46 protein-coding genes, 3 tRNA genes and 1 pseudogene (1 of these 50 only partly in view) are annotated in these 47,473 nt (G+C 61.3%); 32 read left to right on the forward strand and 18 right to left on the reverse strand.

All coding sequences use genetic code 11. From position 1 onward, the window contains the following. Both IVB31_RS22265 and IVB31_RS22270 read left to right on the forward strand, forming a co-directional pair. Nucleotides 1–5 carry the 3' end of a Crp/Fnr family transcriptional regulator gene (locus IVB31_RS22265; protein WP_247327456.1) on the forward strand. Its footprint begins 772 nt before the window's first position, so 5 of the gene's 777 nt are visible here — the last part of the coding sequence; its start codon lies off the left edge, out of view; the stop codon is at nt 3–5. Nucleotides 6–130: 125 nt separating this feature from the next. Beyond that, a complete protein-coding gene (locus tag IVB31_RS22270) occupies nt 131–853 on the forward strand; it encodes a DUF4396 domain-containing protein (protein ID WP_247327458.1) in 723 nt (240 codons plus the stop codon). Nucleotides 854–1,338: 485 nt separating this feature from the next. On the opposite strand, the gene IVB31_RS22275 is transcribed toward IVB31_RS22270, so the two are convergent. Together IVB31_RS22275 and IVB31_RS22280 are read right to left on the reverse strand one after the other, a co-directional pair. Continuing rightward, nucleotides 1,339–1,848 carry a hypothetical protein gene (locus IVB31_RS22275; RefSeq protein WP_247327461.1) on the reverse strand — a complete coding sequence of 170 codons (510 nt, stop codon included), beginning with the start codon at nt 1,846–1,848 and terminating at the stop codon, nt 1,339–1,341. Between the two features lie 150 nt (nt 1,849–1,998). After that, nucleotides 1,999–3,057 (reverse strand): AI-2E family transporter, encoded by a 1,059-nt coding sequence (locus tag IVB31_RS22280; RefSeq protein ID WP_247327464.1) that lies wholly within the window; start codon nt 3,055–3,057, stop codon nt 1,999–2,001. Nucleotides 3,058–3,287: 230 nt separating this feature from the next. Between IVB31_RS22280 and IVB31_RS22285 the strand changes: the two genes are divergently transcribed. Both IVB31_RS22285 and IVB31_RS22290 read left to right on the forward strand, forming a co-directional pair. Continuing rightward, entirely contained in the window at nt 3,288–4,484 is a 1,197-nt protein-coding gene (locus tag IVB31_RS22285; protein WP_247327466.1) for an FAD-binding domain, read from the forward strand. Nucleotides 4,485–4,615: 131 nt separating this feature from the next. Further along, entirely contained in the window at nt 4,616–6,433 is a 1,818-nt protein-coding gene (locus IVB31_RS22290) for a chloride channel protein (protein ID WP_247327468.1), read from the forward strand. 52 nt (nt 6,434–6,485) lie between these two features. On the opposite strand, the gene IVB31_RS22295 is transcribed toward IVB31_RS22290, so the two are convergent. After that, the gene (locus IVB31_RS22295) at nt 6,486–7,733 is read right to left on the reverse strand and encodes a sodium:proton antiporter (protein ID WP_247327481.1); all 1,248 of its coding nucleotides are present in this window, start codon (nt 7,731–7,733) and stop codon (nt 6,486–6,488) included. Between the two features lie 321 nt (nt 7,734–8,054). Here IVB31_RS22295 and IVB31_RS22300 point away from each other — a divergent pair, with 321 nt between their 5' ends. Next, nucleotides 8,055–8,285, forward strand: a complete 231-nt coding sequence (locus tag IVB31_RS22300) for a hypothetical protein (protein ID WP_247327483.1) — start codon at nt 8,055–8,057, stop codon at nt 8,283–8,285. Between the two features lie 675 nt (nt 8,286–8,960). On the opposite strand, the gene IVB31_RS22305 is transcribed toward IVB31_RS22300, so the two are convergent. Both IVB31_RS22305 and IVB31_RS22310 read right to left on the reverse strand, forming a co-directional pair. Further along, nucleotides 8,961–9,635, reverse strand: coding sequence for a response regulator transcription factor (locus IVB31_RS22305; protein ID WP_247327485.1), 675 nt, complete (start codon nt 9,633–9,635; stop codon nt 8,961–8,963). Next, nucleotides 9,607–11,700: an ATP-binding protein gene (locus tag IVB31_RS22310; RefSeq protein ID WP_247327488.1), complete on the reverse strand. Its 2,094-nt coding sequence runs from the start codon at nt 11,698–11,700 to the stop codon at nt 9,607–9,609. The genes IVB31_RS22305 and IVB31_RS22310 overlap by 29 nt, the downstream gene beginning before the upstream one ends. Nucleotides 11,701–11,837: 137 nt before the next feature. Between IVB31_RS22310 and IVB31_RS22315 the strand changes: the two genes are divergently transcribed. The 7 genes from IVB31_RS22315 (at nt 11,838) to IVB31_RS22345 (ending at nt 17,854) form a co-directional block, all read left to right on the forward strand. Next, complete coding sequence (locus IVB31_RS22315; protein WP_247327491.1) at nt 11,838–12,635, forward strand: Crp/Fnr family transcriptional regulator; 798 nt, start codon at nt 11,838–11,840, stop codon at nt 12,633–12,635. Nucleotides 12,636–13,025: 390 nt separating this feature from the next. Then, nucleotides 13,026–13,532 (forward strand): PRC-barrel domain-containing protein, encoded by a 507-nt coding sequence (locus IVB31_RS22320; RefSeq protein ID WP_247327494.1) that lies wholly within the window; start codon nt 13,026–13,028, stop codon nt 13,530–13,532. A 168-nt stretch (nt 13,533–13,700) separates the two neighbouring features. Beyond that, the gene (locus IVB31_RS22325) at nt 13,701–14,072 is read left to right on the forward strand and encodes a hypothetical protein (RefSeq protein WP_247327497.1); all 372 of its coding nucleotides are present in this window, start codon (nt 13,701–13,703) and stop codon (nt 14,070–14,072) included. A 2-nt stretch (nt 14,073–14,074) separates the two neighbouring features. Next, nucleotides 14,075–14,332, forward strand: coding sequence for a DUF5985 family protein (locus tag IVB31_RS22330; RefSeq protein WP_247327500.1), 258 nt, complete (start codon nt 14,075–14,077; stop codon nt 14,330–14,332). Further along, a complete protein-coding gene (locus IVB31_RS22335) occupies nt 14,332–14,607 on the forward strand; it encodes a DUF5985 family protein (RefSeq protein ID WP_247327503.1) in 276 nt (91 codons plus the stop codon). Before IVB31_RS22330 ends, IVB31_RS22335 begins: the two co-directional genes overlap by 1 nt. 690 nt (nt 14,608–15,297) lie before the next feature. Further along, the gene (locus tag IVB31_RS22340) at nt 15,298–17,532 is read left to right on the forward strand and encodes a trehalose-6-phosphate synthase (RefSeq protein ID WP_247327506.1); all 2,235 of its coding nucleotides are present in this window, start codon (nt 15,298–15,300) and stop codon (nt 17,530–17,532) included. 130 nt (nt 17,533–17,662) lie between these two features. Further along, nucleotides 17,663–17,854 carry a hypothetical protein gene (locus IVB31_RS22345; RefSeq protein WP_247327518.1) on the forward strand — a complete coding sequence of 64 codons (192 nt, stop codon included), beginning with the start codon at nt 17,663–17,665 and terminating at the stop codon, nt 17,852–17,854. A 152-nt stretch (nt 17,855–18,006) separates the two neighbouring features. Here IVB31_RS22345 and IVB31_RS22350 read toward each other — a convergent pair whose 3' ends face one another. Then, nucleotides 18,007–18,501 (reverse strand): MarR family transcriptional regulator, encoded by a 495-nt coding sequence (locus tag IVB31_RS22350; RefSeq protein ID WP_247327521.1) that lies wholly within the window; start codon nt 18,499–18,501, stop codon nt 18,007–18,009. Between the two features lie 111 nt (nt 18,502–18,612). Then, nucleotides 18,613–19,023 carry a hypothetical protein gene (locus IVB31_RS22355; protein WP_247327525.1) on the reverse strand — a complete coding sequence of 137 codons (411 nt, stop codon included), beginning with the start codon at nt 19,021–19,023 and terminating at the stop codon, nt 18,613–18,615. A 458-nt stretch (nt 19,024–19,481) separates the two neighbouring features. On the opposite strand from IVB31_RS22355, the gene IVB31_RS22360 reads away from it, so the two are divergent. From IVB31_RS22360 to IVB31_RS22395, 7 genes and pseudogenes are all read left to right on the forward strand, one after another. Further along, nucleotides 19,482–20,816 carry a substrate-binding protein gene (locus tag IVB31_RS22360; protein ID WP_247327528.1) on the forward strand — a complete coding sequence of 445 codons (1,335 nt, stop codon included), beginning with the start codon at nt 19,482–19,484 and terminating at the stop codon, nt 20,814–20,816. A gap of 100 nt (nt 20,817–20,916) precedes the next feature. Then, complete coding sequence (locus IVB31_RS22365) at nt 20,917–21,792, forward strand: branched-chain amino acid ABC transporter permease (RefSeq protein WP_247327532.1); 876 nt, start codon at nt 20,917–20,919, stop codon at nt 21,790–21,792. A gap of 11 nt (nt 21,793–21,803) precedes the next feature. Then, complete coding sequence (locus tag IVB31_RS22370) at nt 21,804–23,651, forward strand: branched-chain amino acid ABC transporter ATP-binding protein/permease (protein WP_247327548.1); 1,848 nt, start codon at nt 21,804–21,806, stop codon at nt 23,649–23,651. After that, the gene (locus tag IVB31_RS22375) at nt 23,648–24,346 is read left to right on the forward strand and encodes an ABC transporter ATP-binding protein (protein WP_247327550.1); all 699 of its coding nucleotides are present in this window, start codon (nt 23,648–23,650) and stop codon (nt 24,344–24,346) included. The genes IVB31_RS22370 and IVB31_RS22375 overlap by 4 nt, the downstream gene beginning before the upstream one ends. A 126-nt stretch (nt 24,347–24,472) precedes the next feature. Further along, the gene (locus IVB31_RS22380; protein WP_247327554.1) at nt 24,473–25,630 is read left to right on the forward strand and encodes an ABC transporter substrate-binding protein; all 1,158 of its coding nucleotides are present in this window, start codon (nt 24,473–24,475) and stop codon (nt 25,628–25,630) included. A 510-nt stretch (nt 25,631–26,140) separates the two neighbouring features. Further along, nucleotides 26,141–26,383, forward strand: a pseudogene (locus IVB31_RS22390) (Na+/H+ antiporter NhaA); the annotation flags it as partial. A 644-nt stretch (nt 26,384–27,027) separates the two neighbouring features. After that, nucleotides 27,028–27,198 carry a hypothetical protein gene (locus IVB31_RS22395; RefSeq protein WP_247327556.1) on the forward strand — a complete coding sequence of 57 codons (171 nt, stop codon included), beginning with the start codon at nt 27,028–27,030 and terminating at the stop codon, nt 27,196–27,198. 642 nt (nt 27,199–27,840) lie between these two features. Here the strand turns inward: IVB31_RS22395 and IVB31_RS22400 are convergent. Together IVB31_RS22400 and IVB31_RS22405 are read right to left on the reverse strand one after the other, a co-directional pair. Continuing rightward, nucleotides 27,841–27,915: transfer RNA gene (locus IVB31_RS22400), tRNA-Thr, on the reverse strand. A 163-nt stretch (nt 27,916–28,078) separates the two neighbouring features. After that, nucleotides 28,079–28,555 (reverse strand): hypothetical protein, encoded by a 477-nt coding sequence (locus tag IVB31_RS22405; protein WP_247327560.1) that lies wholly within the window; start codon nt 28,553–28,555, stop codon nt 28,079–28,081. A gap of 281 nt (nt 28,556–28,836) precedes the next feature. Here IVB31_RS22405 and IVB31_RS22410 point away from each other — a divergent pair, with 281 nt between their 5' ends. Together IVB31_RS22410 and IVB31_RS22415 are read left to right on the forward strand one after the other, a co-directional pair. Then, on the forward strand, nt 28,837–29,322 hold the full coding sequence (locus IVB31_RS22410; protein ID WP_247327572.1) for a hypothetical protein: 486 nt from the start codon (nt 28,837–28,839) through the stop codon (nt 29,320–29,322). 43 nt (nt 29,323–29,365) lie between these two features. Beyond that, nucleotides 29,366–29,899 (forward strand): hypothetical protein, encoded by a 534-nt coding sequence (locus tag IVB31_RS22415; protein ID WP_247327575.1) that lies wholly within the window; start codon nt 29,366–29,368, stop codon nt 29,897–29,899. A 59-nt stretch (nt 29,900–29,958) separates the two neighbouring features. Here IVB31_RS22415 and rlmB read toward each other — a convergent pair whose 3' ends face one another. Beyond that, complete coding sequence (gene rlmB / locus IVB31_RS22420) at nt 29,959–30,789, reverse strand: 23S rRNA (guanosine(2251)-2'-O)-methyltransferase RlmB (protein ID WP_247327577.1); 831 nt, start codon at nt 30,787–30,789, stop codon at nt 29,959–29,961. 205 nt (nt 30,790–30,994) lie between these two features. Here rlmB and IVB31_RS22425 point away from each other — a divergent pair. Then, nucleotides 30,995–31,080, forward strand: a tRNA-Tyr gene (locus IVB31_RS22425). 106 nt (nt 31,081–31,186) lie between these two features. Here the strand turns inward: IVB31_RS22425 and IVB31_RS22430 are convergent. Both IVB31_RS22430 and IVB31_RS22435 read right to left on the reverse strand, forming a co-directional pair. Continuing rightward, a complete protein-coding gene (locus tag IVB31_RS22430) occupies nt 31,187–32,218 on the reverse strand; it encodes an LLM class flavin-dependent oxidoreductase (protein WP_247327581.1) in 1,032 nt (343 codons plus the stop codon). A 147-nt stretch (nt 32,219–32,365) separates the two neighbouring features. Then, on the reverse strand, nt 32,366–33,292 hold the full coding sequence (locus IVB31_RS22435) for a LysR family transcriptional regulator (protein WP_346730888.1): 927 nt from the start codon (nt 33,290–33,292) through the stop codon (nt 32,366–32,368). Nucleotides 33,293–33,403: 111 nt separating this feature from the next. Here IVB31_RS22435 and IVB31_RS22440 point away from each other — a divergent pair, with 111 nt between their 5' ends. The 3 genes from IVB31_RS22440 to IVB31_RS22450 are packed head-to-tail and all read left to right on the forward strand — an operon-like array spanning nt 33,404 to nt 36,522. Then, nucleotides 33,404–34,762, forward strand: a complete 1,359-nt coding sequence (locus IVB31_RS22440; RefSeq protein WP_247327598.1) for an MFS transporter — start codon at nt 33,404–33,406, stop codon at nt 34,760–34,762. Continuing rightward, nucleotides 34,759–35,256: a GAF domain-containing protein gene (locus tag IVB31_RS22445; RefSeq protein WP_346730889.1), complete on the forward strand. Its 498-nt coding sequence runs from the start codon at nt 34,759–34,761 to the stop codon at nt 35,254–35,256. Before IVB31_RS22440 ends, IVB31_RS22445 begins: the two co-directional genes overlap by 4 nt. Nucleotides 35,257–35,274: 18 nt before the next feature. After that, nucleotides 35,275–36,522 (forward strand): amidohydrolase family protein, encoded by a 1,248-nt coding sequence (locus IVB31_RS22450; RefSeq protein ID WP_247327604.1) that lies wholly within the window; start codon nt 35,275–35,277, stop codon nt 36,520–36,522. Here the strand turns inward: IVB31_RS22450 and IVB31_RS22455 are convergent, their stop codons facing one another. After that, the gene (locus tag IVB31_RS22455; RefSeq protein ID WP_247327625.1) at nt 36,523–38,580 is read right to left on the reverse strand and encodes an ATP-dependent helicase; all 2,058 of its coding nucleotides are present in this window, start codon (nt 38,578–38,580) and stop codon (nt 36,523–36,525) included. Nucleotides 38,581–38,738: 158 nt separating this feature from the next. Here IVB31_RS22455 and IVB31_RS22460 point away from each other — a divergent pair, with 158 nt between their 5' ends. After that, entirely contained in the window at nt 38,739–39,299 is a 561-nt protein-coding gene (locus IVB31_RS22460) for a TMEM175 family protein (protein ID WP_247327628.1), read from the forward strand. A 9-nt stretch (nt 39,300–39,308) separates the two neighbouring features. On the opposite strand, the gene IVB31_RS22465 is transcribed toward IVB31_RS22460, so the two are convergent. After that, nucleotides 39,309–39,689 (reverse strand): YciI family protein, encoded by a 381-nt coding sequence (locus IVB31_RS22465; protein ID WP_247327632.1) that lies wholly within the window; start codon nt 39,687–39,689, stop codon nt 39,309–39,311. A 195-nt stretch (nt 39,690–39,884) separates the two neighbouring features. Here IVB31_RS22465 and IVB31_RS22470 point away from each other — a divergent pair, with 195 nt between their 5' ends. From IVB31_RS22470 to IVB31_RS22480, 3 genes are all read left to right on the forward strand, one after another. Continuing rightward, complete coding sequence (locus IVB31_RS22470; protein ID WP_247327635.1) at nt 39,885–40,064, forward strand: hypothetical protein; 180 nt, start codon at nt 39,885–39,887, stop codon at nt 40,062–40,064. Nucleotides 40,065–40,090: 26 nt separating this feature from the next. Further along, nucleotides 40,091–40,294: a hypothetical protein gene (locus IVB31_RS22475; protein WP_247327638.1), complete on the forward strand. Its 204-nt coding sequence runs from the start codon at nt 40,091–40,093 to the stop codon at nt 40,292–40,294. 362 nt (nt 40,295–40,656) lie between these two features. Next, nucleotides 40,657–40,730 (forward strand) — tRNA-Gly (locus IVB31_RS22480). Between the two features lie 540 nt (nt 40,731–41,270). On the opposite strand, the gene IVB31_RS22485 is transcribed toward IVB31_RS22480, so the two are convergent. Genes IVB31_RS22485 through IVB31_RS22495 form a run of 3 tightly spaced genes read right to left on the reverse strand, consistent with a single transcriptional unit; the run spans nt 41,271 to nt 43,274 of the window. Beyond that, nucleotides 41,271–41,894 carry an SDR family oxidoreductase gene (locus IVB31_RS22485; RefSeq protein WP_247327641.1) on the reverse strand — a complete coding sequence of 208 codons (624 nt, stop codon included), beginning with the start codon at nt 41,892–41,894 and terminating at the stop codon, nt 41,271–41,273. Nucleotides 41,895–41,896: 2 nt separating this feature from the next. Continuing rightward, nucleotides 41,897–42,805 carry an NmrA family NAD(P)-binding protein gene (locus IVB31_RS22490; RefSeq protein WP_247327644.1) on the reverse strand — a complete coding sequence of 303 codons (909 nt, stop codon included), beginning with the start codon at nt 42,803–42,805 and terminating at the stop codon, nt 41,897–41,899. Between the two features lie 46 nt (nt 42,806–42,851). Continuing rightward, a complete protein-coding gene (locus IVB31_RS22495) occupies nt 42,852–43,274 on the reverse strand; it encodes a DoxX family protein (RefSeq protein WP_247327647.1) in 423 nt (140 codons plus the stop codon). A gap of 119 nt (nt 43,275–43,393) precedes the next feature. Here IVB31_RS22495 and IVB31_RS22500 point away from each other — a divergent pair, with 119 nt between their 5' ends. Continuing rightward, a complete protein-coding gene (locus IVB31_RS22500; protein WP_247327650.1) occupies nt 43,394–44,299 on the forward strand; it encodes a LysR family transcriptional regulator in 906 nt (301 codons plus the stop codon). A gap of 372 nt (nt 44,300–44,671) precedes the next feature. Continuing rightward, entirely contained in the window at nt 44,672–45,250 is a 579-nt protein-coding gene (locus IVB31_RS22505) for an ABC transporter substrate-binding protein (RefSeq protein WP_247327653.1), read from the forward strand. 66 nt (nt 45,251–45,316) lie between these two features. Here the strand turns inward: IVB31_RS22505 and IVB31_RS22510 are convergent, their stop codons facing one another. Further along, nucleotides 45,317–46,786, reverse strand: a complete 1,470-nt coding sequence (locus IVB31_RS22510) for a hypothetical protein (RefSeq protein ID WP_247327655.1) — start codon at nt 46,784–46,786, stop codon at nt 45,317–45,319. A 366-nt stretch (nt 46,787–47,152) separates the two neighbouring features. Between IVB31_RS22510 and IVB31_RS22515 the strand changes: the two genes are divergently transcribed. Continuing rightward, on the forward strand, nt 47,153–47,473 hold a 321-nt coding region (locus IVB31_RS22515; protein ID WP_247322684.1), incomplete at its 3' end, for a GDP-mannose 4,6-dehydratase.

A 47,473-nucleotide genomic window follows, 5' to 3' on the forward strand; every position in this document is an offset into this window, starting at 1 on the left:
GTTGAACGTCGAATACGACTTCTGCAGAGAGCTCGCTCGCGATAAAGCTCTTGATCCTGCCCAACTCCAAGGCTCGAGTTGAACGAAAGCGATCTTCAGAACGTTTGCTTCTCCGAGCAACGGAGGAGCCATGATTCCAGTTTGGCTTAGAGATATGGCGCTGGCTAGTCTGGCCGTCGGACTTGTCTGCGCGATCGTAATCTCGATCGACCTGATCCGCCATCCACAGCGCATGTGGATCATGAATGTCGTCTGGCCAGTCAACGGTCTGTTCGGCACCGTACTGACCTTGTGGATGTACTACCAGTTTGGGCGGCTTGCAGCGCGTGATGCGGCTGAGATAACTGAGCACTCCGATAGCAAGAAGGGCACTCCTTTCCCTGTCATGGTGGCAAAAGGTGCCATGCACTGCGGAGCCGGATGTACGCTCGGGGACATCATCGCTGAAACCCTTGTGCTTGCGTTTCCGGTGATTGCGATCTGGGCCGGATGGAAAAGCCTTTTTTCAGAGAAGATGTTCGCCATCTGGGTGGTGGATTACCTGTTCGCCTTCGTGCTCGGCGTCGCATTTCAGTACTTCACGATCAAACCGATGCGCGACTTGTCACCGGGCGCAGGAATCGTTCAGGCCGTGAAGGCAGACACTCTCTCACTGACTGCCTGGCAAATCGGCATGTACGGCTTTATGGCGATCGCGCAGTTCGCGATCTTCAGGAATTTCTTCGGGGTGAGGCTCGAGCCATCCATGCCGGAGTTTTGGTTCATGATGCAGATTGCGATGATCGCGGGATTTTTCACGAGCTACCCGGTGAATTGGTGGCTTGTAGAGGCAGGCGTCAAAGAACGCATGTAGGGGCAAGCTCCGATCGGTTGAGGGTGTTGCTTTGACGACCCCGAACACAATTAGCAACTCTTTCCGCTCGCGACCCTTTGACCAAACGGGGCGCCCGCGCTCAACAGGGAGAAGTATCATGGCGGCGCATGCAGGTGAGACAGCCCAAGAGACTGGAGACTTCAGGTGTGAGCGATGTCATCAGGCCACTCACGTCACAAAAGGACACAAGATTCCGAAATGCCCGCATTGTGGAAGCACGAGCTTTGATACTCGGCGGAACGAGCCGTAGGTACGCACGTCACTCGGAAGCAGGACGTCAACACAGCCAATCTTGCACCGTGATTGCCCTCTCGAAGTCTTTCGAATGCTGGCGGACATCCTGTTCTGCGATCGGTGGTTCTGTCCCGACGTCGACAGCAGCCTCTCCAACGAAATGTTCGTCGTCGCCCGGCGCGCTTCTCCACTGACTGAATGCGGCCGGGCACTTTGCTACAGGCGCAGCGTCACCACCGATGGTGCGCACGGATCACGCCGTGATGGTGGTGCCGATAGTGCCGCGGCGCCCAGCCGTAGCTATGACGCCAGGGGTGCGCGCGCCGGACCGTATATTCCCACGGGCTCGGCGCGGACCAGCCGTAGCTATAGCGCAAGGGGCGCGGGCCCCAGGCGTATGGTCGCGGCCCCCAACCATAGCCACCCCAGTAAGGTGTATAGGCGTAAGCCGGATAGTACCCACGGTAGCCGTAGGGGTATCTGTATCCATAGTATGGCGGATATTCCTCATAGTAGGGGGTCGCAATGGCGGAGCCGATCAAGGCTCCTGCCAGCAGGCCGGCGCCGATCCCCCAGCCGCCATGCCAGCGAATCTGGGTGAGATTATCCTGCACTGCCGACGTGTGCTGCGTCGGGCTCGCGGCAGCCGAGAGCGCGGTCAAAGGTGCAGCTTGGGTACTGCCGACGGGAGAAATCGCGATGAGGCCGGTCAGAGAAAAGGCAAGTGTAAGTCTCCGCATCTGTGGCTCCTCTAGCTTCAGAATGCGGTCTCAACTTGAGCCTGCTATGTTGGTTTCTCGCGTCAAGAGTTCGGGACACTTTGTCGCGCCGAGTGCCCGGCCGGAGTCGCGAGTGTACGACACCGTACAAACTACACAGCCTCCGCTCTTTTAGTGGTGTTCTTCAACAAGGGAAACCGGTCTACTCTCGCGCTCCAGGAACGATTCAACATAGATCATGCGGACGGCAACGAGCAGGACAGCGATCAAAGGCGTAGCAACGATCAACCCGATCAAACCGAAGAGAGTGCCGAGAACGGTTTGGGAAAGGATTGTAAGTGCGGGCGGCAGCGAGACCGTTCGTTTCTGAATCCATGGTGCGATGACATTTCCCTCCAACAGCTGGATCGTCAAAAACAAGAGCGCGACCCAAGCGGCAAGGGCAGGAGACTGTGCCAGAGCCACAAGGATCGCCGGCACTGCTCCTGCAAGTGCCCCGATGTATGGTACGAAGTTCAGAAGGGCCGCCAGTAGGGCCAGTGATAGTGGCAAAGGCGAGCCAATGAGGAGAAGGCCCAATCCGAGCAGCACGCCCACGATCAGCATGTCGACGAGTTGGCCGAGAAACCAGAGCCTAAGCGTAGCACCGAGCTCTCCGGCGACGTGGCGGCCGCGTGGTCGCCAAGCCATTGGAAGCAAACGAAGCGAGCCTTCAAGATAGAGTTGGGGCGAGGCAGCGAGAAATACGGCTGTCGCCGCCGTAACGACGAGAGTGCCACCTATGCCGAGAACGGAGCCAACGACGCCTGTGACGTAGCCGGTCAGGCCAGTGCGCAGAGACTTTCCGGCGATCTGCAACTGTTGAGCTAAGATCGAGCCCCACGAGCTGTTTTGCATTTCGTCCCATATCCGCGATAGTTGGGTTCTCAGTTGCCGGCTGATTTCGTCGGCTTGATTGAAAATGGCGCTGCCCCTCCACCACAGCAGCGTACCGAGTGCGAGGCCTGTCACGAGAATGACGGAAATCAATGCCGTGTATGGCCCGAGGCGCGTTACGCGACGGACCGCGTCGCTGGCGCCCCGCAAGACGCAAGCGATGACCACGGCGCTGAACAAGAGCAACAGTATGTCGCGAAGCAGCCAGACCGAAAGAGCGAAGAATAGAGCGATTGCGCTTACACGAAGGGTGCGCTCGATATGCCGGACATGAACAGTCAACTTGTTTTCCAAGTCGTCTCCTTTGTCGGAGCAGTCCAGTCTCCGAAGCTCGAGATTGAAGTTGCGCAGGCGAGAGTGCTCGGAACATCATCGCGGCGATCCCGTCGCGATGAATGTAATACTCTGTCGCGGCCTCAAATGTTCTTGTACGCAAGCGAATAATTCTCGTCCCAAGGCCACCGAAGCACCAGAGCGAGCTCGGGGATCGTGTGCCGATCGTCGTTCGTTTTTGAGGAGATGGCATGAACAGCGTTCTAATCTCCGGGGTTGGAATTGCCGGGCCCACGCTTGCCTATTGGCTGAAAGCAGCCGGCTTTCAACCGACGCTCGTCGAGCGCGCCTCCACGCTGCGGAGCGGAGGCTATGTCATCGACTTCTGGGGGCTGGGCTACACCATCGCCGAACGGATGGGATTGATCCCGGCGATCAACCGCGACGGCTACCACGCTCAGGAATTTCGGATCGTAGATGAAGCTGGCCATCGGCTGGCCGGCTTCGGTATCGACGTTTTCGCCGAGTTGACGAATGGAAAATACGTTACTCTTCAGCGCAGTGACCTCTCGCGCATGCTGTTCGAACGGATCAGCGGCTGCGTTGAAGCCATTTTCGGAGACGAAATCATTCTCGTCGAAGAGAAACCGGATGGCGTCGAAGTCCAACTGAAGCACGGCGGCAGGCGCAGGTTTGACCTTCTCATTGGGGCAGACGGCCTGCATTCGGCCGTTCGGAAGTTGGCTTTTGGACCGCCGACGCAGTTCGAGCGACATCTGGGGTATATCGTGGCCGCGTTCGAAGCTCCGGGCTATCGGCCGCGTGACGAGGATGTGTATTTGATCTACGGTCAACCGGGCCGCATGGTAGGCCGCTTTACGCTGCGTGATGATCGTACGTTGTTTCTCTTGATATTTGCTGAGCATCACTCAGTGTTGCCGGAAACGCCGGCCTCGCAAAAGGCGCTCCTTCGTGAAATCTATGGCGGAGATGGCTGGGAGTGCGATCAGATGCTCGCCGAACTGGAGCGCACTGGTGAACTCTACTTCGACACCGTCAGTCAGATCAGGATGCCCAACTGGTCACGAGGGCGGATAGCACTCATTGGTGATGCCGCCTTCTGCGTCTCGCTCCTGGCAGGTCAGGGGGCGGCGCTGGCGATGATTTCAGCCTATGTTTTGGCCGGCGAACTTGCCATGGCCGGTGGACGATATTCCGAGGCGTTTGCCACGTACGAGGCGCGGTTGAAGAGTTATATAGGCCGGAAACAGCGGGGTGCCGAGCGCTTTGCTGGGGCGCTGGCGCCGAGAACGCGCTGGGGAATGCTCTTCCGCAACGTCGTGGTCAGAAGTTTCTCGATACCAGGCGTGGCGAGGCTCGCAATTGGGCGGGACATCGCCGACGAATTGGAACTTCCTGACTACTTGGCGCCGGGTGCCATGAAGTAACGCCCACCAGAAGGGAGGTGCGATCGTGGGGATGTGGACGCTCGATTGACGCGGTTGTCCCCAACCTGTCGCAGGAACCACTTTTCGGAACCGGGAGTTCGTATCCTCGTATCGTACGCCCGGGTGACCAAATGGCCTCAGTCCTGTCTTACGGCACAAGAAAAGCCCTGATCGGCAGCAGCGTTGAGCGGTTTGCTGAAGAGCGGAAGGTCAGCCTTCTCGTGCTTTGCGCGCTTGCGTTGATGATCGGTGTCCTGACCGGGCTTGGTGCCGTCGTCTTTCGCGTTCTGATCGCGCTAGTGCACAATTTGTTTTACAGGGGCACGCTGAGTGTCGCTTATGACGCGAACATCAGTGAGGGTCCCAGCCCTTTTGGGGACTTTATTCTACTCGCACCTGTGATCGGCGGCCTCATTGTCGTCTTCCTCGTTCGGCGCTTCGCTCCCGAGGCCAAGGGTCATGGCGTCCCTGAAGTGATGGACTCGATATTTTACAAGCGCGGCAAAATTCGCGGCGCGGTGGCCTTGGTAAAGGCGCTGGCATCCGCAGTATCGATCGGGAGCGGCGCCGCGGTCGGGCGCGAAGGGCCTATCATTCAGATAGGCTCAGCTCTCGGCTCTGCCTTTGCCCAATTCATCGGGCTTTCGACCCGGCAGAGGATCACGCTGCTCTCCGCGGGCGCCGGCGCAGGCATTGCCGCAACCTTCAATACTCCGCTGGGCGGCGTGCTGTTTGCTCTGGAAATTCTTCTGCCGGAAGTTTCAAATCGAACATTCCTTCCAGTCGTCGTGGCCACGGGCGCTGCGACGACGATCGGGCGCATCCTGATCGGTCCGGATCCGGCCTTTTCGGTTCCGGATATGCAGTTCAGCATGGTTGCATCCTTCAATGCGCAGGAAGCTCTCGCATTCGTCCTGCTTGGCCTGTTGTCTGGAGCGGCAGCCTGGGCGTTTATTCGTCTGCTCGTCTTCATGGAAGACGGGTTTCCGAAGCTGTCTGGCAACGAGTATGTTCAAAATATCATCGGCATGTCGTCAATCGGCCTGACGATGGTGGTGCTCACCCATGCCTTTGGCCACTCCTACGTCGACGGAGTGGGCTACTCCGTCATTCAGGAGATACTGGACCACAAGATGACGGCGGCGGGGTTACTGGCCCTGCTGTTCGTGCTGAAGCTGTTGGCATCGACGGTCAGCCTCGGCTGCGGGGCGTCGGGCGGGATCTTCTCGCCATCACTTTACCTTGGCGCAACGCTGGGGGCCGCCTTTGCCGCTGCAACCAATTCAATCCTGCCTCATTCAGGGCTAACGCCATCTTCGGCCGCGATCATTGGAATGGCGGCCATCGTCGGTGCAGGTACGGGCGGCGTCATGACGGCGATCGTGATGGTCTTCGAGATGACCCGCGATTACGCAATCATCGTTCCGGTGATCGTTGCGGTGGCGTTGGCTGCGGGCGTCAGGCGTGCACTCGTCAACGAGACGATCTACACGGTCAAGCTGCGCCACCGCGGGCACCGCATTCCAAAGGAGCGCCATATTAACCTCTATCTGGTGAAGCAGGCCCAGGACATCATGGAAAGGCGCTTTATCGTCGCCGGAGTAGGAACGACGCTAAAACAGGCTATGGCTGCGGAAGATATCGATGATGCACTTCCTATCGTGGTTGAGCGCGAAGGCCGGATTGTCGGCCTGATCCCACCACGTTCCGGCTTATGGGCGGAGTCGCAATCGAATCCAGCTCTCGTGGTCGAGCAATTCGTCGAGCGGCGGATGGTCATTTGCCGCGATCAGGACCTCTTGAGTTTGGTGTTTGCCAGGTTGAAGCGTCATCGGGCCGGCGCGGCAATCGTTGTCCGCTCTGCCTCCCGCCCGCGCGTGAACGATGTCGTCGGCGTCCTCACCAAACGCGTTATCGCAGATGCCGTCATCGACAGCTACGAGGATTGAAACGGATAAAGTGAGGGCATGTCGCTTGAACGACGACTCGAGACGAGACTTATTATCCGACAGTCCGCCTTGCCACCCAGCCTAGGGTCGAGCCTTGAATGATGATGCTGAACAGGACGACCCCATAAGTTGACGCGAGCATGGCGGCCTTGGCCGGGCTATCCGGCATTGATAGGGCGAGTGCAACTGAAATCCCGCCTCGAACGCCCGCCCAGGTGAGAAAGGGCGCGTTGCGCAGGGAAAGCAGCCGAGTCCATCCGAACAGAAATGGTTGAACCGAAACAGAAACAAAGCGGGCGAAGAGAACGATTGGCACCGTCGCTGCCGCCAGACCGAGGCTGCGAGGATCGAAGCGCAGCATCAATGTCTCGAGCCCGATGAGCAGAAAAAGGACCGAGTTGAGAATTTCGTCGATGAGGGTCCAGAGCGCGAAGAGATATCCTTGTGTCCGCTCACTCATTGCGTATCGAGGTCCTCGGTCGCCGATGAGGAGGCCCGCGGCGACCATGGAGAGCGGGCCACTGACGTGCAAATGCAGCGCAAGTGCGTAGGTTCCGGTAACGAGGGCAAGGGAGATCAGCACCTCGATGGCGTAGTCGTCGATGAGCCGCATCGCGCGATACGCAACATAGCCAGTCAACAAGCCCAGCACTATCCCGCCACCAGCTTCGCGAACGAGTAACTCAGCGACATCGGCGGCCGAAACCTGACCGCCGTCTCCGGTGCTCGCAAAGCGAAGCATGATGGTGAATAGAACAATCCCGACGCCGTCGTTGAACAATGCCTCGCCTTCCGTCTCGATCTGCAGCTCTTTGGGCACTTTGGTGTTGCGAAGCGTACTCAGGACAGCAACGGGGTCAGTCGGACTGATCAGTGCGCCGAACACGAATGCCCAAGCCAACGATACGGAGAGGTTTAAAAGGCCGCAGATGAACCAGAACATCAGGCCTACGAGGACGGTTGAAATTGAGGTGCCGAGGACGGCCAGAATAAAAACCGGAATGGCGCGGCTTCTGAGTGTGTCAAGATCTACGTGCAACGCGCCGGCGAACAGCAGAAATGCCAGCATCCCATTCACCACGACTTCGGCAAAGTCGATCTGCCGGAGCCCGTTGGCAAGCTGGTCTAGTAGTTGAATTGTGGGAAACGCCGCATCTAAGCCGATCAGGAGCAGTGACGTCAGGACGCTCATCACGAGAAGACCTACGCTGCGGGAGAGCGGCAGGAACTTGTGATTGAGCCAGCCGAAGACGGCAGACAATGTAAGCAGAACGGCAGCGATATCCATCAGCGAAAGCACGACAGGCTCCCTTGTGCTCGGCGAGAGTGCCTGTTCACTCCCTTCCATCAAGGCCGCTGTTCGCTCTACTCCATTGAGGGCAGTGCGTTCGAGATGGCGACTTTTGACACGTGAATAATCAAAAGCAACTTCGGCAGTTCCTGCGGGACATGCAAGCGGATTAGGATGGGCCTCAATCCCAACCCGTCTCCGCGACGGAGTCATCTATCCATTTCTGCATCTGCGGCGAAAGATCGCGACGACGATTGTCGGTGTCGTCGTTCACTCCGCATTCATTGGACCGACATAGAAGTGCGGAGGGGCATACGACAAGGAAAAACTATGAAGAAAATCGCCTATGGATTTGCGGCCGCTGCTCTGCTTGCAGGCACTCAGTTCTTGGTTCCTGCCAATGCGATGATGGCGCCACCGGTCGGCGCAGCGGCAACATCCGAGACGATGCAGGCCGGCTATCAGTATCATCATCATCGGAGGGTCTGCACCGTGCGAACCATAGTCACACGCGGCTATCATGGTCGGCGTATCGTCAAGCACGTGCGTGTCTGCCGATAAGCGCAAACTTGGAGGGCCGTCGATCGAGGCGGCCCTCACCTTGCATAACAGCAATATTCATCGCGCAGTGAGATGGGTGCGCCGCACATTACATCGGAAGCTGACGCCCAAAAGTCCGGGGAAATCGACGTGCCGCGATCTCCAGCGCCGCAAAACAAAGAGCCGTGAACAACATACCGAGGACCAGGAGAACCACGACTGTATCCATAACCAAACGAGTTCCTGCAAGGGATCGGGGCAATGAATCCAACTTCGTGATTCTGTCGGTTGCCACGCCTGTTGTCATCAAGCAATCGCGTACGCCGAGAACAGAAGACAGGTGATGTAAACGCAAGCGAGGCAAATGCCCGCGGTTCTAGCCGTGTGGGCATCGAGCCGCGAGTTCGTCCGAGTAGCGAGCTCGGGCAGTTTCTCATACTGTGCAAAGAGCCGACGACGGGCACGTCCTCGGAAAAGTACATTTCTCATATATGCCTCCAAACAACACTGATCCGTCCAAAAAGGTGCGGAGTGCAAAAGCCGTTCGGCCGGCGATTCGCGTTGGTTCTCTCGTCCGCTTCTTGGAAGATAGTGGACGGCGTCCCATCGGGCAGTCAGGAGATGAGCGGGGCCTGTCGGGATAATCCTGACGTCCGCATGCCGCGCGCAGGGCCGTTTGGCCCACCTACTTCCCGCTCAAACTTGATCGGCACTCTTTCCCGAATGGCCCAACCAGCCAAGGGCCACGCCGTAGCGCACGATGTCGGCACGCGTGAACAGTCCGAGCTTTTCGACCGCCCTGGCCTTGTAAGTTTCGACGGTCTTGATGCTGATGCTTAGCTGATTGGCAATTTCCTTGTTGCTGAAGCCTTGTGCAATAAATCTGAGAACCTCACTCTCGCGCGGTGTCAGCTCGCCGGCTGTGGAAGCGCCGGAAGACGAATGGGCGCCCTGCGCAGATGGAAGTGCTTTCTCCGCTATTGCAGGATCCAGATACAATCCACCTCCAGCAATCGCGCGAACTGCGCGCTCGAGCTCGTCGGCCGCAGAGCGCTTCAGCAGATAGCCGCGAGCTCCCGCTTGCAGCATAGGCTGAACGTAGGCGTGATCCTCGTGCACGGTCAGCGCCAGAAGACGAACTTGAGGAAGCTGCGTCGCTAGAGTGCGAGCAACTTCGAGGCCACTGATACCGGGAAGTGAAATGTCCAGGATGGCAATGTCCGGTGTGGCCTGGCGAATGATGTCTAGGGCGGTCTGTCCATCCGTTGCTTCCCCGACGATCTCAATGTCATGCACGTCTTGAAGCAACGCCTTCATTCCGGCCAGAACAAGCGGATGATCGTCAGTCAACGTGATCCGGATCGGGCACATAGCCCATCTCCTCGATTGGCAGCGGTATTCTCATGAAGAGAGAGGTGCCGTGGCCGGGTTCAGATTCAATCGCCAAAGATCCGCCGAGCAGCGTGAGGCGCTCCTCGATGACGGACAGGCCCAATTTTGGGTGGCGGCTCTCACCCTGCGAGAATTCCTGAAAGTCGAAGCCGTTCCCGTCGTCTTCGACGACGATCCTAAGCTCAGTTGTGCGTCGGTCGATGACCACACTGACGTTTCGAGCTTGCGCGTGTTTGACCACGTTGTTCACGGCCTCCTGGACGGCGCGGTAAACCGCGATTTCGACGTCCTGGCCGAGACGATCTCTTCTGCCCAGCGGTTGAAAATCAACGCTGATCCCGAACCGGCGCCGGATCTCCGCGCAGAATGCCTCCAGCGCCTTGTAAAGGCCCAGGTCATCAAGGGCGGTGGGGCGCAGGTCAGAGGCGATTTGATGAATATCGCGCCCAATCCCTCTCGCGAGTCCCTGCAGCCAATTGAGCCTCTCCAATCCGAGCTTGCGTTTGGGGCTCGTGCCCAGAAGCGGCTCCAGATTCTTTAGACCGAGAAGGAGACCTGTGACCGTCTGGCCGATCTGATCGTGAAGCTCCCTTGCGATTCTACGGCGTTCATTTTCTTCCGCTTCGGAAAGACGTCGAAGCAGTTGCTGGCGCTCCAGCTCAGCTCTCTTGGTCTCGTCGATATCGAGAATGACGCCATATACGACGTCCAGGTTTTTATCATCGATGCGAGACAGCCGTCCGCTGGCCCGCAGCCACCGGCTCTGAGGGGGAGCGGTCCGGAAATCGGCAATCGCCACGTTTCCCGAACGGCAACTCAGCAACGAAGCCTCAAATGTCCGCTGGTCGGCGGGGTCAATACTGCTCAGTATCCGATCTATCGGAAGGATCGTATCTCCTTCGGAACGCGATCCGTCTATCCGGAGCATCTCCCGGGCGCGGGGCGACACGATCGCTTCTCTGGTCGCAAAGTCACAGCTGAACACGCCAAGATCTGCGGCATCGATCGTTAGCCTGCGCCGCTCTTCACTTGCGTTAAGTGCCAATGCGGCCTGCGCCTCTTGCTCGCGCCGGCGCAGCGAAATGTCTCGTATGGTGTACCAGGCCAAAGTGAGAGCCAAGAGGAAGCTCAGGACCCCACCCCCGGCAAGGAAAATGGCTGAGCGCTGAACAGGCCCATTCAGTTCCTGCGTCGGTATTCCGAAATGGACCGACCATCCGCTGGTTCCGGGTATGACTTTATAGATCGAATCGACCTGATCGCCGCCAGGCGTGGTTTTCACGTAGCTTCCTTCTGGTGCAGAGGCGATCGCCTGGCGGACGGTAGCGCTGGCAGATTGTCCGAGTTCGGATTGCTCACCGAAGGTGCGGGCGACGATGTTCCCCTTGGCATCGACCACAAAACCTACCCAGCCGGCCGGGGCGCCTGCACTCTTCAATATCTGGCTTATTGCATCGGGCACCAAGGCCACCGTGAGTACAAAATTCAATTGCCCATCACGCTCGACGGGGGCCCTGACAGCCACCACGCGTTTGCCGGTGAGAGGACCGCGCGGCCCAATTCCGCCGATCGCCGGCTTTCTCGTTTTGAGGATCTGTTCGAAATTCTCTCGGTCTGCGGTGGCGCGCATCCCGTCTCCGAGAGGACGGCTAACATCAAGCACCTGATTTCCGTCGGGATCGACGAGCTGAATCGTCTGCCAAAGAGGACGTGCTTCGTTGACACGCGTCGCTTCTCGATAGAACGCGTCAAGGTCCGGCTTGTCGAGTGTTGCGGAAGCCGCGACGGTCTCGGCGATCTCGAGCTGGAGGCTGATCTCGGAGGCAAGCCGGTTGACGACGCTATCGAGCGTCTCCACGGCGGCAGCCTGAGAGCCCCTGCGCTGCTGCTGCGCGTTCAGGAAAACGACCCACCCCGCGAAAAGCGCAAGAGGCATCGCTGCCGCGATGAAGACGAGGATCAAGGGGCGGCGGGCTGCGCGCCGGGAGATTGAGCTGGGCGCCTCCATGCGGGTGGGTATCAAATGAGACAGCAAAACGCCCACGTCCTGGCACTTCCTCAACGTTTTTGGTTCGTGTCAGGGTTTTCCCGACAGTACTATCGGTCACCCTGACTCCCAGGATTGCTCGATCCATCCCATCGTACAGGCAATCATTGTAGCGGTCTAGAATTGGGCTTGACATGGAACATTCTTCATCGCCGCTGCGGTTGATCGAAAACGAATTCAACCCGAAGCGGCCTGGCCTTGACGAGCCCTTCTGCGGCACTAGCCGCAACGAACTCGTCTCCCGACTGTCGGCCTCATCGCAGTGCCGGTTGCTCGAAAGCTGCGAGACAGTGTCTCTGAACAAAGGACAAATTCTCTACGATCGCGGCACTCCTCTTCGCTACGCGTACTTCATCGAGTCAGGCGGGTGTTCTGTCACGACCCGTGCGGGCGACTGCCTGCCGGTAGAGATCCATACGCTCGGGATGAAGGATTTCGTCGGCGTGCCGTTGGTCCTGGGCATGCAAGTGTCGCCGCACCGCTGCAGCGTGAGAGTGCCGGGTCAAGCGAGTCGGATCCAGTCCGATCAGCTGATTGCTTTGATCAAGAGCGACGTCGAGCTTGAAAAGATGCTTTTAGGCTATGTTCAGGCGATCCTAATTCACAGTTCGCAACTATCAGCCTGCAACTCCAGGCACACGCTGCACCAGCGCCTCGCGCGGTGGCTCCTGGTTGCCAGCGACAGGCTCGGATCTCGCGAGGTACCTTTCACGCATAGTTACATAGCCAACGCTCTCGCGGTCCGGCGCGCCGGCGTTACGGTCGCTCTCGGCAGTATGGTGCGCGACGGGGTGATTGGATGTCGCAGGGCAGGGATCGTTGTCACGGACGAGGCCAGGCTGAAAGCGATGTCTTGCGATTGTCAGGGGATCATCCTGTCGGCGCACAACCGTCCTTGTGCGGTGCCGCCCCTTCGCATTGCATATTCGTGAACGCGATTCCCTACTGCCGTTAAGTCGACTGTACGGCAGCCAATAGAGTCCAGATATTCTTGATGCGATAGAGGCGGAGATGTCATCGCAAGAAAGCCGGATCCGAACCGATAACGAAGTCCTGGTGGGAGCCTTGGAGGAAGCCCAAAGGCTTCTTGCCGCTTACGAGAACCCTTGCTGCAATCGCACCAGGGACGACATTATCGCTATGGTCGAGTTCATCATATGCAACCCTTCCGTGACACGTGCAATGCTTCATCAAAAGATGCGCAGCCGCCTCAAGCTGGTCGGATAAGTCTCGTGCGGGAGCGTACATTCGCATTCAGGAAAACGAAACTTGCGAGCGTGCGATGAGTTGACGATGATCCAACAGAAGTAGGAGCAATCGTCATGAAGATATCACTTTGCATTCTTGCCTCCGCGATGCTGCTGGCTACGCCGCTCATGGCGCAGTCGTCCCAGAACAACGCGACGACCGCGGCGCCCAACGTGCAGCCGGCTGGCTCGACCGCCTCCATGCACAAGGAAGGTGAATGGCGTGCATCGAAACTCGTTGGCGTGAACGTCTATAACAACAGCAACGAGAAGATCGGCGACATCAATGATCTGATCGTGGATTCCAGCGGGCGGGTTGCCAACGTGGTGATCGGAGTGGGAGGATTCCTTGGAATGGGCGAGCACAACGTCGCCGTAACGTTCGATCAGCTCAAATTCGCCAAAGAACCGGTGAAGACGGCGTCCAGCGATGGCGCTGGAAAGACCGGCAATTCCGGTTCGACGAGCACGACGGGAAGCGCATCAACGCCGGCCCACCGAAGCGACAATTGGTATCCGGAACACGTGGTGCTGAACGCCAACAAGGATCAGCTGATGAAGATGCCTGAATTCAAGTACTGAGTCGATTTCGGTAATATTTCCAGCATGCTTATCGGCGGTGTCATCTGAGATGGCGCCGCCTTTTCCAGTTGTCTTTGATCCGGTCGGCTAGATTTGTGTAGCAGGAAAAGCAGTCTTGAATTTCCGCATTGAATCGATCAGCTTGCGTGCCGCTGGCTGAGGTCGACGATGTCTGATGAAGCACTGCCGGAAGAGGTAGAGGAGCTTGTCCGACGCTACATTCGCTCTGTGGCGCAGCTCGAAGCCCTTTTGTTCTTCCACAAGCGGCCCGGCGAGCGGTTCGACGTGGAATCGCTCGCTTCACGCCTTTACGCGGGCAAGATCGAGATGGCCGATGCTCTAGCGTCCCTGAGGAAGGATGGCTTCCTGGACGGCGAGGCAGAAATCTATGCCTTTGCGCCGCGGCCCGAATTGCGGCCAGTGGTGGATAGCTTGGCCTTGGCGTATTCGCGGCATTTGATCCCGATCACACATATCATCCACAACAGCCCACACCGCATCCAGGCATTTTCAGATGCCTTCAGGATTCGAAAGGATTAGTCATGGCTGCGGTGATTTACACGCTTTGCGCGGTCACGAGCGGCTTTTGTGCATGGCTGCTCATTCGGGCATATATCGGTAACAGGTCAAGGTTGCTCCTATGGAGCGCCGTCTGCTTCGCGGGTCTGACTTTCGAAAATGCTGCTCTGTGGATCGATAAAATCGTATTTCCTCAAGTTGATCTTTCCGCCGTGCGTCTGTCGATCGGCCTGTTCGCCATGACGGTCCTGCTTATCGGCATGATCTGGGAGGCCGAGTGATGGACCATTTGAATCCCGTTCTTTCAGGTGCGACGGCATTCGCATCGCTCCTGGCGAGCATATATTTCCTGAAGTTTTGGCGTAAGACGGGCGACACCCTTTTCCTGTTCTTTGCAGCTGCGTTTGTGATCGACGCCGTTGCGAGATTTGTCCTGGCTGTGGTGCAAGTGACGAATGCGAGCGAGCCGGTGTACTTCATCCCGCGCCTGATCACATTCGGTCTGATCGCGCTTTCGATCGTCGGGAAGAACGCGCTGCCGAAGAAGCGCAAGTGAAGCGCGAATTCAAGAGGCGCTGACTTGCAAGATTGCTCGGGGTGCAACCGTACAACCGGTTTCGCGCTTTGAACGACGGGCAGGGGAATCGACCACCGACCTTGACCGGGACGGATGGACAGGTCATGCCGTCAGGAGAGGCGGACCCCAGCCGAGGAACGCTGGGATCCCAGCTCCCGCCGCGCGCTAATTCACCCGGACGTTGGCGGGCTGCTGTGTGGGACAGGAGTGATGTTCGGCAGAGCGCGCAAAGCTTGCTACGTGACGAAACACGGTACAGTTCTGTACAATAGGCAGCCGATCTGCCCCGCTGCCGCTTGCTCGCGGGCGACCTCCGAAGGATATTGCGCAGGGGCTTTCATGATCAAAAAATCGAATCAAACGGCACTCAATGTGTTTCCGCAAGCGTACTGCCTGTCTTGCGAGGAAAAGACGCCGCATCGGCATGAACGGCTGGCAATCCACGGTACGCAAATGGCACGTGCGACTTGTCTCACGTGCAACAACGAGCGTACGGGCTTTGAGGAGGGGAAGCGGCTCGCCAATCCGAGCTAACAGCAGCCGCCCTTTGGTCTGGTATATATTCGCTCACTACCGCTTGGCGCAATCGGCAGTGCCCAAGGCGCTGCGAGAGCTGCGCTTGCTAGACGGCTCGAGCAAATCCCTGCGGACAGTCGGGGTAGCTCCGGAGTGACCCCGATATCGTACAAGGAGTTCTTCCGCTATGGCGTTTTCGGCTTGGCGGTAGCCGCAATCGTTGCGTTCGGGATATCTCCGTTTACCGGTGGAATCGTACAGCAATGGTCGCGAAGCGATGTCGAGGCCAGATCCAAGCTGGTTTTCAACGCCATTGGGCCGCTGCTTAGCCGGGATGTCGAGGACCGGGCTTGGGGCCACCTGGCCGACCTCTTCAAGAGAGTGGCACTCGACAAGAAGATTCTCGCGGTTGGATTTTGTGATCCGGCAGGGTCGTTGATCGCGCCGACGCCTGAATTGCCGCCGACCTTCTCGTGCGAAAAGTCTGCGAAGTCCGAAGGCGAAAGTTTCACAAGCATAACGAGCGGCGGACGCCGGATTCTCGTCGCTGCCTTCCCGGTCCAAAGCAGCCGTGGGCGCTCTTATCTCGTCATTCTAACCGACCTCAGCTTCGCGGCGGCGAGATCAAGCCAGGTGCTGTCATATCTCTTGGCCGCGCTCGCCAGCGTCGTTCTGGTCCTCACCATCGGCACGATCATTTTCGCCGTACTGATGATGCAAGGATGGATGGACGCCTTGCGACGTGCGGTCGACGAGGTGCGCCGAGGTGCTCAGGGAGAACCGTTGGAGCTGAGCGGCGGGTCTATCGATCGCGAAATTCATAAGCTGTTGCGCAGGGCCGACCAGGTTCCGCTTACGAGCCAGATCGAATGGACGCCAAAATCGCTTCAAGAGGTGTTGCACGGCGTTCTGCCAAGGGCCGAAGTTCTCGTCGTCTCCAATCGCGAGCCCTACATCCACAACGCGACGGAGGCGGGAAGGGTGGTGCAGCGGCCAGCGAGCGGCTTGGTCTCGGCTCTGGAGCCAATCATGCGCGCCTGCGGCGGCACATGGATCGCCCACGGCAGCGGCAGCGCCGATCGGGAGGCGGTCGACGAGAACGATAGAATCCGGGTGCCCGAGGTCGCTCCGGCGTACACGCTCCGACGCATCTGGATCTCCGATGAAGAGCAGGACGGCTACTATTACGGCTTCGCCAATGAAGGGCTCTGGCCATTGTGCCATATCGTTTTCGTGCGCCCTACGTTCAGGTCCAGCGACTGGCAGATGTATCGGCAGATCAACCAGCGCTTTGCCGACGCCGTCCTTGCTGAGGCGCATACCGAGGACCCCGTCGTGCTGGTCCAGGATTATCACTTCGCGCTTGCTCCGAGAATGATCCGTGAGCGCTTACCGAAGGCGACGATCATCACCTTCTGGCACATCCCATGGCCGAATGCTGAGACCTTCGGCATATGCCCTTGGAGGGCGGAGATCATCGAAGGAATGCTCGGCAGCACGATTGTCGGATTCCATACCCAGTTCCACTGCAACAATTTCATCGAGGGCGTCGATCGTTTCGTAGAAAGCAGGATCGATCGCGAAGTGCAGACGGTCAGCTTAGGTGGACATGAAACGAGGGCACGCGCGTATCCGATCTCCATCGAATGGCCGCCGAGGGAGCTGGAAAAGCTCCCGCCTCCGGCGCATTGCCGATCCGATGTGATCGCCCAATTCGGCCTTGCGGAGGGAACGCGGCTGATCGTCGGTGTCGAACGTTTTGATTACACCAAGGGCATTCTCGATCGCATGCGCGCCGTCGACGCGCTACTTTCACGTAATTCAGCCTGGAGAGATCGGCTTGTATTCGTTCAGGTCGCAGCCCCGACACGAAGCAAGCTCAGCTCATATTCGAAGCTCCAAGCCGAAGCCGAGGAGCTCGCCGCCGAAATAAATGGGGGCTACCCCGGTCGCCAACCCGTAATTCACCTGATCGCGCGGCATTACGAGCCTGCGGAGGTCTTCCGCCTGTTCAGGGCAGCCAATGCCTGCGTCGTCAGCAGCCTACATGACGGAATGAACCTGGTGGCAAAGGAGTTCGTCAGCTCGCGGGAGGACAATGCCGGTGTCCTGATCTTATCGAGCTTCACCGGCGCGTCGCGAGAACTATCCGAAGCGCTCATCGTCAACCCTTATGACACGGAAGAAATGGCATCAGCGATTGAGATTGCGCTGACGATGCCAATTCAGGAACAGGCCGAGCGCATGAAGCTCATGCGGCAGCAGGTGAAGGAGCATAACGTTTATCGTTGGGCGGGCGCGATGCTGGTCGACGCTGCCAGAAGTCGTACCCGGGAGCGGGTGCTTGGGCTTGCCGCCAAGGCCGGTCATGGCGTGAAGCAGATCTGAGGGGCCTCTTCAAAAAGCGGTCTTCAAGAAAATCGGTACCAAAGCGTACGGTTGGTCCTTTCCAAAACGACAGCTCGGTCGCACTCTCGTGCTTGCGACTTTTTGCTCCGTGATGTGGAGGAAGGCGAATATGAACATGCTGATCGGAGCTGCTATGCTTGCGGTAGCAGGCATCCTGATCTTCATTGGGCTTCCCGATCGGACCGGCGAGCAACCGAAGTTCCTGCGCTTTGAAGCAGCGTTGGTTCTGTATCCTCCAATGATCTTGTCGTTCATTGGCCTCGGCGCTGCGGCTCTGATTTCAGGCCTGCTCACCAGATAGTCGCCTTTCCAGACATAGAGACGACCCTACAAACCCGCCCAAAATGCAATCGGTCACGGCGTGACTTGGAAGCCATCGTCCAGGAGGCGAATGCGAGCCCATGCCGGCAATCCCAGGCATCAGTCAAGACGGAGTAGAGTTTGCTCGCGGGCTTAGCCGTTGGAATTCGGCCCGCCAGAGTGCCGAAACGACCTCAGCAGGCGATTCAGTGCCGGGCTCGCGGCGCGGCGGAGCTCCTGAAGATTTCTCTGCGATAGTGCCCGCAGTTTCTGTTCACCTCTCCCGGTCAGTTTGAGGTGCACACGTCTGGCATCCTGCGGGTCGGCAACCCGGCCTACTAGCCCAAGCTTGGCCAAACGATTGATCAATTCAACCGCCGAGTGAGGCCGGATCAGCAGAAAGCGCGCAACATCACCGACTGTCGCAGGACCCGGGCGCACGAAGCCCTTGATCCCAAGCAGCGCCTGATGCTGCGTCGGCGTCAATCCCTGCTTTGCCGCGGCTGCCTCGCTGAAGGCCAGAAAGCTCCGGATCTCGTACCGGAACTGCGCAAGCGCAGCATAGTCGGAGTCACGCATCGGATCGGTGGCTGAGGACCGCCCGGACCTGGCCGCAGTCGCCCGTTGCGTCCTCTTCATCTGAACCATGCCGTGCCGCCTCCGTGCTTCCTACCCGGCAACGCGAGCCGTTAGCCAAAGTAGCAAGCAGGAGCGCCCGGACCAAGCAGCGGGAATTCCGGATGCACAGCTATTGCGCCCCTATTCGAAGCTCGACAGCAGGATCTTCACCAGGATGATTTGAAACGCGATCGGGATCCGGGCGCTCTTCCGCCTGATCGAGCGCTGCAGCGCACCGGCGATCTCGGCGCTGGTCAGGCTGCCTGCCGAGGCATTGGCGATCAGCTCGCTCCACATCTGCGACAGCGAACCGCCGGGCGGGATTACCGGCTTGATAGTCACGCCGCAGCCCTGCGCCCATTCCACAATCTCCCGCATCGTATGCGGCCCGCAATTGCGCGTCGTCGCGAGACGTTCGGCCGTGAGCGCCCACAGTAACTCGCGCGATGGCGACCAGTTCCCTTTCGGCGGCTGCTCGCCCTTGAGCTCGACTGCGAGCTCCTTCAGAACGTTCTGGGCACGCACGCTCAGCCGCTTCATCGGCCCGGGCACACGCTTCGCCTGAACAGAGCCGACTGCCGGTCCCCGCTCACCTGTCGTTCGATTGCGAGGCTCGGGCATGCGCGAGGCATCGCCGGACTGTGGTGTCGCCCCCTGTCCGTTCACCTCTTCCACCGACCACGCAGCGTCCTGCCGCTCCGCACCTTGCGGCCATGACCGTCGCTTCCGGGTACCCGCCACTCTCGTTCGCCGCACCATTTCTCTCGCCGAACCCGCCAGTCTCGTACTCACAAAGGCTAATATATATCGGGATACGATATGTTTTCACGACATAATTTTGGTCGTTCGACCAAAGACGAAATTGACAGAAGGCGTTCACAAGTAATGCTTGCGCCCAAGAGCTACACGCGGATGTGACGTGCCCGGCGCGGGCAGGCCCTTAAGGCCGGCTGCCGCCGGACAGGTCGTGCTTTGCCTGCAAACAAGAACGATGTTCGGAGGAAACGATCATGACTGACAATCTCATCCGCCGCGGCCTCTCGCGCCGTGGCCTGCTTCAGACCACCGCGGGCCTCATCGGCGGCACGGTTCTGCCCGGGATGCCGGCGTTTGCCGAGGACAAGCTGGCGATCGGCTCCTACCCCGCCGGGGTCTCGGGCTCCACCGCCTTCATCGGCATCTCCGTGCCGCGCACCGGCACCTATGCCGTACAGGGTGAAGACGAGCTCAAGGGCTATCAACTCGCGATCGAGCACATCAACAGCGGGCACGACCTGATCAAGAAGATATCGCCGAAGACCAGCAAGGGCGTGCTCGGTAAGGAGCTGAAGTTCGGCGTCGCCGATTCCGCGGCCAAGCCAAACGAGGCGGTGCAGGCGCAGCAGCGCTTCATCAGCGAGAACAAGGCGATCATGATCACCGGCGGCACGTCGAGCGCCGTTGCAGTGGCGCTGAACAAACTCGCCCAGCGCGAACACGTCATTTTCGTGTGTGGCATTTCCGGCTCGAACGATACCACTGGCAAGGATTGCGTCCGCTACGGCTTTCGACAGAACTTCTACGGCCAGACTGCGGCTGCAGCGATCGGCCCGGTGATGGTACGTGAGTTCGGCAAGGGCAAGAAGGCCGCGTATCTCACGCCTGATTACACCTACGGCCACACCGTCACCAAATCCATGCAGGATTTCCTCGCAACAGCGGGCTGGACGACGACCACCAACCAGGTGGCGCCCCTCGGCGCACCCGACTATTCCTCATATCTGCTGAACGTCGCGAATTCAGGCGCCGACGTGCTCATCAACGTCAATTGGGGACACGACGCCGTGCTGTCGACACAACAGGCCAAGCAGTTCGGCGTGCTCGACAAGATGAAGCTGGTCGTCCCCTACCAGGTGCCTTTCATCGCGCGCGAGACCGGCGGCCTGATGCAGGGCGTCTACGCCGCCACCGATTATTGGTGGACCATCGAAGACAAATTCCCGCTCGCCAAGATGTTCAACGAAGCATTCGAGAAGAAGTACGGCTACAAGCCCGAATGGGGGGCGGAGAACGCCTATGTCAGCTTCGCGCATTGGGCGCACATGTGCGAGCAGGCCGGCAGCTTCAGCCCGCCCGACGTGATCAAGGCCTACGAGAAAGGCGAGACGATCCCCTCCCTGGTGGGCGACGTGCATTACCGTCCCGAGGACCATCAGTGCGTCCGGCCGGTGATCATCGTCAAGGGCAAGCAGCAAAAGGACATGAAGAACAAGGAAGACTGGTACGACGTCGTCGAGATCGTCCCGGGGGAAAGCCTGATGCAGAAGCCGGACGCCTTCGGCTGCCATCTCGGCGACTACAGCTGAGACCTCGCTAACCCCTGTGACGCCGCGGACTGCACTCCGGTCCTGCGGCGTCACCCTTTTTTGACGCAGCCCCGTCGGGCGTCGCAACCGTGATCATTGCATGATTAGTTGGCCCAATCTCGTTTCGCAGCTTTTCAACGGGCTCGCGCTCGGCGCCCTGCTCGCGCTGATCAGCTCCGGCCTGACCATCATCTACGGCACGCTCGGCGTGCTCAACCTCGCGCACGGCGCGATGTTCATGATCGGCGGCTATGCCGGCTTCGTCGCCTACCAGTACACGGAGTCGTTCATCCTCGCCGTGATCGCGGGCTCGCTGTTCGTGATGCTGCTCGGCGTTCTCATGGAACGCGTCATCATCCGCCATTTCTATCACCGACCGCACGAGGATCAGCTGCTCGTGACCTTCGGGCTCGGCATCTGCTTCGTCGAGCTCGTGCGCCTGCTCTTCTCGAGCCAGTCGCAGCTGGTACCGCCGCCGGCACTGTTCCAGGGCATCACCAATCTCGGCTTCATGTTCTATCCGACCTACCGCCTCGCCGTGGTCGGCATCGTCGCGGTCGCACTCGGCGCGCTGTTCATCATCCTCTACCGGACCCGGCTCGGCATGATCGTGCGCGCGGGCATCGAAGATTCGGTGATGGTCGATTCGCTCGGCATCAACGTCTACCGCGTCTTCATGATCGTGTTCGGCATCGGCGCGATGGCCGCCGGCTTTGCCGGCATCGTCAACGCGCCGGTGGTGTCGCTGACACCGGGCATCGGTGACGACATCCTGGTCCAGACCTTCGTGGTGGTGGTGATCGGCGGCGTCGGTTCTTTCCCTGGCGCGATCCTCGGCGGCCTGATCGCCGGCGAGATCATCAGCGTCACCTCCATGTTCAACCCCGGCTATGCCTATGTGATGCTGTTCGCGGCGATGACGCTCGTGCTCGTGGTGCGACCGCATGGCCTGCTCGGCGCGCAGGGCCGCGAGTAAGCGATTTCCTGATGCTCAAGCAACGCCCGTTCCTGATCGAGACACTGACGGCCATCGGCCTGATCGTGGCTCCCTTCGTGCTGCCTCACCTCGGCTTCGCGCCGAACACGGTGAACCGGATCCTGGTCTGGGGCCTGTTCGGCCTCGGCTTCGACATCCTGTTCGGCTTCACCGGCCTGCTCTCGTTCGGCCAATCCGCTTTCTACGGCACCGGCGGCTTCGTCGCCGCCTACCTGCTGACCCGCGCGGGCTTCGGCAACGTGCTGGGCGCGCTGATCATCGGCATGATCGCGGCGGCCGCGACCGGCTACCTGATCGGCCTGATCGCATTGCGCCGCACCGGCATCTATTTCGCGATGATCACCGTGGCGATCGCGGAGGTGTTCTTCTTCGTCGAGTTCAATCCACTTTCCGATTTCACCGGCGGCGAGAACGGCCTGCCGGGGGTACCGACGCCGAGCTTCGATCTCGGCTTCACCTCCATCCACTTCACCAATGGCTGGTCGCTCTATCAGTTCATCGCGCTGTGCTACTTCGTCGGCGTCGTCATCGCCCTCAGGATCGTGCGCTCGCCGGTCGGCGCGATTCTGAGTGCGATCCGCGACAATCCGCTGCGCGCCACGGCCGTCGGACACAACATCCATGGCTACAAGCTGACCGCCTTCGTGATCGCAGCCGCTTACGCGGGCTTCGCCGGCGGACTGCTCGGCGTGCTCCAGGCCTTCATGCCGCCCGACGCCTTCACCTTCGACACCTCGGGCCAGCTCGTGATGCAGACGGCCATCGGCGGCAGGGGCACGCTGTTCGGACCGCTGGTCGGCGCAACCGTTTGGCTCTTCCTTCAGGACTTCCTCCAGTCCGCGCTGGGCCTCGGCGCAGCCTGGAAGCTGGTGCTGGGTGTCGTCTTCGTGCTGCTGGTCTGCTTCCTGCGCGGCGGCATCATCGGCGGTCTTGCCGATCTCTACCGCCTCGTCTCGGGCAACCGAAAGCGAACGGATGCGGAGATGGAGCAGGAGGCCGCTGACGCCGAAGCCACACTGCAACCCCCTCCGGCGCCGATGCAGGCCAAGGAGGTCGCGCATCCCGCCTATTCCGGGCCGATCCTGAAAGCCACCGGCCTGACCAAACGCTATGGCGGTCTCGTCGCCAACAGCGACATCGATTTCAGCGTCAATCAGGGCGAGTTGCGCGGGATCATCGGCCCCAACGGCGCCGGCAAATCGACCTTCTTCAAGATGCTGACCTGCGAGATCGCGCCGAGCTCCGGCCAGATCGTATTCGAGGGGCGAGACATCACGGGATTGAAGGTGACCGAGGTCTGCCAGCTCGGCCTCACCAAGAGCTATCAGGTCAACCAGCTCTTCACCGGGTTGACGGTGCGGCAGAACCTGACGATCGCCGCGCTGGCCGAGCTACGTGGAAAATTCCGGCTCGACCTGTTCCGGAAGCTCTCCAGCGTCAAGGGCCTGACCGAGCAGGTGGAGCACACGCTTGCCCTCGTCAATTTGAGCCGCCGGGCCGATACGCCGGTATCCGAGCTCGCCTATGGCGAGAAGCGCAGGCTCGAAATCGGCCTCGCGCTCGCCACCTCGCCGCGCCTGCTGCTGCTCGACGAACCGCTTGCAGGCATGAGCCCACGGGAGCGGGTCGAGACCGTCAAGCTGCTCAAATCGATCGCGCGAGGGCGCACCATGATCATCATCGACCACGACATGGATTCGCTGTTCGAGCTGGTCGAACGCGTAACGGTGCTCCAGGAAGGCAAGGTTCTGCTCGACGGCACGCCGGAGGAAATCAAGGCCAACGCCGCCGTGCAGGAAGCCTATCTCGGCGGAGTTCACGGGGAGATCGCCGCATGAGCCTGATCGAGGTCAACGGCCTGAACAGCTATTACGGTGACTCCCACATCCTGTTCGACGTCGCCATGCACGTCGCGCGTCACGAAGTGGTGGCGCTGCTCGGTCGCAATGGCGCCGGCAAGAGCACGACGCTGAAGAGCCTGATGGGCGTCGTGACGCCGCGTAGCGGCAGCGTGAAGTTCGAGGGCATTGATATCGCCGGACGAAAGAGCCACAGAATCGCCCAGGCCGGCATGCAGCTCGTGCACGAGGAACGCCGCATCTTCGGCAGCCTGTCGGTGGAGGAAAACATCGTCCTCGCCGGCATCACTGCGCCGAAACGCTGGCCACTCGATCGGATCTACGAAATGTTTCCGCGGCTGAAGGAGCGGCGCAACAACCGCGGCACCGAGCTCTCCGGCGGCGAGCAGCAGATGCTCGCGATCGCACGGGCGTTGGTGCGCGACCCCAAGATCGTGCTGCTGGACGAGCCGTTCGAGGGGCTCGCGCCCGTCATCGTTCACGATCTCGTCAAGGCCTGCCGCGAGCTCGCCGCCGCCGGCCAGACCATCGTGCTGGTCGAGCAGAATTTGGCGGCGACGCTGGCGCTGGCGAGCCGGATCTACATCATCAACAACGGACACATCGTGCACGAGGGGCCGGCGCGGGAGCTCAAGGCCCAGCCGGAGCTGCTCCAACGCTATCTCGGCGTCTAGTTGATATCACCGAGCGCGACGTGACGACGCGAAGTCTTGACGACCTCGCGCTGAATTCGAAAAGGAGGAACACGTCAAATGAAATGCATTGCGGTAAGAACGGTTCAACTGTTGCTGGCGGCGTCAATGGCGGTGACGACTGCACACGCGGCCGAAAACAAGGTCGTGATCGGCGATATCGACGATATGTCCGGCCTGTATGCCGACGTGATCGGCCCCGGCGGCGTCGAGGCGGCCAAGATGGCGATCGAGGATTTTGGCGGCAGCGTGCTCGGGAACAAGATCGAGTTCATGGTATCCGATCACCAGAACAAGCCCGACGTTGGAGCGCAAAAATTCCGGGAATGGGCCGACAGGGACGGCATTACGATGATTCTCGGCGGATCGAACACGGGAGTTAGCCTGGCGATGAACAATGTCGCCAAGGAGAAGAAAATTCCGTTCATCGCTATCGGCGCAGCCGGCGCATCACTGACCGGCAAGGACTGCACGCCCTATACCGTGCACTATGTCTACGACACGACGGCACTCGGCAACGGTACCGCCAAGACGATGGTGAAGCAGGGCGGTAAAACCTGGTTCTTCCTCACGGCTGACTACGCCTTCGGCACCCAGTTGCAGGAGTCCGCCTCGAAGGTGGTCGAGGCCAATGGCGGCAAGGTCACTGGCGCCGTGCGCGTCCCGCTCTCCACGTCGGACTTCTCGAGCTATCTGCTCCAGGCGCAAAACGCTGGTGCGCAGGTGCTTGGGCTGGCCAATGCCGGCAACGACTTCACTAACTCAATCAAGGCTGCCGACGAGTTCGGCATCGCCAAGACAATGAAGCCGGCCGCATTGCTCGCCTTCATCAGCGACATTCACAGCCTCGGCCTCAAGACCGCACAGGGCCTGTACCTCACCACCGGCTGGTATTGGGATCTTAACGAGAAGACCCGCGCCTTCGCCAAACGCTACTATGAGAAGACGAAGCGCGAGCCCACCATGAATCAGGCGGGCTACTATTCGGCGACCATGAGCTACCTCAACGCGGTCAAGGCTGCCGGCTCCACCAATTCAGAGAAGGTCATGGCGGAGCTCAAGAAGATGAAGATCGACGACATGTTCACTAGCAACGGCAAGATCCGTGCCGACGGCCTGATGGAGCATGAGATGTATATCATGCAGGTCAAGAAACCCGATGAGTCCAAACAACCTTGGGACTATTACAAACTGGTTCACACGATGTCGGGCGAAGAAGCATTCGGAAAGTTGTCCGACTCGGCGTGTCCGCTGGTTACACACTGATAGTCGTGTTCCAATCGCGTCGTCGCACAAGAGGAGCGCACCCGCAAGTGCGCTCCTCTTGGAGTACGTAACAGCGGGGTGCGCGGCGGCACATCCGCGGCGCTTGCTCTCTCGCTGCCGGACAGCCGGACCAAAACTCCGATCCTGGCGGCAACCTATGGTGTCGTGTTGCTCAGCGCTGCGCAAAGCCCCTGTAGAACTCCCCGCAACACCAGCCGGAGCGGGGATTTCAGTACGCCGGGGACGACCCGTCAAGCGCAAGGGCGGAGCCTGCCAGGCGTTTTAGCGCGCCGGTACCGCTCCAGAGCCTGAAAGGATTCCGAGCGCCTGCGAGCACACACACCCGGAATGAGTGCCGCCCGAGAGGGCGGATGATGCAGCTGCTGCCGCCTGATCCCTCCACGGCCGGCTTTCCGGACGCCGTGTTCCGTCGTGGAAGGTTGAAATGACGCCCATGCGATGTATAACCGGGGTTCGGGTGTTCGCTGTATCGGTAGCGACAGGAAAGCGATGGTCGGGCCGCCACGCGGAGATCCTGCGCCCGTGAATCACAATCCTCCGTTTGACGATCTGCCGAAAGCCCAGCGGCTGGCCGAACAGGCCCTCAACACCCTTCAGCGGTTCCTGCATGTCGAGGCTGTCAGCGGTGCGGTCCTGCTCGCTGCCGCCGCCGCTGCACTGATCTGGGCGAATTCCCCAGTGGCTCACAGCTATCACGATTTCTGGCACCTTCCGGTGACGATCGCCCTGGGAGCGATCAAGCAATTGCATATACGGACAGAAGCAGGCAGGTGAGTGTACACGCAAGGCCTATGACTGCAGTCCGAGACTTGCCGGCATCTACACGAGAACTCTCTCGGCTCTACGGCCGGGTAGTCTCTGATGTTGCGCAAAAATTTGCCGGCCGAGGTCCTCAAAAACATACATTTCTCACGGGTCTCCACGGACGATCACTCTAGTCCGAACGGAATATAGTGATCGGCAACTCGCCAGGCAGTCAGGAGATCGCTTCTCCCCGTCGGGAAAATCCTGACTATCAAGACATCCGTTCGGGCGGGAAGGTTTGGTCGTGAATGTGGCTCTGTGTCAAAGCCTCGACCGGCAGGGGCATCTGCACTGCTCTACTTGCCTATGCCGCGATCCATGGATTGGCACATTCGTAATTTCCTCCGGTGATCGGGCCAGGGAAGGACGGCGTCTCCGCGAGGCCTAGTGCAACACTGCCGGTGGATGTGCGGCAGCTCGAGCGTTGGGTGCGCTACACGATGGTAATCGAAGAGTGAGAGTATGCTTCAACGTCTGCCAAAGACGGCGCTCGAACGCCGCACAGAATTACGTCCAACGATGGAAAGGCCGCTCTTCGGGGCGGCTTTTCTGTGAGCAAGGAGGAAAAGCAAATGCATCTGAAAGCTCCTATCGATCGTGACACGGAAAGGTCGCGCAAGAGGGCGGTGTGGTTGCGTCAACTAGCCGAAGGGACGGCTCACCCGCAGTTCGCTGAAAAGCTCAAGGATCTGACTGAAGAATATGACGGACTTGCCGAACAATTAGAGCAGGAGGACCAGTAAGGGCCGTCTCGCGCCCCCTTCTGTGAATGCTGGCGACGGATCGAGTGCGGCGCCGCGAAGACCTCTCCTTCGCGCCTTTCATCATTCACACCGTGCAGGTGCCGACGGCGCGCGGCGTCACAGTGCCGAGAGCGCCAATCTCGCGGTCAAAGGTCAATGTAGCTCGAGCAGAGGCCGTACGTTTTAACGCCGGAAAGTGAGCCCGGGGGTGCGCAAGGATGTCTGCTGTTCAGCAGTGAGGTCACAATGGGTCCCATGCCATCGGGGTTGATTGAGGTGTCACAGCGATCCCGAACAAGGCAGGGAGCATCCAATACTTATCGAGTGGCGGCTGATCGAAGTGATCTCCTTGGGCAGGTCGCCAAGCTATTGCCGCATGTCGCGCTAACCCGCGGTTCTGGCAGCATCTCACGCTGGCTTGACACCTCAGCGCAGCGCAAGGCGGCCGGAAGGGGGAGTGGTTATGCGTTTGGCTAAATGCTTGCCGTCCCGGTCCTCACCACGGTACTCCCCCCGAATTTTGGCGGGCAAATCCGGTTGTTGCAAGTTTCCGAGTGTAGCCCCTTGTATCCCCCAACATCATTCGCGGCCTACGACCTGGAAAATCCGGGCTACATTTGTTGGCTAAGTCATTGTAAACACTGGTGCCGGCTGAGGGGATTGAACCCCCGACCTTCGGTTTACAAAACCGCTGCTCTACCGCTGAGCTAAGCCGGCGACGCTGAGGAGGCGGGGCAGGGACCGGCCTGCGCCGGGTCATCCGCGCCCGCGCGCCGCAATATCAGACTTGGTTGGAAAGTGCCAGAACCCCCGACGTATCGCGGGCAACGAAACAGGCGGCCCCGAGGGCCGCCTGTCTGTAGCTTCCGTTCAAATCGCCTTACTGGCAGATGTGCCGGCGGCCGTCTTCGCCCTTGAACCAGGTGCCGGGCGTGCAGACGAAGCCGTTGCGCTGGGCGTAGGTGCGGGTGTCCCACCCACGATTGTCCCAGCCGCGGTTGTCCCACGAATTGTCGTAAGCGTAGGCGTCGTTGGTGGCACGGAACGGGGCGGTTGCGATCGCGCCCGCAGTACCGATGGCGGCGCCGGCCACGCCGGCCGCGACATCAGTGGGCCAGAACCCGGTACGGCTTCTGTTCCAGTCGTTATTCCAGTCGCCATTGCTCTGGCGATAGGACACGCGGCGATGCCGATAGCCGCTGTCGGTGTATGGATTTCCCGGTCCGACGTTCTGGCAGTTGGCGTTGGGGAATTGCGCCGCGCAGCGGCCGGGATTGGTGATCACGGCCTGCGCCATGGCAGAGCCTGCCACCAGGGTTGCCGCAATCGCCGTGGCTCCGAGAAGTTTGATGTTCATGATTGTTTGGCTCCCATCTTGTTGACGGGGGCTAAACGCCGAGGACGCCGGACGTTCCGATGAAACCGGCGGATTTTCGAGAGCCGATGGTCAAACCGATGTGAGCCCCGTCATGGTTCCGGAGCAGAGTCCGCCGGCGTTAATGCTTCGCTAGTCGCTTTGCAGCATTTGAGCGGCGCGCAATCCTTACACATTAGGCTTACCGGCATTTGGTGAGAGGGCCTTAACCCTCTCTGCGTCGCGATCGGGTAGGTTGTCGCCGGATAATCGGGGTCCCCCTCATGCGCGTTCTGGCGCTCGCTGCCTTTCTGATCGGACTGCCCGCGACGGCGTTTGCCGGCGGCGGCTTCGATGTCGTCGTTCCCGGCCGCCCGGGCGTGCCCATCATCATCAACAACATCGACGCGTCCTATACCGTGATCGAGAGTGTCTGGGGCCTGGGGAAGAACGTCCAGGTGCAGCCCACGATCTATGGCGGGCGCTATGTTGCCGAGCGGCAACCCGAAGATGTCGGCCATTACTATCCGACGCTGGGCCTGCGGCCCGGTTATGGCCGGCTCGAGGTCGAGCCGCCCGCGAATCGCAAATTGCCGAAGCCGGCCGAGAGCTATCACCAGAGCTGGGGCGTGCAATCGGCGCCGCTGCCGGCGCAGATGGACGTGCCCGTCGATCCGCCGCCGGTGATCCTCGCGCCTGAGTTCAACGACCAGCCGCGGCGCCCTCGGCCGCGGCCGCGTGCAGCGATGCCCGGCAGGCCGCCGGGTTAAGAAACGACAAAATCCAACAAACGAAAATCAACAGGAGAGAGTAATGCGTCAGATGATTTCGGGACTGGTCGCGGCGGCTGCCGTGATGTTCGTCGGGGCCGCGCCGGCCGCGGCCTGCGGCTTCGACCCGTGCCAGCCGGTTGCTCCGGTCTATTCCGGCTGCAACACGGGTTGCGGCGGTTATGGCTATGGGGCCGGCTATGGCGCCTATGAGCGGCTCGCCGAGCCGACCACGCAATATTATCACGTCAACCAGGGTCCGACCTATACCGGCCCGGGCGCCTTCGCGCCGTATCCGACCTATCGTGAGGACGCGGTCGTCGCGCCCGCCGAATACGGCTATCGCCGCGGTTATGGCTATGGCAACGGCTACGGCTATCGCGCCGCTGCCGTCGAAGCGCCGGCGGCCTATCCCTATCGCCGCCCGTACTACCGCCCGTATCGCTACGGCTATGGCCCGCGTGCGGGTTACCTGCCGCGCACCCACTACGGCTACGGCCCGCGCTACGGCTACGCCCGTCGTTACGCGCCGGCGCCGTATTACGGCGGCCACCGCGTGCTGCGCCGTTATTACTGATCTCTGATCGGTTGACCAACGAGACGCCCGTCCGCGATGCGGACGGGCGTTTTGTTTTGTTAGCGCTTCATCAGCCCGAGCCGGCTCGCGCCGACATAGAGCGAGAGCACGGCGGCGTTGGAGACGTTGAGGCTCTTGATCTGGCCGGGCATGTCGAGCCGCGCAACGACGCTGCAGGTCTCGCGCGTCAAACGCCGCAGTCCCGTGCCTTCCGCGCCCAGCACCAGCGCGAGCGGCTCGCGCAGCACGACGTCCGAGAGGTCCTCGCTGCCTTCGCTGTCCAGCCCGACGGTCTGGAAGCCGAGCTCGTTGAGCGTGGTCAGAGCGCGGGCGAGGTTTTGCACCGTCACGACAGGCACCAGCTCCAGCGCGCCGGAGGCGGCCTTGGCCAGCACGCCGGTCGCTTCCGGACTGTGGCGCGCGGTGGTGACGATCGCCTTCACCGCGAACGCCGCCGCCGAGCGCAGGATGGCGCCGACATTGTGCGGGTCGGTGATCTGGTCCAGCACGAGCAAGATGCCGTCCTGCTCCAAATCCTCGATGTCGGGCGAGGGCAGGGCATCAGCCTCCGCGAGCAGGCCCTGATGCACAGCGTCGGGCGATAGCAGCCGGTCGATCTCTTGGGGCCGGACGATCTCGGGAGTGACGCGGGTCTCGATATTTTCGTCCGCGAGCCGCTTTGCGGCGTTCTCAGTCAGCGTCAGCTTGCGGATCTGCCGCTGGGGGTTGGCGAGCGCCATGGTGACGGTGTGCCAGCCATAGAGGATGACGGGCCCGTCGGGGTCCGAATCGCGGTCGCGCCGGGCCGGCCGGCCGGCCGATTTTCCGGGTTTTTTGAAGGGCTTACCGTCGCCCCGTCGCCCCTTCGGGCCGAATTTTCGATCGTTCATGGGCTTGCTTGTGTCACGGGTCTCGGAATATCGCAATTTGGGTGCCTTCGAGGGCCATTTTAGCTGGTCGGCTCGGTTGACTTTGCCCCACCGCATCGCCCATAAACGCGGCCGGTCGCGTCCCTATCCGGGCTCTTGCGGCTTCATGTTCCATGGCCGTCTTCGGTCGCCGGGAAGGTCCGGCCCGATTGTGCTGCCGTCGAGCGGGGGAGTGTCCCGAGTGGCAAAGGGAGCTGACTGTAAATCAGCCGTCTTATGACTTCGAAGGTTCGAGTCCTTCTTCCCCCACCATGCTTCGCACTGACGGGCTACGCATGGCGCAGCCGAGCGTAGCCCGTCAGTGCGAAGCGTTTCCGGCGAAGCTAGAGCATAGCGAAAGCGAAGACGGACTGCTTTCTCACCCCATCATCTCCTTCACCATCGGCATCACCTTCCGCCCGTAGAGCTCGATGCTCTTCATCAGCTTCTCGTGCGGCAGGGGACCCGCCGAATACTTCAACTGGAAGCGCGAAATGCCGAGCGCCTTCGCGGTCTTGGCGATCTTGCGGGCCACCGTTTCCGGCGCGCCGACATAGAGCGAGCCGTGCTCGGCCTCGTTGACGAACTCGTCGCGGCCCATCGGCGGCCAGCCGCGCTCCTTGCCGATGCGGTCGCGCATCGCCTTGTAGTCGGGCCAGAGTTCTTCGCGGGCCTGTTCGTCGGTCTCGGCGACGTAGCCGGGCGAATGCACGCCGATCGGCTTTGCCGGCCGGCCGAACTCCTTGAAGGCGCGGTGATAGAGATCGACGAAGGGCGCAAAGCGCGTGGGATCGCCACCAATGATCGCGAGCATCAGGGGGAGGTCGTAATGCGCGGCGCGCACCACCGATTGCGGGCTGCCGCCGACGCCGATCCAGGTCTTGAGCTGATCGTTCTCGACCGGGGGGTACACCAACTGATCTTTCAGCGGTGGACGCAGCTTGCCTTCCCAGGTCACCGGCTTTTGCGACAAGAGCGCCGTGAACAGGTCGAGCTTTTCCTCGAACAGCGCCTCGTAAGCCCGCAAGTCGAAGCCGAACAGCGGGAAGGATTCGGTGAACGAGCCGCGGCCGAGGATCACCTCGGCGCGTCCGTTCGAGAGCGCGTCCAGCGTCGCAAAGCGCTGGAAGACACGGATCGGATCGTCCGAGCTCAGCACCGTCACGGCCGAGCCGAGATGGATGCGTTTCGTACGCGCTGCGATCGCTGCCAGCACGGTCTCGGGGGAGGAGATCGCGAAGTCGGCGCGGTGGTGTTCGCCAAGGCCGATGAAGTCGAGGCCGAGCTCGTCGGCCAGCACCGCTTCGTCGACGACGTTGCGGATCACCTGCGCGTGCGGAAGCCTCGCGCCGGAGGCGTCCCTGGTGACGTCGCCAAAAGTATCCAGTCCGAATTCGAGCGGTGCGGTCATCGATGAGGTCTCTGCGGACGTGCTTGCGCCTGTCACTGTGGGAGGGGATTGCTTTGCGGTGGAGCTAGGCGGCGGCGAGGGTGACAACAATGCCGCTCCGAGAAACGCATCGTTTCCGCTTCTTCGTCGTGTCGGGCTCGCACGCCTTCAATCGGCCCGGGCGAACGTCTCGACCAGGGTCTCGCGCAGCCAGCGCTGCGCCGGTACGGTGTCGTTGCGCTGGTGCCAGAACAGGCTGACGATGCGCGGCGGCGCCTTGAGCGGCAGCGGCATGGCGTGCAGGAACGGCGCGTGACGGGATTGCGAGCGCAGATCGCTCGGCAGCACGGCGATCAGGTCGGACTGGCGCACGATTTCGTAGGCGGCGCTGTAGTGATTGACGGTCGCGACCAGGTTGCGCGACAGCCCGCGCGAGGCGAGGAAGAGGTCGTAGGACGGCAGGGTCTTGCCGGCGAGGCTCACATCGACGTGCCCCGCGTTGAGGAAGCTGCGCGTGCCGAGCCGTTTCATCGCCGCGAGTGGATGGCCGCGCCGCATGAAGCAGGCGTAGTCGACGGTCCACAGCGAGCGCGAGCGGATGGCGGCCGGCTGCTGCGCCTCGTTGACATAGACGCTCAGCACGCAATCGACCCTGTTGTCCTCGAGCTGATCGGCGATCTCGACGACGGTGTTGGGGACGGTATGGATTCGCGCCTTGGGCGCGACCTCGCCGAAATGGTTCAGCAGATCAGGCATCACCAGCGAGGCGACGTAGTCCGACATCGAGAGGCTGAATTCGGTTTGCGCGCGGCGCGGATCGAACACCTGCTCGTCGAGCGCGCCGCGGACGGTTTCGAGCGCCTCGCCGATCGGCTCCCACAGCACCACGGCGCGCTGGGTCGGACGAATGCCGGTGCCGGCCCTGACGAACAGGGGATCGCCGAGTGCGTCCCGCAGCCGAGCAAGCGCGTTGCTTACTGCGGGCTGCGTCATCGTCAGCGCGTTTGCGGCGCGCGTGACGCTGCCCTCGGTCATCAACGCCTCGAAGACTTTCAGCAAATTGAGGTCGAGCGATCGGAACGACAGAACATTCACCGTAGTGATATATTAGATCATGATTATAAATTATGACGATAATGTCACTTTGTCTATGGTTCCTCCCACGACACGCGGCGCGCCGGGGCCGTCAGATCGAGGGGGACTTTCATGTCGATGATCTCGGCGCGCATCGAGCGCCTTCCATTCGCGCGCTTCCACACGCATCTGCTGCTGATGGGCGGGCTCGGCTACACGTTCGACGCGATGGACGCAGCCGTGCTGGCGTTCATCCTGCCGGTGCTGCGCACGACCTGGAATCTGTCGAGTGTGCAGATCGGCGTGCTCGGCAGCAGCACCTATATCGGCTTCCTGTTCGGCGCGTTGCTGGCGGGCACGCTGGGCGACCTGATCGGCCGCCGTGCGGTGATGATGTCGGCGCTGGCGCTCTATTGTGCCGCCTCCATCGTCAGCGCGGCGGCGGACGGCTGGACCTCCTTCTTCGCCGCCCGTGTCGTGGCGGGCATGGGGACCGGGGCGGAGAGCGCGATCATCGCGCCTTATCTCGCCGAGTTCGTGGCGCGGCGCTTTCGCGGCAGCTTTACCGGCGCGCTGGCCGGATTTTTCTCCTTTGGTTTCGTCGCGGCGGCCTTGCTCGGCTACTTCATCGTCCCCGCCTATGAGAACGGCTGGCGTATCGTTCTGGTGATCACCGCGCTGCCGGTGGTCATGCTGCTGTGGTGGCGCAGGGCGCTGCCGGAATCGCCCCGCTGGCTGGAAAGCCGGGGGCGGGAGAAGGAAGGCGAAGCCGTGCTGGACAGGATCGAGGCCGGCTTCGCACGTGAGGGGCACGTGCTGTCCGAGCCGGTCGTCGAAGCCGCGGCCCCTGCCGGGACCGGAGGGACGCTGCTTGCCAATTTCGCCGCGCTCCTCGCCGGTCGCCAGGCGCGCATCACCATCATGACCTGGATCATGTGGCTTGCGATCACCTTCAGCTATTATTCCTTCTTCGTCTGGATCCCCGGCCTTCTGGTCCAGAACGGCATGAGCATCACCAAGAGCTTCGCCTATTCGATCGCGATCTATTGCGCGCAGATTCCCGGCTATTTCAGCGCCGCCTGGTTCAACGAGCGCATCGGCCGGCAGGCGACGATTGCGTCCTACATGGTGCTCGGCGGCGTCAGCGCGCTCGGATTGGCGTTCGCGCAGAGCGACCAGCACATCATGCTGGCGGGAATTTTGCTGTCCTTCTTCATGAACGGCACCTATGCGGGCGTCTATGCCTATACCGCCGAGGTGTTTCCGACGGCGGTCAGAACCACCGGCGCCGGGCTCGCCTCCGCGATCGGCCGCATCGGCGCGATCGTCTCGCCGATCCTGGTCGGCTATCTCTATCCCAATTTCGGCTTCGTCGGCGTGTTCGGCCTCACCACCAGTGTGCTGCTGATCGGAGCGCTCACCGTCGTGGTGATGGGCGTGCCGACGCGCGGCCGTTCGCTGGAAGAGATCGCGGCGGGCGAAGTCGCATGAGGGCGACGAAACACCGATCAGACCCGCTGCTCTGCACTGTGGCAGCCGCGCAGGGCAGGGCGGATCAGCCGATGGCCCTGTTTGCGGCGCTGGACGACGCCTTGAAGTCGGCGGTCGGGCACAAGCTGTTCACGATCCTGACCTATGACGACGACACAAGGGAGGCCGCGCGGGTGTATTCCAATCTCCCCGGACCTTACCCGGCGGGCGGACGCAAGCGCCTGGCGCCGGGGCCGTGGACCGAGGCCGTGCTCGACCGCGGCGAGGCCTATATCGGACGCACCCGGGACGATCTGCGCGAGGTGTTTTCCGATCACGAGCTGATTGCTTCGCTCGGCTGCGAGAGCGTGCTCAACATGCCCGTGCGCTGGCGCGGGCGCACGCGCGGCTCGCTGAATTTGCTCCATGAAGCCGGCTGGTACGGCGAGGACGATGTCATGTCGTGTCTGCCCTTCGCGCAACTCGCGCTGCCCGCTTTGCTCGTACAGTCCTGACCAGACAGGAAACGATCCATGCCCAGCATTCTCTTCAAGAACGCCGCTCTGCTCGATCCGCTTCAGCCGGACCTTCTGGACGGACATCACGTGCTGGTCGAGGACGACGTGATCAAGGAGGTCTCCGACCGGCCGCTCCAGGCCGCAGTCGACCGCACCATCGACCTGAAGGGCAAGACGCTGATGCCAGGCCTGATCGACCTGCATGTGCATGCGGTGGCGGTCGAGCTCAATTTGTCGCAGCAGGTGCACATGCCGAACGTGCTGGTGACGCTGCGCTCGACGCTGCTGCTGCGCGGCATGCTGCGGCGTGGCTTCACCACCGTCCGCGACGCCGGCGGCGCCGGCCATGCGCTGAAGCAGGCGATCGAGACCGGTCTGACCGATGGTCCGCGGCTGTTCGTCTCCGGCCGCGCGCTCAGCCAGACCGGCGGCCACGGCGACATGCGGGCGCGATCCGACTATCTCGCCAGCGATGCACCGTGTCCCTGCTGCGTGCGCGTCGGCGCGCTGGCGCGCGTTGCCGACGGTGTCGACGGCGTGCGCAGGGCGGCACGCGAGGAGCTGCAGATGGGCGCCGACCAGATCAAGATCATGGCCTCCGGCGGCGTCGCTTCACCGACCGATCCTGTCGGCGCCTTCGGCTACTCCGAGGACGAGATCCGCGCCATCGTCGAGGAGGCGCGCGGGCGCCAGACTTATGTCCTGGCCCACGCCTACACTGCTGCCGCCATCGAGCGCGCGGTGCGCTGCGGCGTGCGCACCATCGAGCATGGCAATCTGGTCGATGTTCCGACCGCGCAGCTGATGGCCGAGAAGGGCGCCTATGTGGTGCCGACGCTCGTCACCTACGAGGCGCTCGCCAACGAGGGCGCCCAATATGGTTTGCCGCCGGAGAGCGTTGCCAAGATCGCCGATGTCCGCGACGCCGGCCTGCGTTCGCTTACGATCTATCGCGACGCCGGCGTGAAGATGGGATTTGGCAGCGACCTGCTCGGGCCGTCGCAACGCCTCCAGAGCGACGAATTCCGCATCCGCGCCGAGATTCTCGGTCCGCGCGCCGTTATCGCCAGCGCCACAGTGATCGGCGCCGAGGTGCTCGGCATGGAGGGCAAGCTCGGCCGCATCGCGCCCGAGGCTGTCGCCGACCTGCTGGTGGTCGACGGCAATCCGCTGCGCGATGTCGCCTGCCTGCTCGGCCAGGGCGAGCATATCCCCATGGTGATGAAGGCAGGCAAGGTCCAGTTCGACAGGCTGAACGCGTAATTACCGCCACATCCCGCGCATCCGCGCGCCGATGTCGACCTTCGGCCCCTGCGCCGCGGTGCGGGCCCCAGCCGCGCCTGCCTTCGGCCAGGCGGTGCGCTCGAACAGATAGATCAGCTGTTCCGGGATGAAACGGGTGCGCGAGGCGTAGACGTGGCGGTCGCCCTTGGCGGCCTGGCCGTGGGTGAAGAAGCGCTGCGGCACCACGAGGTGCAGATCATCCTTGGCGCGCGTCATCGCGACATAGAGCAGGCGGCGCTCCTCCTCGAGCTCCGCGCTGGTGCCGGCGCCGAGATCGGACGGCATGCAGCCGTCGACGACGTTGAGCACGAACACCGACTTCCACTCCTGGCCCTTGGCCGAATGGATGGTGGAGAGGATCAGATAGTCCTCGTCGCGCAAGGGAGGGCCGGATTTGTCGCTGGTCGCATCCGGCGGATCGAGCGTGAGCTCGGTCAGGAATTTCTCGCGCGAGGCGTAGCCGCTCGCGATCTGCTCGAGCTGCATCAAATCAGCGCGGCGCGTCTCGGGATCCTCGTGGAGGCGGTCGAGATGCGGCTCGTACCAGAGCCGTACGCGTTCGAGATCGGCCGGCCATTCCGAATAGCGCAAGTTTTCGACCGTGCGGACGAAGTCGGTCCAGTCCGCGCCGGTGCGCGGCGGCACCGGGAGCTGGCCTAGCGCGGCAAGCGGATCGGCACTCTCCGCCATCTGGTCGAGCACGCGCTGCGCCGTTGCAGGTCCGATGCCCGGCAACAGATGCAGGATGCGAAAGCCGGCGACGCGGTCGCGCGGATTCTCCGTGAAGCGTAGCAGCGCCAGCACGTCCTTGACGTGAGCCGCGTCGAGGAATTTCAGCCCGCCGAATTTCACGAAGGGGATGTTGCGGCGGGTCAGCTCGATCTCCAGCGGGCCCGAATGCGAGGACGTGCGGAACAGCACCGCCTGGTGCTTGAGCAGCGCGCCTTGCTCGCGGTTGGCCAACACCTCCTCGACGATGTAGCGCGCCTGGTCAGCTTCGTCGTGCACGGTGACGAGCTGTGGTTTTTGCGTGGCGGCGCGGTCGGTCCAGAGGTTCTTTGTGAAGCGCTCGCGGGCAAGGCCAATGACGCCGTTGGCCGCCGCCAGCACAGTTTGCGTCGAGCGGTAATTGCGGTCGAGCGTGATCATCTCGGCGCGGGGCGAGAAGCTTTGCGGAAAGTCCAGGATGTTGCGGACGGTGGCGGCGCGGAAGGAATAGATCGACTGGGCGTCGTCCCCGACCACGGTGAGGCCGCGCCCGTCCGGCTTCAGCGCCAGCAGGATCGAGGATTGCAGGCGATTGGTGTCCTGATATTCGTCGACCAGCACGTGATCGAAACGGCCGCCGATCTCTTCGGCGATCAGCGCATCGCTCATCATCTGCGACCAGTAGAGCAGGAGGTCGTCGTAATCGAGCACGTGCTGGGCCTGCTTGGCCTCGACATAGGCCGCGAACAGGCCCTTCAGCTCGGCCGCCCAGCCGGCGCACCAGGGATAGTGCTGGCCCAGCACCTTCTCGATCTCCATCTCCGCATTGACGCAGCGCGAGTAGATCGAGAGGCACGTGCCCTTTGCGGGGAAGCGGCTCTCGGTCTTCGACAATCCGCGCTCATGCCGGACCAGGTTCATCAGGTCGGCGGAATCCTCGCGGTCGTGGATGGTGAAGGACGGATCGACGCCGATCCGCTCGGCATATTCGCGGAGCAGCCGCGCGCCGATGCCGTGGAACGTGCCGGCCCAGCTCAAGGCGTCGCGCATGATCGCGGCGTTGTTCTCGCCCAGCACTTTTCGGGCGATGCGCTCGACCCGGCTGGCCATCTCGGCCGCGGCGCGGCGGGAGAACGTCATCAGGAGGATGCGGCGCGGATCGCTGCCCGCGACAATCAGATGCGCGACGCGGTGGGCCAGCGTGTTGGTCTTGCCTGACCCGGCGCCGGCAATGACCAGCAGGGGGACGCCCACGGTCGCGCCCTCGGCCACGCCATGCTCCACGGCGCGGCGCTGCTCCGCATTGAGCGTGTCCAGATATGTCGCCACGAATCGCCCCGGTGAAACAGCCAGAGTCGGCGATCCCGCTGCGAATCGCAATGCGGCTGGACGGGACCGATGTTAGGACCTAGGGACAAGGCGGTCCAAGGTTCCACTCCGAAAAAGCGCCCACCCGGCATGACGAGCTCAAATCCGACCAGTTCGAGATGCGGCGGCTGGAATCGCTCAGCAACACCATCTTTGGCGTCGCCATGACGCTGCTCGCTTACGACCTGCCCAAGGCCGCGGTCTTCACCAGCGCGCCCGACTGGAGTGATCTCGCCCAAGTCTATTCCGGCAAGCTTGCCGGCTTCGCGCTCAGCTTCATCATTGCCGGGGTGTTCTGGATCAGCCATCACCGGCGGCTCGCGCGACAGCCCGTCGGCAGCCGCGGCGCGGTGATCCTCAATCTGTTCTTCCTGCTGTCGATCGTGCTGCTGCCGGTGACGAACGGCCTCTACACCAACTACCCCATGAGCAGCGCGGTCGCCGTGCTCTACGGCTTGCACCTGACCGCGATCGCCGGCCTCAATGCCTGGCTGTGGTGGAGGATTCTTGGCGGCTGGCGCCACGAGATCATGGCCTCGCTGTTTCCGCTGCTGGTGTTCATCCCGGGCACAATCGTTGCGGCGTTCGCGCCGCGCGTCGCGCCGTTCCTGTGGTTCATCGCCTTCGGCGGGCGCGTGATCCAGCGCTTCTATATCCGGCGGTCCGAGCCGGACGCGTAAGGCGGCGGCTCACCCCGGTGTCGCGCCGAACCCGTCGGCCGGCACGTAAAGCTTGACCGGGCGGATTTCGTAGACCGCAGTCGGATTGACTTGGCGTAACGTCCGCGCGGCAGAGATCGCCTCCTCATCCGTGTCGTAGTCCACAAGATGGAAGCCGAGAAGCTGCTCCTTGGTCTCGGTAAACGGACCGTCCAGCACCACGCCTGCGCCGGGGCCGCGCAGGGTGTGCGCCTTGCGGGTGCCATCCAGACGGGCGGCCGGCCCAAAATGTCCGCTCGCCCTCAAGGGCGCCTGAACCTCGATGACCTTAGCCACGACCGCGGCGTCCTGCTCCGGCGTCCAGGACAGGATCTCGTCTTCCACATGGTAGGCCAGGATGGCGTAAAGCATCGTCACCTCGTCGTTTTTTCTGCGCGCAGCTCAAAGGACGTATCACCCCCGCCGCTCCCGACAATAGTGCTGCGGAAAATATTGCGCGGCGGGAACTACGACGAAACCGTCCTGAAACGCGATTGCCGCTTCAAGGCGTGAACGCCGCCCGAAGCCGTGGCGACTGATGGCGACAAGAACCCTTTGGAGGCGGCCATGTCGACCATCAAGATCATCTGCGACGCGCGTCGGTCGGAGAAGTCGGAAGCCGCGGATTTGCACGACCAGTCCGGCCATCATCGCTATTACGGCAGCTCGGCCGAAAACGGCGGCGAGCGGATCGTCGAAAGCCGCCGTGGCAAGCAGCCGCGCGCGTCGAATGTCGGCGGCTTCTAGGCTCTGTGCGGCAAAACAACCCGCCAATGAGCGTGCTTCAAACATCGATCGCCGCGATGCCGTTCCTGCTCTCGCTCGCGAGCCGGAACAGCGAGGCGATCGCCCCGTGCCTGCTCGCGAGCATCTTCACCGTGCTCCTCGGTGGCGAGCCACACCGGGCGGCCATAGCCTGGTGCGTCGGCCTGCTGATCGCCGCCGTCGCGCTCCGCGCGCGGCTCCGCCAAATCTGAACCGGCGCGCCGGGCCCCCGGGATCAGAGCAATTCCCAAAAGAAAAGGCGCGGCGGGGAGGCCCCGTCGCGCCCGATTTCTTGCTCGCTGGTCCAGGGCTGAGAGCGCCCCGATGCCAAGCCTCTATTGAAGGCTTAGCGGGCGATCCCAGCGAGGTGACAGCGCTTGGTAAGAGACACTGGATCACCTCCTTTCGTTGGTTTCGGAAGACCTCAATATAGGCCAGGAGGCTGCCGCTGTTAAGGGGAGGCGAGCAGGGCGAAATCGGCTCCGTGCACGGGCCGGAAGCGCCCGAAAGCCGCCGCAAAGTTGCCCCCGGGGCAGTTGAGACCGCCGCCCGGCCGTGTTAGGGAGCCCCTGTCGCGGGTGTAGCTCAATGGTAGAGCAGCAGCCTTCCAAGCTGAATACGAGGGTTCGATTCCCTTCACCCGCTCCAATGTTTTCATGGACTTAGCGAGAGGGACGGCTCTTTTTTTGATGATCTCATTCTGACAAAGGCTGCTTTACATTTTCTGTTGCTCGCTTTTCGACCGACTGTTTTTCGTATTTCGCATATTCCCACACCGCTGTTTTCAGGCAGGTGCGAGTTCATCAAAACCGAAGATCTTGGTTTGAGGAAGATGTGTTGAACGGGCGTGCGGCGATCGGCTGCGATGGCGTAAAAATAGGATAGACGGAATATGAGGCGCGCGAAGTTTACGCCGATGAAATAGCCGAACGATCAGCCAGTAGTGACCGTTGCGAGGGTGAGCAGGACCTCAGTTCCAAAGGTTTCGAGATTGAAGTCGTTCAGCGACTTGAGTGCCATCACCGAAAACGGTTTCGTTGTTCGGTTTCGACGAACTGGTTCGCGTCCCTTCGGATTATCTCGACGCCGCCCCGGCCGTTGCACCCAAAACAAGAACCTTCATGTTCGATCTCGATCTTCATTGATCTCCGCCGATTGCTGCGCCTCGAAAAGTGATCTACGCCCCCTTCACCACAGGATGACGGGTGTCCGCCGCAACCAGGTGTCGGCCGTCAATTGCTCGACCACGAACTGAGCGACATCGGCGCGCGCTATCTTACCGCCGTTCACGCCTGCGAGGTCGGTGGTGGTCCTGACGCGGCCACGCGGTGGGTCGTTGGTGAGCATGGCGGGGCGGACGACAACCCAGTCGAGCGAACTGGCGCGGATCGTGGCTTCCTGGCGGTCCTTGTCCTTGTAGGCGGGGCCGAGCAGCAACGGTTGGAACAGCCGGTCAAAGATGAAGCCTCCGTGACCACGACTGTCGCCGACGCCGAGCGCGGAGATGCAGATTAGACGGCGGACGTCGGTGCGGGTCATTGCCACGACGAGGGCGCGGGTCGCGACTGTCAGCAGGTCGACCTCGCGGAAGCCCATACCGGTGCCCAACGAGCTGACGACGGCATCGCAGCCGTCCGAAGCGCGCGAGAGGGTCTCCTCGTCGCGCACATCGCCCTCGATCAGTTCGGCTCCCGGTAGATCGGAGCGCGCTTTCGCACGAACCAGCGCCACTACGGAGTGACCGCTCGCTGCGGCGTCGCGGACGATTAGCTGACCGGTTGCGCCGGTTGCCCCCAAAACCAGTATTTTCATGTTTACCCGCGATCTTTTCTGATGGTTACGGCGCGATTCTCGTCATGACGACCTGCCGCAACCGCCGCGAAGACGTCGCGTGCGGACGTCGTACCCGCTACGTGCTCCGTACCCTCGACTCCAAGGTCCATCCATCCTGCATTCACGGCCTCAAACATTTCTTCGGCAGGTCCGGTGTGGCCCTTCGGGATGCCGAATTGCTCGAACGCTTTCGCCCATCCTGCACGCGGGACTGCAAAGGCTTTCACGTCGAGATTCAGGACTTCACCCAATTGCTCCGCGACTTCATCCGCGGAGACCATCGAACCAAGCTCGACGGCGCGCCGCCCTGACCACACCGGCCCTGTCAAAAGGGTTGCGACCTCCGCGCCGATGTCGTTGGTCGCGACCATGGTCGATTTCCGGTTTGTCGGATTGTAGTAGACCGGTAGTGTTCCGCCCTGGGCGACCTGCAAGCCGTAGAGGAAGTTTTCGAAGAATCCACCTGCGCGCACAAATGCGATTGGCGATATCAGGTCGCGAAAACCTTGCTCCAGAAGCGACAAGGCCGTGATCATCCCGAGCCCGCTGGTTCTGTTCGCCCCCATCGACGAAAGCGCTACCACCCGCGGCGGCGCTGCCTTGGTGAGCGCCTCGACATAGTTCGCAATCACGCCCTTGGCTTCTTTGTAATCGGGCGAGGGGGCCCAGACAGCCGGCAACATGACAAACGCGCCTTCGACGCCTTTGAGCGCTTGCTCGATGGCCGCCGCATCAGTCCAATCACCGTCAACCAGTTCCACGCCCTGGTTCGCCCAGCTTGACGCCTTCTCGCGATTGCGGACCAGCGCGCGTACTTCCTTGCCGTGCGCCAACAGACGTTCTGCCGTTGCGCCGCCCACTTTTCCCGTGATTCCCATTACTAAAAACATGCGTTTTCTCCTGATCTTGCGGGACAGGGCTACTGCCCCTGTTGGTTCAACGGATGAGCGGCAGAACGGCCCGGATTCGGGGATCGCGCGCGTAGAGGCCGCCCCATGTCATCGCGCCCAGAAGCAGGGAGATGATTTCCGGCGGCGACCCCAACTCACCAATGCGGACATGGGCGCAGATGGCACCTCCCAAAAAGCCCGTCACCAGGATCGCGCCGAGCACGGCGGTGGCCGGGTTGGCGTAAAGGATGGCGCAGGCGAGGATGATCGGACCCACGACACGGGTCAGGTCCATCGCGAACCCGGTTTCCTGCAACACGCTCGCGATCTGTGCCGGCGCGAAAAGCTGAATAGTGCCGTCTGCCACCAGTGCGATAACGACAAACGCGCTCATTATCCGGCCGGCCCACAGCGCGCGATGCAAGGTCATGGTTTCAGGCACCTGATGCCGGTTCAGAGTTTCGGACACTTGTCATTCTCCGATGGGGTGATCTCATATTCGAAGGTTATTGTGTCTCGTAAATATGATAAACACCGAGGAAATGAACGCACTGTTCTCTCTGCGGTGAACAATACCGAGGCGCGAAAATGCAGAATCTCGAACCCATCCTCATTTTCATAACGGTGGCGGAAATGGGGAGCTTCACCCGCGCGGCCGATAGCCTGGGCATCCAAAAGGGAAGGGCCTCAACGGCGGTCCGGAAGCTGGAAGAAGATGTCGGTGTCAGGCTCCTGCACCGGACGACGCGTAGCGTGCAGTTGACGGAGGACGGACGCGCATTTCATGCCCGTGCCCGCGATCTGCTTGCTGAAGTCGATGACCTGCACTCGATGTTCGCAGGCGATCGCGTAGCACTTCGCGGGCGTTTGCGGGTCGATCTTCCGACCGAGGTGGCGCGCACGACGATCGTGCCGGCCTTGCCGGATTTCATGGCGGCTCACCCCGAGTTGGAGCTGGAGGTGTCGAGTACGGATCGGCAAGTCGATCTGGTTCAAGAGGGGTTCGACTGTGTATTGCGGCTTGGACCCATAGGGGACGAGACGCTGATTGCCCGCCCACTGGGCCTGTTGCGCATGGTCAACGCTGCCAGTCCCGCCTACCTGGCGCTCTATGGCATCCCTCGATCGCTGGAAGATCTCCAGCGTCAGGAACATCGGACAATTCATTTTTCGGCGATGCTGGGCGCAAGACCCTATGGATGGGAATATCCGGACGGCGACAGCTACGCGACGCTTCAGTTGCCAGGTGCGCTACACGTCAACAGCGCGCAGACTTACGAAGCCGCTGCCCTCGCCGGCCTTGGCCTGATTCAGGCGCCACTCTTGGGGGTTGGCCGATATTTAGAGAGTGGAGCGCTCGTGGAGATCATACCCGATTTTCGCCGCCGGGCGCTCGCCGTGTCCCTCGTCGTAGCACATCGGAGCAACCTGTCGCGCCGAGTCCGCGCCTTCATGAAATGGATCGAAGATGTGCTGGCACCGTATCTGGAATAGCGACGAATCGCCTACGAGGCAGCCCTCGACCATTCTGACAATGAGAAATTCTGTAATCATCTCAAGGGATCAAAAAGCTGCAAAATGTCAGAACGGCCTTTGAAAGTGTTTCAAGATTTTCTGACTTCCAAGCTGAATACGAGGGTTCGATTCCCTTCACCCGCTCCAACACGGCGCTTGATGCGTTTCATTTGCGCATCTTGCCTGGTCTCATCGTCGTCGTGCAGATGTTGCGCCATGGCTGCCGTCGACGACCACCGACCTTCTTCATCAGCTGCGTTTCCGTCAACCCCGATGTGCTTGCTTCGGAGGTAGACTGCTGCCATCACGCCGCAACATCAGGCCGCCCGTCGGGCGCAACTCCTTGGCTCGGTGGACGGTGCTGATTGCGACCATGTGGTCGCGCTCAAGGCGTCCGGCGTAGAGGCATTCCTGGTCGCCGGTACGCCGAAATTTGCCGCGCAAGCGATCAAGAAGGCCGACGAGATCGGCTGGAAGCCGTTGTTCCTGATCAACTACGTGTCGAGCTCCGTCTCTTCAACCATCGTTCCCGCGGGGCCGGAGAAGGCTGTTGGAATCGTCGCTGCGACGATCAGCAAGGATCCGAGCGACAAGAGGTGGGCCGGCGACGCCGGCATCAAATGGTACCGGGAATATTTCGCAAAGTATCTGCCGGGCGCCGATATCGGAGATAGCAACTATCTATACGGTACCCAGCAGGGGCAGATCCTGGAGCAGGTGCTCAAACAGTGCGGCAACGACCTCTCGCGCGAGAACATCGTCAAGCAGGCGCCGAGCATCCGCGGACTGTCGCTCCCCATGCTCATCCCCGGAATTACGATCAACACAGGCCCGGACAGCAGCATGGCGTATACGCAGCTTCAGCTGCAACGCTGGACCGGCGATTCGTGGGAGAAGTTCGGGGAAGTCCTCAGCGCCGGCGAGAAGTGAACTGAAGCGGCTGGTGCGCTGCAAGCCTTGGCGGTGTCCCAGCGAGCTTCGTCCCGACCTTTGCCATCAGGTCGCTCCCGGTGACGGCTGGAGCTTGGCGTCGTCGACAGGATGACCGGTGACGTCGGTGAAAAGCTTGGCCGCTCCCCCTGCTTTGTCCAGGAAGGCTGCCTTCGCACGGGCAACCTTGTCTCTTGCCTCCTGGGTATCGCCGGTGGTGTGGACGGCCTCGCGATAGGCGGTGTCGGCGTTGCGGAGATCGGTGATGACCGCGTTCAATTGCGTCGCATTGTTCGAGGTCACGAGCTTGCCCGCGATATACACCACCTGGCTGAGACCCAGGATACCGAGGATGTTCTGCGGTACCGTGAAGGAGGCAAGTTGAAACACGCCGCCGACGAAAAGTGCGAGCCCGACCGCGCCCGTGAATATCAGGCTCTGAAAGCGGTAAACGTCAAAGCTGCCGTCGCTCGAGATCAGGTCGTAGAAGCTCGGATCGGCTTGGGCGCGGGCCGTGTCCTTGTCGAACCAGCCCTTGTTCATGAGCCAGGCCTGATTTGCAGGATCGAGCGCGGTCTTCGACGAGTCCGCGCCCTTGGCTGCCGCAGCCCCGATGCCTGCGATGCCGAGCAATTGCAGGATCGTGGTTGAAAGATCCGAGAGCACGCCGGTGCGAAGCAGGACATAGGCGAGCATCGCGAAAACCAGGATCGTGAAGAAGAACACCTGGAAGGCAGAGAGGCTCCCGCGATTGTCGGAGCCGGCCGTGATCCGGATCGGATTCCAGGCCGGAATTCCGTTCAACGGTGTCCCGTTCAAGCGAGCAAAGGCTTTGGCCGAGAGAAAATAGGCGGCGACCACGATCGCGAGCGCCAGCCAGATGCTCGGAGCGTAAGGGCTGAGATAGACCGGCAGGTAGGACACGTAAAGCGGCCTTCGCGCGCTGTCGCACTGGTAGATGTAAAGATTGCGCCGGGTCCACCATCCCGCGACATCGTTGGGAACGTCGATCGAAACGATGGTGTCGCCGGTCTTCAGCAGGCGCTTCACGACGAGGTCGTCCGTTTCGCCCGCTTTTCGAGCGCGGGCGCCGTGCCTGACCTCGTCCCGCGGGACTTCCTTGTCGTCCAGGAAGACCGCAAAATAGTGCGCCTCGGGATCGAGAGAGCTCGCAAGCCCGAATTCGACGTTACTGCCGGCGGGCACGAGATTGCTGTTGTAGATGATCGCGGCGCTGTTTGCCGTATTTGCGAGCCTTTGGAAACTCTCGCCGCCGGCGCAGTCGGGGACTTCCGTCCGCGCCCCCGTCGCGTTTTTCACACTCGCCTTTTTCGCGTCGGTCGTTGCGTCCTTGATGGTTTCCTTGACGGTTTCCTTGACGGTTTCCTTGGCTGTTTCCTTGGGAGCTTCCTTGCCAGCTTCCCCGGCGGGAGGCTGCACGCCTTTCGTCTCGGCCGCCGGATTGGCCGGCTGTTCGGCAAGGCCAGGGGCAACCGGCAGGGCGGCTGCGAACAGAATTGCGAGGATCCCGATCACCCGAGTGGAAGCGCGGCATCGGCTTCCGATTTGCACGACGGCAACTTGCGCGGAATCGAACAATCATCCCTCCGAAAAAAGAAGTCAGGAAAAATCAAAAATCTACCTGAGATGGCCGAAATCTACCTGAGATAGTATGTGCGATGCGCCTCGCCAGCGAGGCTCCGGGCCCGACGGCCGCGACTTATGCACAAAATCCTCAGGCGCATTTGCCGTGGGCTGCAGGGGTTTCGGTTCGGCGGCGGTCTCGGGCGGTGCATTGCCATATTGAGTTGACCCCGGCGGTCGATATGTCAGAGAAGGGCGGAGCGGCCGGAGCGGGACGCCGGCGCCCCCCTCGGGGCCCTGTTGGGAGCAGTTGCGGATATGGCTGAGCGGATAGCTCTGATCACCGGTATCACCGGCCAGGACGGCGCCTATCTCGCCGAATATCTGCTGTCGCTCGGCTATGTCGTGCACGGCATCAAGCGGCGTTCGTCCTCGTTCAACACCGCGCGGGTCGATCATCTCTACCAGGACCCGCATGTCGGCAACGTGCCGTTCCTGATGCATTACGGCGACATGACGGACTCGACCAATCTGATCCGCCTGGTGCAGCAGATCCGGCCGACCGAGATCTACAATCTCGCCGCCCAGAGCCACGTCGCCGTCAGCTTCGAGAGCCCGGAATACACCGCCAATGCCGAC

The organism is Bradyrhizobium sp. 21 (assembly GCF_023073335.1).
Classification (GTDB): Bacteria; Pseudomonadota; Alphaproteobacteria; order Rhizobiales; family Xanthobacteraceae; genus Bradyrhizobium.

Bases quoted from the DNA above. Each gene is read 5' to 3' on its own strand.
- IVB31_RS22345 (WP_247327518.1), top strand. From the start codon at position 17,663: ATGAACATGCTGATCGGAGCTGCTATGCTTGCGGTAGCAGGCATCCTG.
- IVB31_RS22325 (WP_247327497.1), top strand. From the start codon at position 13,701: ATGTCTGATGAAGCACTGCCGGAAGAGGTAGAGGAGCTTGTCCGACGC.
- IVB31_RS22285 (WP_247327466.1), top strand. From the start codon at position 3,288: ATGAACAGCGTTCTAATCTCCGGGGTTGGAATTGCCGGGCCCACGCTT.
- IVB31_RS22490 (WP_247327644.1), bottom strand. From the start codon at position 42,805: ATGTTTTTAGTAATGGGAATCACGGGAAAAGTGGGCGGCGCAACGGCA.
- IVB31_RS22315 (WP_247327491.1), top strand. From the start codon at position 11,838: ATGGAACATTCTTCATCGCCGCTGCGGTTGATCGAAAACGAATTCAAC.
- IVB31_RS22275 (WP_247327461.1), bottom strand. From the start codon at position 1,848: ATGCGGAGACTTACACTTGCCTTTTCTCTGACCGGCCTCATCGCGATT.
- IVB31_RS22320 (WP_247327494.1), top strand. From the start codon at position 13,026: ATGAAGATATCACTTTGCATTCTTGCCTCCGCGATGCTGCTGGCTACG.
- IVB31_RS22430 (WP_247327581.1), bottom strand. From the start codon at position 32,218: ATGACCGCACCGCTCGAATTCGGACTGGATACTTTTGGCGACGTCACC.
- IVB31_RS22460 (WP_247327628.1), top strand. From the start codon at position 38,739: ATGCGGCGGCTGGAATCGCTCAGCAACACCATCTTTGGCGTCGCCATG.
- IVB31_RS22450 (WP_247327604.1), top strand. From the start codon at position 35,275: ATGCCCAGCATTCTCTTCAAGAACGCCGCTCTGCTCGATCCGCTTCAG.
- IVB31_RS22330 (WP_247327500.1), top strand. From the start codon at position 14,075: ATGGCTGCGGTGATTTACACGCTTTGCGCGGTCACGAGCGGCTTTTGT.
- IVB31_RS22335 (WP_247327503.1), top strand. From the start codon at position 14,332: ATGGACCATTTGAATCCCGTTCTTTCAGGTGCGACGGCATTCGCATCG.
- IVB31_RS22470 (WP_247327635.1), top strand. From the start codon at position 39,885: ATGTCGACCATCAAGATCATCTGCGACGCGCGTCGGTCGGAGAAGTCG.
- IVB31_RS22305 (WP_247327485.1), bottom strand. From the start codon at position 9,635: ATGTGCCCGATCCGGATCACGTTGACTGACGATCATCCGCTTGTTCTG.
- IVB31_RS22360 (WP_247327528.1), top strand. From the start codon at position 19,482: ATGACTGACAATCTCATCCGCCGCGGCCTCTCGCGCCGTGGCCTGCTT.
- IVB31_RS22415 (WP_247327575.1), top strand. From the start codon at position 29,366: ATGCGTCAGATGATTTCGGGACTGGTCGCGGCGGCTGCCGTGATGTTC.
- IVB31_RS22440 (WP_247327598.1), top strand. From the start codon at position 33,404: ATGTCGATGATCTCGGCGCGCATCGAGCGCCTTCCATTCGCGCGCTTC.
- IVB31_RS22375 (WP_247327550.1), top strand. From the start codon at position 23,648: ATGAGCCTGATCGAGGTCAACGGCCTGAACAGCTATTACGGTGACTCC.
- IVB31_RS22500 (WP_247327650.1), top strand. From the start codon at position 43,394: ATGCAGAATCTCGAACCCATCCTCATTTTCATAACGGTGGCGGAAATG.
- IVB31_RS22465 (WP_247327632.1), bottom strand. From the start codon at position 39,689: ATGCTTTACGCCATCCTGGCCTACCATGTGGAAGACGAGATCCTGTCC.
- IVB31_RS22485 (WP_247327641.1), bottom strand. From the start codon at position 41,894: ATGAAAATACTGGTTTTGGGGGCAACCGGCGCAACCGGTCAGCTAATC.
- IVB31_RS22445 (WP_346730889.1), top strand. From the start codon at position 34,759: ATGAGGGCGACGAAACACCGATCAGACCCGCTGCTCTGCACTGTGGCA.
- IVB31_RS22475 (WP_247327638.1), top strand. From the start codon at position 40,091: ATGAGCGTGCTTCAAACATCGATCGCCGCGATGCCGTTCCTGCTCTCG.
- IVB31_RS22410 (WP_247327572.1), top strand. From the start codon at position 28,837: ATGCGCGTTCTGGCGCTCGCTGCCTTTCTGATCGGACTGCCCGCGACG.
- IVB31_RS22395 (WP_247327556.1), top strand. From the start codon at position 27,028: ATGCATCTGAAAGCTCCTATCGATCGTGACACGGAAAGGTCGCGCAAG.
- IVB31_RS22370 (WP_247327548.1), top strand. From the start codon at position 21,804: ATGCTCAAGCAACGCCCGTTCCTGATCGAGACACTGACGGCCATCGGC.
- rlmB (WP_247327577.1), bottom strand. From the start codon at position 30,789: ATGAACGATCGAAAATTCGGCCCGAAGGGGCGACGGGGCGACGGTAAG.
- IVB31_RS22365 (WP_247327532.1), top strand. From the start codon at position 20,917: ATGATTAGTTGGCCCAATCTCGTTTCGCAGCTTTTCAACGGGCTCGCG.
- IVB31_RS22270 (WP_247327458.1), top strand. From the start codon at position 131: ATGATTCCAGTTTGGCTTAGAGATATGGCGCTGGCTAGTCTGGCCGTC.
- IVB31_RS22350 (WP_247327521.1), bottom strand. From the start codon at position 18,501: ATGGTTCAGATGAAGAGGACGCAACGGGCGACTGCGGCCAGGTCCGGG.
- IVB31_RS22290 (WP_247327468.1), top strand. From the start codon at position 4,616: ATGGCCTCAGTCCTGTCTTACGGCACAAGAAAAGCCCTGATCGGCAGC.
- IVB31_RS22300 (WP_247327483.1), top strand. From the start codon at position 8,055: ATGAAGAAAATCGCCTATGGATTTGCGGCCGCTGCTCTGCTTGCAGGC.
- IVB31_RS22405 (WP_247327560.1), bottom strand. From the start codon at position 28,555: ATGAACATCAAACTTCTCGGAGCCACGGCGATTGCGGCAACCCTGGTG.
- IVB31_RS22380 (WP_247327554.1), top strand. From the start codon at position 24,473: ATGGCGGTGACGACTGCACACGCGGCCGAAAACAAGGTCGTGATCGGC.